This is a genomic window from Pseudomonas sp. S2_B10, from assembly GCF_054668425.1.
The window spans coordinates 4,396,029-4,452,390 of sequence record NZ_CP162768.1 but is presented as its reverse complement, the minus strand read 5'-3'; the positions used below and the strand labels follow the sequence as shown (position 1 = coordinate 4,452,390).

The window sequence follows — 56,362 nt, the reverse complement described above, 5'->3', positions numbered from 1 at the left end:
GGCGGATGCCTTGCAGCGCCCGCAGGACAGTGCCCTGCCAGCTCCGGCGAACCCAGCGCGCAATGACCGCGCTCGATTGGTGGTGTGTGGCGCGCATCTGCAAGGGCTGGCGCTGAACTGGCAACTGACCCAGCGTGGCGGGCGTTTGCTGGAAACCACATTCAGTTCGCCGGACTATCGACTGCACGCCCTCGCCGGCGGCCCACCGCTGCGTCCGGGGATGGTACGAGTCAAGGACGGCGGCGTGGCGATTGCCGTGGAGGTCTGGGAATTGCCGACCAGTGAATTGGGCTCGTTTCTCACCGGAATTCCGGCGCCGCTGGGGCTGGGCAAGGTGCAGCTGGCGGACGGGCGCTGGGAGAGCGGGTTTATCTGCGAGCCGTATGGCCTGGAGGGTGCGGTGGATATCAGTCATTTGGGGGGATGGCGGGCGTATCTGGCATCCCGGGGCTGATCCGAAAGCTCGCCCTCACCCTGGCCCTCTCCCCCAGGAGAGGGAACTGACCGAGGTGACTGTCCATCGGTTGCCATTGGCTGATACCGAGTCGATCACAGATTTTCCATCACCCTCAATCCAGCTCCCTCTCCCCCGGGAGAGGGCTGGGGTGAGGGGCTGCGATTTCCCTGACACACCCCCACGTCATATCCCCCGCCATTTCAGGCACAAATCCCGCAGTGTTTTCCCGACCATCCCACTAGAATGCATCCCATCGGGCCACTGCCAACGGATCTGCCATGCCGCTTCGTTCTCCCTTGTACTCGCAACGTTCACTGGTGCTCACGTTGGTCGCCCTGCTCGGCGCCGGGTTTCTCGCCACCTCGCTGTTGAGCTATTTCGCTTCCCGCGAGTCGATCCGCGACAACATCGTCAACACTGAACTGCCACTGACCTCCGACACGGTCTATTCGGAAATCCAGAAAGATCTGGTCCGGCCGATCCTGATTTCCTCGATGATGTCCCGTGACACGTTCATGCGCGACTGGGTGGTCAACGGCGAGCAGAATCCCGAGCAGATGACCCGCTATCTCGACGAGGTCATGACCCATTACGGCGCCTACACGGCGTTCTTCGTTTCCAATGCCACGCTCACCTACTACCACGCCAAAGGCGTGCTCAAACAGGTCAAAGTCGATGAGCCGCGCGACACCTGGTACTTCCGCGTGCGCGACATGCAGGACCCGTACGAGATCAACGTCGACCCGGATCTGGCCAACAAGGACAACCTGACGTTCTTCATCAACTACAAGGTCTACGACTACCACAACCGCTTCATCGGTGCCGCGGGCGTGGGCCTGACGGTGGACGCGGTGATCAAGCTGATCGACAAGTATCAACAGCGCTATCAACGCAGCGTGTACTTTGTCGACACCTTCGGCCGCCTCGTATTGACCGGTGCCGAGGGTGGTCCGGAAGGCGCGCACATCGGCCAGAGTCTTGGCGAACTGGAGAGCATGAAAAGTCTGGTCAGCCAGTTGCCCAAGCCGCACAGCGGCAGCTACGAATACTCCACCCACGGCCAGGGACATTTTCTCAACGTGCGGTTTATCCCCGAGTTGAACTGGTACCTGTTCGTCGATAAACGCGAAGACGGCGCGCTGAGCGAGATCCGCCAGTCGCTGTATCTCAATCTGCTGATCTGCCTGTTGGTGACGTTGATCGTACTGGCGCTGCTCAATCGGGTGATCAAGCGCTTCCAGGCGAAGATCCAGGCGCACGCCACCCTCGACAGTCTGACCGAGCTGCCGAACCGACGCGGCTTCGACATCCTCGCTGCGCAAGCGCTGCACGAGGCCCAACGGGAAACCAAGCCGCTGACCGCTCTGTTGCTCGACCTCGACCACTTCAAAGCCTTGAACGACACCTACGGGCACATGGCTGGCGATCAGGTGTTGATCGGTTTCGCCCGCGACCTGCAAAGTTGCCTGCGTCACGCCGATATCGTCTGCCGCTGGGGCGGTGAAGAGTTCATCGTTCTGTTGAAAGACACCGACGGCGAGACCGGGCAGAAAATCGCCGAGAAAATCCGCCAGCACGTCGAACAACACGAATACGCCTACGATGGCCACAGCCTGCATCTGACCGTGAGCATCGGCGCCACCACCGTGCAACGCGATGACACCTTGCACACTCTGCTGTCCCGGGCCGATCATGCGATGTACCGCGCCAAGCAAACCGGGCGCAACCGCACCTGCATGGAAATGCCGCACTCGACCTATGCCTGATAACGACGTCAAACCCGACCAATGCCCGGCCTGCGGTGCGCGCAACGATTGCAGTCTCGCCGACCCGCGCACCGCCGACCGCGAATGCTGGTGCTACGGCGTGACCATCGACCCGGCAGTGCTCGAAGCGCTGCCGGCCGAGTTGCGCAATCAAGCCTGCCTGTGCCCGCGTTGCGCCCAGGTTGAAGCGCAACTGCAAGCAGGCCGGCGGCCGATCCCGTAAGATGCGCGGCCCTTTGTCCGTTGAATCCTGACCATGCGTGTCGATCGTTTCCTTAGCAATCTGCCCCGCTACAACCGTCAGCAGGTGCGCCTGTTGCTGGTGGAAAAGCGCGTGCGGATTGACGGAAAAGTCGTCAGCGACCCGCACAGTGAGGTGCTGGAATTCAGTCGGGTCGAAGTCGACGATGAGGTGCTGCAGAGCGGTAAACCGGCGCGCTATTTCATGCTGCACAAACCGCCGGGTTGCGTCAGCGCCACCCGCGATCCGCAGCATGCGACCGTGCTTGACCTGCTCGACGAACCGCACAAGGACGATCTGCACATCGCCGGACGTCTGGATTTCAACACCACCGGGCTGATGCTGATCACCAATGACGGCGCCTGGTCGCGGCGCCTGACGCAGCCGCAAACCAAACTGGCGAAGGTCTATTACGTCGAAACCGAACAGGACATCGACCCGAGCTACGCGCTGAAATTTGCCGAGGGCATCTACTTCGCTTTCGAAGATCTGACCACGCAACCGGCACAGCTTGAGCTGCTCGGCCCACGCTCCGCACGGTTGAGCATCGTTGAAGGCCGCTACCATCAGGTCAAGCGCATGTTCGGGTTCTTCAACAACAAAGTCCTGCGCCTGCACCGCGAATCCATCGGCGAACTGACCCTCGATCACGCGCTAAAACCGGGCGAGTACCGCGCTTTGCGCACCGAAGAGATTCATTTGTTCTAAGCCGGCGACCGCTCAGCCGAAGTTGTCGAACAATTCGCCGACGGCACTTGCGTGATCCTGAGTCCCCTGCTTGAATCAGGACGTCGGCCGAAATGTGACCGATGAGTCACCACATACTTCCAAGAAACTTTTTGTCGGTCGTCTGCCCTCAAGGGCTGCGCCTCAGCCGGCAATCTGCCCGCCAATAACAACACCCGTCGACCTGCCGTACCGGATCGACATGGGCCAGCAAATTTCAGGCGTATGCCTACCTGTCACAAAGCTCGTGCAATCTCGATTGCGCGCATACCCGCTTGCTTGCCAGGAGTCTTATGACATGAGGCCAGAAATCGCTGTGCTGGATATACAGGGTCAGTATCGGGTTTACACGGAGTTCTATCGCGCAGACGCCGCAGAAAAGACCATCATTCTGGTCAACGGCTCGATGGCCACGACTGCGTCGTTTGCACAGACCGTGAAAAACCTGCACCCGCAATTCAACGTGGTCTGCTACGACCAGCCCTACGCGGGTCGGTCAAAAGCCCACAACCGGCATGAGAAACATCTGACGAAGGAAGTCGAAGGGCAGATTCTGCTGGAGCTGATCGACCACTTCGCCGCCGAACACGTGCTGTCGTTCTCCTGGGGCGGCGCCGCCACTCTGGTCGCCCTCGCCCAGCAGCCCCGGCGCATCGAAAAAGCCGTGATCAGCTCGTTCTCCCCGGTGATCAATGCGCACATGCTCGATTACCTTGAGCGCGGCGTCGATTACCTCGGCAGCCGCGACGGCGATCGGGTCGGCCATCTGGTCAACAACACCATCGGCAAACACCTGCCGTCGCTGTTCAAGCGTTTCAACTACCGCCACGTCAGCAGTCTCGCCGAGCATGAATACGGACAGATGCATTTTCATATCAACGACGTGCTGCACAGCGATCGCCAGTGCTATCTGAATGCGGCGAAAAAGATCAACGTGCCGGTGCTGTTTCTCAACGGCGAATGGGACGAATACACCGCCGCCGAGGATGCGCGACTGTTCGGCAACCACGTTGCCCACAGCAGCTTCACCACCCTGCAAGCCACCGGACACTTTCTCGACATGGAGCACAAGGCCGCCTGCCGCGACAGCCAGAACGCCCTGCTCGGCTTTCTGAAACCTGCGCCGCAAGCCAGCCGAACGCGCTACTCGTTTGTGCAGGATCAACATGCTTTGGCCATTTGAAACAGCGTCATCGCGGGCAAGGCTGCAAGCTTGAAGTGCCTGTTGCACCGGCGCAGCCCTTGCTCGCGATCGACCGTTTTCTGCGTGGCAAAGCCCTCGCAGAGAAAAGAAAACTTCAAATCCGTGGCCGAGTCTGGTACAAAGTCAGCCGCTCTGAGCGGGTATAGTTTAGTGGTAGAACGAAAGCTTCCCAAGCTTTAGATGAGGGTTCGATTCCCTCTACCCGCTCCACCGAATATTGATCTCGCGTTGTGTTGTCCGACGGGGGATGCAGAAATGAAAAACCGGCCTTGATGGCCGGTTTTTTTGTGTCTGGAAGTTGAAGCGTGTTGGCGGTGAAGACTTCCAGAAGATCGCTGAGCCCCTCCTCCCCGGATTACTTCTCGAAATCCTGATGCAGCCTCGCCAGTACATTGAAGATCGGTTCCCCGGCTTTGTGCGGGACATTCAATCGAGTGAATACTTTCTTCCAGTCGGCGAGCGCTGCGAGAGTCTGCTCGATGTATTCCTCGGCCTTGAGGTATTTGTAATCCTTGCAGATCTCCATGATTCGCTTGCGCGTAGGCGTGCCGGGAGTGCGGCCACCGAAGTCAGTGGTGTGCTCGCCCATGGCGTTTGCGAAAGTCAGGTCGTATGCCGGGGACAGCGTCCAGGTTTCTTTCTCGCCTTTTTTTTCAGGATTGTGGCAGAGAAAGGCAAAGTTCTTCGCATGGTCGTCATGGTTGTGAGACAGCGCATTGAAGATCATTAACCTGGCCATCTTTTCCACTTCGACGGAGCTTCTGGTCAACACCTGAGTGAGCTTGAGCAGGTTCGGGTAGTCGATGGATGACAATGCGCGGTAGTCCGCGTACATGAGCGCCGAGACGGTCATCATGTGAATCTTGCGCTCGCCGTCGCGGTCGAAGCGCTTGGTTGCGAAGAAACGCTCAACCTCGCCGCCAGGCATCTGCACATCCAGAAGATCCGATTCAGCCATGGTCACTCCGGCGGCACGAGCCATCTCGGCATAGGCGAGTTCAATGCCGCCGGTTTCAATCGGTTCGTACAATGCCCTGAACTTCACGATCCAATGTGCATAGCCCTCGGGCAGGGCATCAAAGGCCGAAATTGCGTGTTTTTTGTCGGCAGACAGCGCCACGATTGCCTTCGGTCGTGCGCCCCCCGGTGAGCCACCGGCCAGTCGCAATTTGGTAAGCACAGCAGGGGTCTCACCCTCTTGAACTTCGATTGAAGCTTCGTAGAGTTGGCAAATATCCAAAGGGCCTGTGAGCTCTGTTTTTTCCGCCTTCGGCTGATATTCAAACGCCCCCATACTGCGCTCGCCCATATAAGCAAGGCGATCAAGCGCTGTGAGGGTAAGGTGGGTGCCGTCACCGAAGGTGCTGTCGAAATATCGATCCATCAGCAGCATGCCCCAGCCGTCAGGCAGTGAATCGGCGAACGGTCCGTGTAGCCCTTCGAAGAGGCTGGTGTTCCTGGCCAACTGGGGCTTTTCGTCCCAAGCCATTGTCAGCGGCGAAAGATTGTAGCCAGTGGCAAGCCAACCCGGATCGTAAGCGAAGTAAATCCCCCGGCCCGCGACTCTGACCAGCTCACCAACCTTGGCGCCCTCTTTCAAAACATCCAGCGCTTCTGTGTGTTTGAAAGGCTTGATCATCAGCGCATCCCTCTCTTGCGCCTGGCATTCTTCAGCTCATCCAGCGAGCTCGGTTGCTCTGGTTTGAACAGCCTGGTCACAGCGTTGAGTTCATCAAGCGCAGTGGCTATCAGGATCAAAGCCTCCAACGTCACGAGGCCGGTCGCTTCGAATCGCTTGATGGTGGATTCGGAAACCCCCGCCTTTTCTGCGAGCGTCTTGCGGGAAAGGTTTTTGGAGAGCCGCAGGATTTTGGCGTTTTCTCCGACATTTCTAGCGATCTCAGCCGGCGAGTGAAGCAAATGCATGAATGACATGGCAAACCCTTCCAATTCTTAAGGATCTTAATAGAGCCATTGTAGCCATCTAAACTCCCTTAAGGATCAGATATGACCATTTTTGAAAAATTTCACTAATTTCGTGGAGCAATAGAGATCTTCTGATTGCTACACAGCTGACATTGAGGATTACGCGGTTGGGTCACGCGTGGCCGCTTTTGTCACCGCGAATCTGACTCTCCGCAATGCAGTCATATTTGGCAACGTAATGATGAACACAGCGTTTGTTGTGCCGTTCAAGATCGCCGCTCATGTGGTTACCAAAGCGGACATCATTTATGGACATCAAACCCATTCGGAGCACTGAAGACTTGTCCGCAGCATTGCTGCGTATCGAGCAGATTTGGGGCGCTGAGATGAACTCGCCGGAAGGCGATGAATTGGAAATTCTCGCTCGGCGGGTGGGCGAGTATGAGGAGCAGCAATTCCCGATTCCCCCTTCCGAGCCCTTTCAAGAGGACAAACCTGGTATTGATCAGCGGTTTTGACGCTGCACTAGCCGAAAAACCGGTCGCAACGACCGGTTACTTTTTACTCGGAAATCAACGCCGGCTAACCCACCGGCACCACATTATCCAACACCTGATTCACCGCCAGCTCGCCCAGCATGACGACCTGGGCGATGCCGAGCAGGGTTTTGCGCTGGCTGCCGTCGAGCAAGGCGGCGAAGTCGCCGGGCATGACGCTGACCGATCCGAGGGATTAGCTGGCATTGACCGATAGCGACCCGGTGTCGGTGCCTGGATTGACCATGAACATGCTGCTGGCCTGGTATGGCGGTGAGCTGGTTTGCGGCGGGATGAGATAGTGGTCGAGAGCGCGTTCGGCGGCTTCGTGGAGTTTTTTCGAATCGAGGGACTCGTAAGGAGAGGCCGGATCGGTTTCCGGCGGATTTGGCGTTACTTTGAACACGGGGCGGTACCTTTCATTTGAGCCGCATCCACCACGCTACTAAACGGGAGGGTGGCGGCTGTACGCAAGTTAGTAGACCGGACCCATCCCCCATCCGGCGCACCCGAAGGCGCCATGCGCACAGCCACCATAAAATACAGGCACGCGCCTGATTCAACGGAACTCGTGCAACCGTTACGAGGAGGACATTACCGGGCTACTAAACCCGATCACTGGAAATCAGTGACGCGAACCAAGTTACCGACCGCCCTCCAGGCGCACAAGCCGGCGGATTCTGGCGTACCGGTAGGCAGCGGCGCAAGGATTTGTAGGCATCGGGACGCAACGTGATTCAACTTTAAACAGCCATAGCGCACCACGTGTAAAAGCCTGGAAAACAGAAGGAAATTTCCGACGAGCTCAGCGTGAACGAGTTGAAAGGATGCCAGAGGACGATGATGTTGGCGGTGCAGCGGTGATCGGGTTTCTGCGCCAATAAGCCCCTCACCCTAACCCTCTCCCGAGGGAGAGGGGACCGACCGTGTTGCGTTCAAGAGATGCGCCGACCAGAGATAACGTGGCGAACTCAAGACACTTGGTGGCGTAACTCAACGGGTCGCAATAATGAACAATCGTGGAAACGGCAACAGCACCGAGCCGTCAGCCAAGGCCGGATAAGCCTTGGTAACCTCCGGCAGATACCGCTGCAGATACTGAGCCCGCTCCTCCTCGGTCAATGGGCTCAGGAATGGAATCAACCCGCTACCCTTGAACCACTCCACCACCCCCGCCGCCCCGTCCCGAAGTTGGTGGTGATAGGTGGTGCGCCACACATCGACCCGCGCGCAGTGCGGCCGCAGCATTGAAAAATACTCACTGGCACTGGCCATGTCGGTGCGCTGCCCGGCAGCGTCTGCGAGCTTGCTCGCCCACGGCCCATTGGCGGCGACTTCACGCATCAAGCGGTGGGACGGTTCGTTGAGGTTGTCCGGCATTTGAATCGCCAGGCTGCCACCGTCTGAAAGCTTGCTCGCCAGGGCTGGCAGCAACGAAGCGTGATCAGGCACCCATTGCAGCACCGCATTGGCGAAGATCACATCAAACGGCCCCTGGTCAGCCCATTTGTCGACCTCGGCCACCTGAAACTGCACGTCAGGCAAGCGCTTGCGCGCGGCTGCAATCATGTCCGCCGAACTGTCGAGGCCACTGACGCTCGCCTCGGGAAAACGCTGCACCAGCAATTCGGTGGAATTGCCCGGTCCGCAACCAATGTCCACCACCGCCCGGGCCTGCGCGGTGGGTATCGCCGCCAACAGATCACGGGCCGGGCGGGTGCGTTCATCTTCGAAAGCGACGTATTGCTTGGCAGACCAACTCATTGCGTTCTCCTGTCGGGGCATGGCTTGAAACCGGGAAGTGCAGCTGCCCATACCATACAGCGATAAGGCCGATGAGCTCGCCTCGCCTCCGGCGTCCGGCCCGGTTATTTGTAATTAGAATTTTCAGCACAACACCGATGTCTGAATTTCAAGCTCCCAAAACAAGGACTTCCATCATGAAATTCGCAAAGATTGCCCAGAAACTTGCCCTGTGGGCCGGTAGCCCGAAGACGTTCATGGGGGCGTTGATTCTGATCGGGCTGTGGGGGTTGAGCGGGCCGATTTTTGGTTACAACGACACGTGGCAGCTGATCATCAACACCTCGACGACGATCATCACGTTCCTGATGGTGTTCCTGATTCAGAACACGCAGAACCGCGATACCGACATTCTGCATTTGAAACTCGATGAGCTGTTGCGAGTGAACAAGGAAGCGCAGAACGCGATGCTCGGGCTGGAGGCGCTGGATCTGAAGCAGCTCGAAGCGCTGCGCCGGCATTACCGCGCGCTGGGTGAGAATCAGGTGTTTGATCTTGAGGGGCTTGGCGACAAGAGCAAGCCAAAGCAGGATTTGAATGAGTGCTGAGCAAGTAAACACACCCTGTGGGAGCGAGCCTGCTCGCGAAGACGCAGGGTCAGTCAAAACATCATTGACTGATACACCGCTTTCGCGAGCAGGCTCGCTCCCACAGGGTAAGCATCGCATTTCAACTGAAGGTTTCGCTCGCGCTGCAACAACAAGGCGAAGTTAGCGACTGGCCTGCAACGCTCGAGCTTTCTCCAGATGGCTTTGCAGTTTCGGCAAAGTCTCATCGGCAAACGCTTTGATTTCCGGCACGTCGGTGGTCTGTGCCTGTTGCTCGATCTGGGTAATGGCCTCTTCGGTCGCCTTGACCTGACTGGCGGCGTAAGCCTGATCGAATGTGGTGCCGTCCTTCACTTCCGGCATCAGCTCTTTGGCCTTGTCGGCGAGTTCTTCGCGGGGGGCAACCGGCAGGTCGAGTTTCTTGGCGATTTTCGCCAGATGCTGGTTGGCTGTAGTGCGGTCGTTGATCACAACGATGGTGTAATCCTTGACCTCTTTCGATTCGGTCTTGCCGTGGGCCAGACGACTGGCTTCGATGTCGGCCATGCCTTTGGCAGAGGCATCGTTGATGAATTCGGCAGGCGACTGGGCGAACGCACTGCTGGCGCACAGGCCCAGCAGGGTTGCAAAACTGACGTTACGTAAACGGGTGGCCATCCGGCTCATGGTCGCGCCCTCCTTCGTGGAAAATTCAAACGGGCCGTGATTCGCCCGCTGCTCAAATGTCGCGGCGGACAATTGTCCGCCTCAGTTAGGAATGCTTTAGCGGTCAAAGGTTTAGAAAATCTGCCTGAACCGCGACGAACGGCGCGCTCGCTTCAGCTGCCCAAGGCCCGATGATTCAGGCGTTTGGCCGCATACATGGCTTGATCGGCATGCCGAAACAGTTGCTGTTCTTCTTCGCCGTGTTCAGGAAAGCGCGCCACGCCGATGCTCGATTCGATCCGCAGGTCATGGCCGTCGAGGCGCATGGGCTGCGCCAGCACCTGTCGGATTTTTCCGGCGACGCTGTCGGGATCGCCGGCGGCATGCACGCTGTGCAGCAGCACGACGAATTCATCGCCACCGATACGCGCCACCGTGTCGGTTTCACGCACGCAGCCTTTCAGCCGGTTGGCCACGGTTTGCAGGAGCATGTCACCGACGGCATGGCCATGGGTGTCGTTGACCTGTTTGAAGCGATCCAGATCGACATACAGCAGCGCCATGTGTCCGTGCAGGGTTCGCGCATCGGCCAGCGCAGCCCTGAGCCGATCACGCAGCAGTTCGCGATTGGGCAGTTGCGTCAGTTGATCGTATTGCGCCATGCGCTTGAGCCGCGCGTGCAGTTGCTGGCGCTCGATGGCCGTGGCGACTTGTGCACAGACATATTGCAGCAGTTCCTTGTCCTGCTCGGTGTAGCGTTCGCCACCAGCGAGGCTTTTGACGATCAAGGCGCCGATGGTGCCGTTTTTTGAGTTCAGTGGTACGCCGAGCCAGCAAGGCGCGTTTTGTTCCGCCACCAGCTCAGCAAAATCGGGCGTGGCATCGGCGCTGTCCGGCGTCAGCAACATTGGCTGGCCGCTGCGGATCACTTGCGCGCAGAGCCGTCCGATGACGGTGCCGGGCTGCTCGGGCTGCAATTCGTGATCGTCGACGTGATAGGGAAAATTCAGCTGCGCGCAGTGTTCGTCGTACAGCGCCACGGAAAAATTCAGCGCCGGCAGCCACTCGCCAATCAGCAGATGGATGCGTTTGAACAGCGCCAGCAAATCTTCCGCCGCGTGCGCCGCTTCGGAAATCGCGTACAACGCCGCTTGCCGCGACTCGGCCTGCTTGCGCTCGGTGATATCGCGGGCGACGGCGATGCGCAGTTGATCGACTTCCGACCAGCGCGCCGACCAGGAAATGTGCGCGACGCTGCCGTCCTTGCGCAGATAGCGGTTCTCGAAATTGTGCTTCGGGTCGCCGCCCATGATTTCGCCAGCGGCCGCAAGGGTGCGCTGGCGATCAGCCGGGTGCACCAGCTCGATCATCGAACGGCCGATCAGTTCGTCAGGCGTGTAGCCGAAAATCCGCTCGCAGGCAGCGCTGACAAAAACGAAACGGCCCTGTTTGTCGACCGCGCAAACGGCGTCCAGCAACAGGTCAATGTAGCTCGCCAGCGGCGCAGGGTTGGGGCTTTGCATGGTTCTAACGATTGTCCGCACTGTGCAGCGATTTCAATCATCCATGATCGTGATTGCGCGTCCCTGCCCATTCCATCAAAGTCTTGTTCGCCAGCAGCCCCGGCAGCGCGTGCATCAACGCGTTGATGGCGAAGCCGATAAACATCACGCCGCATAAACGCGTGATGAGCAGCTCATGCCGCTGATACACCATGCGCACTCGCTGTGCGCCGACCACGCCGATGAGGATAGCGTAGGCCAGCGCACCGCCGATGAAACTCAGGGCGATCAGTGCAGGTAGCATCGACCAGTTGAGCAGTTCGGCGCGGCTCGACAACAGCGCCGTAAAGGTCGCCACCGCCACCGGATAGGCCTTGGGATTGGTCAGGCCGAAGACGATGCCGTGCCAGAACGGCTGCCGCGCCGCCCCTTGCGCTTCGTCGCCATTGCGGCGTTGGGCACGCACCGCACGCCAGCCGAGCCAGAACAGGTACAACGCGCTGAGCACGCCGAGCACATCGAACGCGGTGCTGCCGATTTCCCGCGCACCGACAATCGCCACCAGCGCGGTGCTGCACCAGATCACATCGCCGAGCAGATGCCCGCACAGAAACCCCGCCCCGGCCCGCCGGCCATGGGCCGCGCCAATCCCGAACACCGCCAGCACGCCCGGCCCGGGCGTGATCCCGTAGATGAAACCCGAAGCCAGAACGGCCAACAGCAATGATGGAGTCATGAGAAACCTGCAAGCGCCAGAATACTTGGTGGCCAGTCTATATCAGAGGGTCACGGCGGATCACTGCGCGTCGTGAAAACGCATGCCGGGGTACGGTTTCTGGCGACATGCGTCCAGCCGCGATTGCAAATCGCCGACGTGGACCTCGAGCTTGTGTCGGTCGGGATCGAGGAAGTAGAACGACGCGCCTTCAATAGCCTCTCAGATTTTCGGGAACGAAATATTGCTGTCCGTCATAGCGCAACGTGGTTAGCACCGGCTTTTCGTGGGTGGTCTTCGACTCGCAGGTGTCGGGTGGACCCTCGCCGACCAGACCCGTGGTGAGTGAGCGGACAATGATATCGGCGTAACCATGGGAACTGGTTTTGCCCATCTCAAGCGTACGCACCGTCTCCGCTCGCTCTCCGGCGCAATTGCCATCCCACTCGCCACTGAAGCTGTAGACGACCAAGCGATCCAGCACCGGGCGCACCTTGTTGCCCTCTTTCACGTAGAGCGACAGCAGGGTTTCATCCAGCGGATTGACGCGCGACGAGCCTTTGAAATGGGCGCGGACGCCGAATGCACGAAAGTCGGGCGTGAGTTTATAACGCGCCGTATCCAGCTCCAGACTCTCCAGCGCGATGGCATCGGAGAGAAACGCCGACCGCTGATGATAGGTCGCCAGCGGTTTGGGGCTGCCGGCCGTGATGATAGCCAGATCCAGATCGTACGAGCCCACGCTGCCGTCTTGGCCATAGACGGGATCGGGCACGAACGTCGATAGCGCGGTAATCGTCAGCTGCGGATAAGCCGGCCATTCTTTGCACAGCGAGAAATCCGCTTCCGCGCTGACCGCCGGCGGCGTGCAATCTGCCCACGCCTGCCCAGCCATCAACCACCCGCAGAGCGCGGCAGCGCTGATCCACGTGGACTTCATTGTCACTTCCCGCTCCTTGAAGATATTTCCAGGCGCGCACTATCCCTTTCTGCATCGGAGGATTCAACAGATCTGGCCAGCGAATCTTCTCATGTGTCTGAAGTCGGAATTCGCGAGCAGGCACGCTCGCACAGGAAAGCGCATTCCAAAGTGGGAGCGAGCCTGCTCGCGAAGGCGTCATCGCCGACGCCGCCAATCTCAATACTTGTCCAGCGTACGCAACTTCTGCGGCAAGCCCCACAGCAGCAAAGCGGCCGCAATCAGCGCGGCGACGCCGATGACGTACAGCGCCGGGGTGGTGCTGCCGGTGAGGTCCTTGATGCGTCCGACCATGACCGGGCTGACGATCCCGCCGAACTGCCCCAGGGTATTGATCACTGCGATCCCGCCCGCCGCGCCGGCACCTGCGCCCGCCAGCAGTTTCGGTGGCAGGGTCCAGAAGCTCGGAATCGAAGCGATGATGCCGGCGCCGAGCAGGCCGAGCGCGACGATCAGGAAGGTCGTGTGGCTGGCGAAGATTCCCGCGCTGAAGAAGCCGATCGCGCCGACGATCACCAGCCCGGCGACAAACTTGCGCCGTTCACCGGTGGCGTCGGACAAGCGTCCGATCACCACCATGCTGATCGCCCCGCAGATGTACGGAATGGCGGTCAGCAGGCCGATCATCACCGGGCTTTCGGTGCCGGCGCTGCGGATCAATTGCGGTGCCCAGAAATTCAAACCGTAGGACGCGACCTGGATCAGGAAGTAGATCAAACCCAACGTCAGGAACCCGGGAATTTTCAGCGCCGCGAGCAATGAGCCGCCGCTCTTGTGTGGTTCGTGATGAGCGATGCGACTGGAGAGCAATTTCTTCTCGTCAGCCGTCAGCCAGTGCGCATCCTCGATGCGGTCCTTCAGCTGCGTCAGCACCAGAAAACCCAGCGCGATGCACGGCACGCCTCCGAGCAGGAACAACCAATGCCAGCCGCGCATCTGCAATACGCCATCGAGGTGTTGCAACACCAGCCCTGAGAACGGTGCGCCGACCAGCCCGGCAAACGCCGAGGCGAGAAACAGCATCGAGGTGATGCGGCCACGGAAGTGCTGCGGAAACCACAGCGTCAGGTAATACAGCACGCCCGGAGCAAACCCGGCTTCCATCGCACCGATGACGAAGCGCAGCGCATAGAACTGCCATTCGCTGTTGACGAAGACCATCGCCGCCGTCGCCACGCCCCACGACATCATGATCCGCGCGATCCAGCGCCGCGCGCCGACCTTGTACAGCATCATGTTGCTCGGCACTTCGAACAGCACGTAACCGACCACGAACAGCCCGGCGCCCAAGCCATACGCGGTGTCGCTCAGACTCAGGTCGGTCTGCAACTGGAATTTGGCGAAGCTGATGTTGATGCGGTCGAAAAAGGCGAACAGGTAGCAGACCATGATCAGCGGCATCAGGCGCCAGGCAACTTTGCTGACCAGGGCTTTTTCGGCGTCGTGATCGACGGACGGATTCACGCCCGCCTCCATTACATTGAGGCTCATAGATTTTCTCCAGGCGGACTGCCGATGGGCGTCCGATTGTTTTTGTTGTCTGGTGATGACGCTCCCTGTGGAGCGCTTTTGTGTGGGAGCTGGCTTGCCAGCGATGGCGTCAGTTCAGCTAACGCTTTCGTTGAATTTGCTGCCGTCATCGCGGGCAAGCCCGCTCCCACAGGGGTACTGGTGTTTCTCAGGTGGGCATCGGATGCAGATCGCAGTTGCGCCCGGCCTTGGCCAGTTGGCCGGGGACATCGTGGCCCAACAGCGCCGGCAAGCCGCGCGAAAGCTTCAGCAGCAGCGGCAAATCGATCCCCGTGGGAATGCCGACTTCAGCGCACAGGTTCACCAGGTCTTCGGTGCAGATATTGCCCGACGCCCCCGGCGCAAACGGACAGCCACCGAGGCCACCCAGCGCCGCATCGAAGCGCCGCGCGCCGGCCTCGTAAGCGGCCAGCACATTGCACAGGCCGAGGCCGCGGGTGTTGTGGAAATGCAGGGTCAGATCGGCCGGCGAAACCCGCTGCAAAACGCGCCGCACCAAGCGATCGACCTGACGCGGATTGGCCATGCCGGTGGTATCGGCGAGGCTGATGCCCTGAATGCCGAGCTCTTGATAAGCGTCGACGATCTGCAGTACGCGATCCTCATCGATCCGGCCTTCGAACGGACAACCGAACGTGGTGGCGATGCTGCCGTTGAGGCGCACACCTGAGCCGCTGACAAACGCAACAATGTCAGCGAATGCCGCCAGCGACTCTTCGCAACGCATGCGCATATTGGCCAGGTTGTGGGTCTGGCTGGCGGACATCACCAGATTCAACTCATCGGCATTCGCTGCCAATGCACGTTGCGCGCCTTTGAGGTTGGGGATCAACGCCACGTAAATAACACCCGGCTGGCGCTGAATGCCGTTGAACACTTGCTCGCCGTCACGCAGGGCCGGAATGGCTTTGGGCGAGACGAACGAGCCGGCCTCGATGCGGCTGAATCCGGCCTGTGACAATTGATTGATCAGGGCGATCTTGTCAGCGGTTTCCACCCACGTCGGCTCGATCTGCAAACCGTCGCGGGGTGAGACTTCCTGGACGATCAGGGTTTGCGAATAGTCAGTGATCATTGCACCACCCCTTGGTTTTTCAGGCGTTCGATGTCGAGTTCAGTCAGGCCAAGATTGGTGAGAATAGCGTCGGTGTGCTGGCCCAGTTTCGGCCCGGACCAGTTCACTCCGCCGGGGGTCTCCGAGAGTTTGGGGACAATGCCGGGCATCTTCACCGTTGCGCCACCGGGCAACTCGGCATCGAGCAGCATGTCCCGCGCCTGATAGTGCGGATCGGCGACGATATCAGCCACCGAATAGATGCGCCCGGCCGGCACTTCGGCAGCTTCGAGAGCAGCCAGTACCTCGTCGATCGGCAGGCTGCTGGTCCAGTGTGTGATGGCCGCATCGAGCAAACCGCTCTGCGCCGCGCGGCCGTCGTTGTGGGCGAATTCTTCTGCCTCGGCTAGATCAGCGCGGCCGATAGTGTGCATCAGGCGCTTGTAGATCGGGTCGCTGTTGCCGGCAATCACCACATAAGCGCCGTCGGACGTGAGGTAAGTATTGGAGGGCGCGATGCCCGGCAAGGCGCCGCCGCTGCGCTCGCGGACATGGCCGAGCATGTCGTATTCCGGCACCAGACTTTCCATGACGTTGAACACGCTTTCGGCCAGCGACACATCGACGATCTGTCCACCGCCCTGCCCGGTCTTGACCCGCAACAGCGACATCAGCGCGCCGATCACCGCGTGCAGCGAGGCCAGCGAATCGCCGAGGCTGACGCCGACCCGCGCCGGTGGCGAATCGGGATTGCCGGTGGTGTAGCGGATGCCGCCCATGGCCTCGCCAATCGCACCGAAACCGGGCCGGTCACGGTAAGGGCCGGTCTGGCCGTAGCCGGAGATACGCACCAGGGTCAGGTTCGGATTCAGCGCATGTAGCACGTCCCAACCCAGACCGAGTTTTTCCAGCGCACCGGGGCGCAGGTTTTCAATGATCACGTCGGCGTCGCCGGCCAGTTGCTTGACCAGTTCGATGCCTTCAGCGGATTTGAGATTGAGCGCCAGGGATTTCTTGTTGCGCGATTGCAGGTACCACCACAGCGATGTGCCTTCGTGCAGCTTGCGCCATTTGCGCAGCGGGTCGCCCTGACCCATGGCTTCGATCTTGATCACCTCGGCGCCGAACTCGGCAAGCATGCGCGCGGCAAACGGCGCGGCGATCAGGGTGCCGATCTCGATCACTTTGATTGCACTCAAAGGGGCAGTCATCGCGGGTACCTCTTGTTCTTGGAATATGTCGCCAAGGCTAGAGGAACGATCGTCAGCGAATCCAGCCGTCTCTCGGCAATGGGCGTTCGCGAAATGCGAATGCTCCTCTGTGATTGCGTGGTGAATTCAGGGCCGCCTTCGCGAGCAGGCTCGCTCCCACAAGGATCTGTAGTGGTTTCAGATTCTGTGTTCACACAAGTTCAATGTGGGAGCGAGCCTGCTCGCGAAGAGGCCATCAGCCGCAATGAAGATCTACCGCCCGCGCAAATGCTCAAACAACATCCGGCTCACCGGCGACAACCCTGCCTCATCGCGCACCACCACAATCAGCGCGCGATCCGCCCAGGCATCGGTCAGCGGCACCGCACGCAAGCCCAGTGCCTGACCAAACAACTCATAGGCTCGCTGCGGCAGAATGCCGATGCCCATGTTCGCCTGGACCATCCGGCACACCGCATCGAATCCCGGCACATGAATGCGGATGCGCAGGACTTTGCCGGCCTGCCGCGCCGCCGCATGGGTACGCATGTTGATCGAACTGGCTGCGTGCAAGCCGACGTAATCGCTGTCGAGAGTTTCATCGAAAGTCACCGATGCGCGCGTAGCCAACGGATGCTCCGGGAGCATCACCACCACCAGTTTGTCCTGGCGGTACAACACGCTGTGCAGGCCTTTGGTGTCGCTGTCGTCGGAGCAGATGCCGAGGTCGGCGACGCCATCGAGCACGCCCTGAATCACCCCGGCGCTGGGGCGTTCTTCAAGGTCGGTCTTGACCTGCGGCTGCCGCGCGGAGAAGTCGCGCAAGTCTTCGGGCAGGAACTGAATGATCGCCGAAAGATTGGCCAGCATGCGCACGTAACCCCGCACACCGTGGCTGTGCTCGCCCAGTTCCAGGCCCATCTTTTCCACGTTGAAGAGCATCTGCCGCGCATGGTGCAGCAGGGTCTCACCGGCCGGCGTGAGGATCATGCCTTTGGCTTGGCGCACGAACAAAGCGATGCCCAGCGCCTCCTCCAAATCCATCAGGCGCTTGCTCGCCGCCGACACCGCGATGGCTTCGCGCGCAGCCGCACGGGTCAACGTACCTTCCTCGTGGACGGCGACGAACAGTTGCAGAGTGATCAGGTCGAGACGGCGGATCAGGCTTTTTTGCAGCATGGTGGGCTCGAAGGCAGGGTTCATCCGAGCCGGCAGGATAGCCCGGTTTTACCGCTGACTGCTCAGTTGCTCATGCTGGCGCGCTGTTTTGTGACAGGCGCAGTCAGCAAGCGGACCAATTGCGCACTATCGTCCTTGCGTCCCAACACCAGAATTGAAGAGCCTTGCAGGCAGGCATCAATGGCTGACCATGAAATGTCTCTCGCGCCCTCGACATCAAACGAATCATCCACTGCGCCATCGACCAGAAAGCCTGCCGTCAACAAGCCTCGTGCGCTGCCAGAGGTCTGTCCGACCGCCACAATCCGTTTACCGGCGATGTCATCCAGCGCAACCCCTGCTTGCCAACCTCTCAGATCCCGTTCATGCGCCGTCGGGGTGAGGACAGGATTGTTGAACGCGTCATCCATTTGGCCGGCGTAGGTAATACCACTGATGAACCCGTGTTGCAGTTTCTTGCCTTGCGTTGACTCGACCGCCGAACCGAGCAGAAGCAGGCGCTGCGCCGTTTGCACCGCGATGTCCGTCACGCTGCTTTCGAGCGGCTGGCCATCGCGCTGAATGTTCAACAGCAGTACCCCCTTGTCGCCGAACGCTTGTGCAACTTTCCCGCTGTGGTCGAACGCCATGACCAGTCCCTGATTGGTTACTTCCGTTTTGCCATGCAGCAGAATCAGCCCATCGTCGAGCTGGATGATCCCGGACAGCGAAATGGCCACCCCTGGCAGTGACAGGGGCAGCCAACCGTTGCTGGCGAACGATAAATCGTCCGAGCCATCGAGATTGAACCGCGTCAACAGGCCACTGCCCTTTTGCGCCGTCACGAACAGCAGCCTGTCCGGCTGCGCAAGCTGCGGATCGGATTTGGCCAGCAGCAGTTGCCCATGCGTGGCCCCAAAGAGTGACGGAATCCGCATGGGCACAATCCGGTAGCCATTCCTGTCGCCGCCGAACTCGATGTCCGGCGAGCCGTCGGGCAGAAACCGGGCGATGACTTGCTGGTATTCAAGAGCCTGGTCTTTGACGACGCCAATCACACCGCACATCCAGATCCGTCCGAGCGCATCAACAATCAATGGCCCGCCTTGCGTGAGCGAGCCTGTGCCGAACTGGCCGCTGAGATATCCGCCGGTGCCGAAAGCCGGATCCGGATTGCCATCGGCATCCAGGCGCGCAAGGCCGTAGTACGAATGGCCCGATTGCTCGACGGTAGCGCTGACCATGATCTGCTCCGAAGGCGTGATCGCCACGCCTTTGGCAATGGTCTTGCCCGCTCCGGGGAATTTCAGCGCTCGCAGACCAAAGAGCGCATCCAGCTCCCCGGCTGACTGCACGTTTGGGGACAATGGCGCGATAGATTCCGACATGTTCGTATGCTCCTCAAGAGATCGACGTCGATCCCCTCGTAGCGAGCATTCGACCCCAGGCCACCACGCCGGACAACTGACAGAAATGACAGTTTTTTAGAAGAAAAAGAAATTACCGACTGTGTAAAAAAGACTGAATGACTGGTAGTTCTTACAGGTTCGAATTCAGGCACGTCATGCCAACCTCAGCGTTCAAATCAGCCATGAACGAGAAGCATGATGAGCACTCGCGACGAGCAAACTTCACAACCGGCCCCGACCATCACCTATCCCGAAGAGGCCAGCACGACGGGACCTGCGACATTGTTGCTCGGCAGCGGCATACCCAATGCTCTTGTGCAGGTCTGGAACATTGAAAACACCCATTCGCTTGGCGAAGGGCTGGTCAGCGCAAATGGACGATGGGCGTTCAGCATCACCGGCGTTCAGGCCCAGGGTCAGCAGAGGATTCACGCCCACCAGACGTATGCAGGCATCACGTCCGAATGGAGCGAAGAGCGCGGATATGAGGTGCGACTGCGGCCCGAGATCGACGTCCCGGTCGTTGTCGAACCGATTGAGGGCGCGCAGGTCGATACGCCTCTGATCTTTTCGGGAGATGTCACGCGAGCCGAGGGTTTCGTCAGTATTTTCGATCTGGACACTGGCCTGGAGATTGCCAGAGCAGCGGTCGAAAGCGACCGGAAATGGCAAACCCCGGCAGCACCCTCCCTGGCGGTCGGGCAGTACCGTATCTCCGCCGTACACAACATCGCCGGCCAGGTTTCAGATTGGGGCCGTGTGCGGACATTTGCCGTGGTCGCAGAAGCAAGCGAAGGCTTGTCCGACTTCGCTCGCCTGCGCGCCTTCATTCAAAACGCATTGCGGAAAATTTCCTCGATCTGGCGCTGATCCGCCGCCCGTGGATTGGTCAGTCCACAGGCGTCCTTCAAGGCGTTGGTGGCGAGCACCGGGATATCGCTGAGTTTCGCGCCCAGCTCACGCAGTCCGCCGGGAATCTCGACGTCCTTGGCAAGGTTGCGAATGGCATTGATCGCCGCCTGTGCGCCCTCCTCCGCGCTGAAACCACGAATATCCGCGCCCATGGCGTGGGCGACATCCCTGAGTCGGTCAGCACAGACCAGCGCATTGAAACTCTGCACATGCGGCAACAGCACGGCATTGCAGACGCCGTGGGGCAAGTCGTAGTAGCCGCCGAGCTGATGCGCCATGGCGTGGACAAATCCGAGCGAGGCGTTGTTGAACGCCATGCCGGCGAGGAACTGCGCGTAAGCCATGTTCTCCCGCGCCGCCAGGTCGCTGCCGTCGCGCACGGCCAGACGCAGGTTGCTGCTGATCAGGCTCATGGCCTTCAAAGCGCAGGCGTCGGTGATCGGGTTGGCGGCGGTCGAGACGTAGGCTTCGATGGCGTGGGTCAGCGCGTCCATGCCGGTGGCGGCGGTAAGGCCTTTGGGCATCGCGACCATCAACTCCGGGTCGTTGACCGACAGCAGTGGCGTGACGTTGCGGTCGACGATGGCCATTTTCACGTGGCGCGATTCGTCGGTGATGATGCAGAAGCGGGTCATTTCGCTGGCAGTGCCGGCGGTGGTATTGATGGCGATCAGCGGCAATTGCGGCTTGCTCGAGCGGTCGACGCCTTCGTAGTCGCCGATCTGCCCGCCATTGGTTGCGCACAGGGCGATGCCCTTGGCGCAATCGTGCGGCGAGCCGCCACCCAGCGACACGACGAAATCGCAACGGCTTTCCTTCAGCAGCCCCAACCCGGATTCGACATTGGCCGTAGTCGGGTTCGGTCTGGCGCCATCGAAGATCACCGAATCGATGTCCTGCATCGCCAGTTTCTCGGCGATCATTGCGGCGACGCCAGCCTTGGCCAGCCCGGCGTCGGTGACAATCAGCGCCTTGCGAAAGCCATAATTGCGAATCGCGACCATGGCTTCGTCGAGGCAGCCGCTGCCCATGATGTTGACCGCCGGAATGAAGAAGGTGCTGCTCATCGTGTGTCTCCTGACTGAAGCCGGATCGACTGCCTCGATTCGGCGGGTGCGCACAGAATCGACCGATCGGTCACGAGCGATGTTGATCTGGCTCAATGTCCGCTCGTGATAAAGTCGCCGTCCATCTGCCCTTTGTTTTGAGACCGCCCACGCAATGACCGATTTTCTCAATGTCGACGCCACCCTCGAAGACTGGAACGCCTTGCGCGCCGCGAACGATTTCCAGGGTTTGTTGGTGGGCAATGGCGCCAGCCGTGCGGTTTGGGATGACTTCGGCTACGACTCGCTGTTCGAAAACGCCCGTACGGTCGAAGAGAAACCGCTGAGCCCATCGGAACTGGCGGTGTTCGACGCGCTGCAAACCCGCAGCTTCGAGCAAGTGCTGGGCGCCCTGAAAACTACCAGCCGGGTCAACAAGGCCCTGGCGGTCAGCTCGGCGGCGCCGCGCAATCGCTATTACGCGATCAAGGAAGCGCTGATCAACACCGTGCATGCGGTGCACATCCCGTGGCGGCTGGTGCAGCCTTCGACACTGACGGTGCTCAATGCTGAACTGGCGCGCTATCACACGGTGTTCACCACCAACTACGACCTGCTCAATTACTGGGCACTGCAACATCCCGGCGAGACCATCGACGACCTGTTCAACGGCGCCGACGCGAGTTTCGATCTGAGCCAGAGCGCCACCGACAAACCGCGTCTGCTGTACCTGCACGGTGGTCTGCATCTGGTGCGCAATCAGGACGGCACCGCACGCAAACTGACCTCGACCGAGGGCACCCTGCTCGGCAGCTTCGCCATCAACAACACGATCAAGACGCTGGATGACGTGCCACTGTTCGTCACCGAAGGGCCGAGCGCTGACAAGCTCAAGACCATCCGCAGCTCGGATTATCTGTCGTTCTGCTACGAGCAGTTACTGGCCCATGGCGACAGCCTGTGCATCTTCGGCCACGCGCTGGGCGAGCAGGATGCGCATCTGGTGCGGGCGTTGCGCCTGGCCCGACCGAAGTGCGTGGCGGTCTCGATTTACCCGCGCAGCGCCGCGTTCATCCAGCATCAGAAGCGTCACTACGCCAAGGTGTTTGAAGGTACCGGGGTTGAGTTGCGGTTCTTTGATGCCAAGAGCCATGCGTTGGGCGATCCGAAATTGTCGGTACCGGTTGAGGTTTGATATTGGCCGGGCTGACGCCTTCGCGAGCAGGCTCGCTCCCACAATGGAATGCGGTCACCTGTGGGAGCGAGCCCGCTCGCGAAGACGGCATATCAGCCAACCCAAAAGGTGACTGGAACACCGCTTTCGCGAGCAGGCTCACTCCCACAGGTTGATGTCGGATTTCAGAGCACCGGCAGGGTCTTGTCCTTAATCACTTTGGTCGGGCCGTTGGCCTTCACGCTGGCAATGCCCTTGTCACACGCGCCATCCGATGAATACGACTCGCTGCTGCCGATGATCTGGTGATTGGCCGCCTTCAGGTTGAAGTACGGGTGGCCGTCCTTGGTCGATTTTTTCTCGTAACGTTCGTCCAGCGGGCTGTTGGCCTGCACCGAGGCGATGCCGCCGTCGGCGCCGGCGCGGGTGCTGTAGAGCTCGCTGGTCAGGATCGTTTCGGCGTTCGCCGCTTTCAACACGAACCTGAATTGGCCGTTGCTGCTTTTGCTCACTTCGTACCATCCGGACATGTCTGTTTCTCCTGGGGGCGATTGAGAGATTTCGCGCTTCAGAGTAAAGACCAGCGCCTGCGATCTGTCGCCTGCATCGACTACAAGGTGATTTTCGTACCGAGCAGACCGAGGAAACCGGCCAGCCATCGCGGATGCGCCGGCCACGCCGGAGCGGTGGCGAAATTTCCCTGAACATGGCCGTCGGTCACCGGAATGTCGATATAGGTGCCACCGGCCAGACGCACTTCCGGGGCGCAGGCCGGATACGCGCTGCACTCACGCCCCTCGAGCACACCCGCCGCCGCGAGCAGTTGCGCGCCATGGCAGACCGCTGCGATGGGCTTGCCAGCGTTGTCGAAGGCGCGCACCAGTTCGAGGACTTTGTCGTTCAGCCGCAGGTACTCCGGAGCGCGACCGCCGGGAATCAGCAGCGCGTCGTAATCAGTTTCGCGGGCCTTGGCGAAGTCGAAATTGAGCGCGAACAGGTGACCGGGTTTTTCGCTGTAGGTCTGATCACCTTCAAAATCATGAATCGCCGTGCGCACGGTGCTGCCGGCGGACTTGTCCGGGCACACGGCGTGCACCGTGTGGCCGACCATCTGCAGGGCCTGGAACGGCACCATCACTTCGTAGTCTTCGACGTAATCGCCGACCAGCATCAGGATCTTTTTCGCGGCCATGGGAAAACTCCTCGGGGAAAGGTCTGGGAGTATTCAAGGTAGACCGTATCCAAGGGTTGCGGTAATTCCAGGCTTACTACGCTCGATCGCGATAAATGTAGGAGCCGCCGAAGGCTGCGATCTTTTGATCTTGCATTTAAATAATCAGGATCAAAAGATCGCAGCCTTCGGCGGCTCCTACAGGGGTGTATTTCAGGCTATCAGGCGAGAAAACCGTCAGCGCGCAGCAGGGTTTCCAGGCAGTGTTCGCTGATGTGGTAGAACGCTTTCAGCTCTGCGATCTTCGCCAACAATTGCGCTGGATTAACCGGCTCGGCGCGTTTCACCGCGAGAATCATCTTGTTCTTGTTGGTGTGTTCCAGCGAAATGAATTCGAAGACTTTGGTCTCGTAACCGCAGGCTTCGAGGAATAACGCGCGCAAGCTGTCGGTGACCATTTCCGCCTGCTGGCCGAGGTGCAAGCCGTATTGCAGCATCGGTTTGAGCAGCGCCGGGCTTTGGATCTGCAGGCGGATCTGTTTGTGGCAGCACGGCGAGCACATGATGATCGACGCGCCCGAGCGGATGCCGGTGTGGATCGCGTAATCGGTAGCGATATCGCAGGCATGCAGGGCGATCATCACGTCCAGTTCGCTCGGCGCCACCGTACGCACGTCACCGCACTTGAACACCAGCCCCGGATGCTCGAGCTTGCTCGCTGCGGCGTTGCACAGGCTGACCATTTCTTCGCGCAGCTCGACGCCGGTGACTTCGCCCTCGGCCTTGAGCGTGTTGCGCAGGTAGTCGTGAATGGCGAACGTCAGGTAGCCCTTGCCCGAACCGAAATCGGCGACCCGCACCGGTTTGTCCAGCGCCAGCGGCGACGAGGTCAGGGCATGGCTGAACACTTCGATGAACTTGTTGATCTGCTTCCACTTGCGCGACATCGCCGGGATCAGCTCGTGTTGCGCATTGGTCACGCCCAGGTCCTTGAGGAACGGACGGCTCAATTCGAGGAAGCGGTTTTTCTCGCGGTTGTGCTCGGCGGACGGCGCTTCACGCAATTGCTGAGGTTTGCTTTTGAACAGCGAACTCTTGCCCTTTTTGCTGTATTCCAGCTGCGCTTCGTCGGTCAGCGCCAGTAAATGAGCATTTTTGAACGAGGCCGGCAGCAGCCCGGCGATCAGCGCCACGCCTTCGCTCAGCGGCAGGTTCTTGGTGATGTCGCGGGTCTTGTAGCGATAAACGAATGACAGGCACGGCTGCGCCTTGACCGTCACCGGTTTGATGATGACCCGTTGCAGATCCGCCTCTTCACCGACGTACTTGGCCAGCACCAGTTTGATGAAACCGCTGTCGTCGAGGCTGGTTTGCAGCAGCTCGATGAACTGGGCGTGGTGATCGGCGGCCGCTTTGGCGGACGGCGCGGAAGAAGCGGAAACGGACATGGACAAGCGGCCTCGGACGGGCGGAATCGGGAATGGCGGGTATTTTAGGGGGGATGGGGGTTGGGGACACCCTCTTATTTACCCAACGGCAAAAATCAAAAGATCGCAGCCTTCGGCAGCTCCTACAATTGGAATGCATTCTCCTGTAGGAGCTGCCGAAGGCTGCGAGCTTTTGATCTACCCCAACACCACAAGCCGATTCGGCAATTCATTCCTCACCTGCGTCACCGGCACATGCACCTTCAACAACTCGCCACACGCCTCCACGCACGTGACAAACCCTTCCAGCGTGCGCCCCTGCCTGACCTGTTCGGTAAACGCCGCGACAATCGCGTCCCAGTTGCTGTTGTCCAGCCGTTTGGAAATCCCCTCGTCCACCAGAATTTCCACATAGCGCTCAGCCTCGCAGACAAAAATCAGCATGCCGGTGCTGCCCACGGTGTGGTGCAGGTTCTGTTCGAGAAACTGCCGCCGCGCCAGGTTGGAGGCGCGCCAGTGGCGCACGCGGCGCGGCACCAGATGCGTGGTGATTTTCGGCAGGCGGAACAACAGGCACAGGACGATGAACATGCCCCACTGCACCAACAGCAGGCTGCGCAGGGTCAGCCAGCCCGTGAGATAGTGGACGATGCCCGGCAACACCAGCGCCAGCAGGCTGGCCCAGAGCAGCGGGATGTACGCGTAATCGTCGGCACGGGCAGCGAGCACCGTGACCAGTTCGGCGTCGGTGTCGCGCTCGACCCGGGCGATGGCCTCGGCGACTTTGCGTTGTTCGTGTTCAGTCAGTAATGCCATGTCGAAAATTGCCTGCTCATTATTCTTTTGATCTCACCAGCCGCCGGACGAACCGCCGCCGCCGAAACTGCCCCCGCCACCGCTGAAGCCGCCACCGCCTCCGAATCCGCCGCCTCCGCCAAAGCCGCCCCCTCCTCCGGAGCCGCCCCGGCCGGCAGGCAGGATACCGAGCATCTGGCAGACAAACACCGTCACGATGAACAACATCACCAGAAACATGAACAGCGCCGGGTGCCGCGAGATGAAATCATCCGCCGGGTCGCCGCTGGATTCGTACACGGTCGACGGTTCGTCCAGCGGATTGCCACCAAGCACCACCAGCATCGCCGCAACGCCATCGCTGATGCCTTTGCTGAAGTTGCCGGCCTTGAACGCCGGCGTGATGACCTGATGAATGATCACCGACGACTGCGCATCGGTCAGGCGATCCTCCAGGCCATAGCCGACTTCGATGCGCAGTTTGCGCTCGTCACGGGCGACGATCAGCAAGGCGCCGTTGTTCTTGTCCTTCTGGCCGATGCCCCAGTGCCGACCAAGCTGAACGCCGAAATCCTCGATGGTGGTGCCCTGCAGATCCGGCAGCGTGACCACCACCAATTGCTCGCCGGTGGCCTGCTCGTGCGCCTGCAATTGCTGGCTCAGTTGCGCGCGAATCGATGGCTCGAGCATTTGCGCCTGATCGACCACGCGCCCGCTCAGCGGCGGAAACGTCAATTCGGCCCGGGCGCTGACGGCGAACAGCCAGAGCATCAGCACCAGGCTTAGTTTCAACACACGCATGGACGACCTCGAATCAGAATTTCACTTCCGGGGCCTTCTCCGCGCCGGGCGTGGTGGCTTCGAAGGTTTCGCGCATCGGCAGATCGCTGTACATCACGCTGTGCCACAGGCGACCGGGGAAAGTGCGGATCTCGGTGTTGTACTTCTGCACCGCCAGAATGAAATCGCGACGCGCCACGGCAATGCGGTTTTCCGTGCCTTCGAGTTGCGATTGCAGGGCGAGGAAGTTCTGGTTGGCCTTCAGATCCGGATAGCGCTCGGAGACCACCATCAAACGGCTCAATGCGCCGGTCAGTTGATCCTGCGCCTGCTGGAACTGCTTGAGCTTCTCGGGATTGTCGAGGGTGCTGGCATCGACCTGAATCGAGGTGGCCTTGGCTCGCGCCTCAATCACTGCGGTCAGGGTTTCCTGTTCGTGGGCCGCGTAGCCCTTCACGGTTTCCACCAGATTGGGGATCAGGTCGGCACGGCGCTGGTACTGGTTCTGCACCTGACCCCAGGCGGCTTTGGCCTGTTCGTCGAGGGTCGGGATATTGTTGATGCCGCACGCGGTCAACAGCGTGGCGAACACCAGCAACGTGGCGATCTGTAACCGTGAACGGGAGGTTGAGCTGATATTCATTGCAGTGATGCTCCATGACACATTTGATTTAAAAACCGAGCGCTGGGCATTCCCGGCCAGCGGTTGGGGCATAATCGGCGCCGCCACTGGCATGCGACGGGTTAATCGGCTAAAAAGTGCCCTTCGCGTTCACGTTGCCGCTGTCGGCTGCGGTTTTCCGGCTCAGGATTTTGCGCCGGCACCCGAACAACAATAGTCGCTCCCTACATTTTGGCTGGCCGGTGTTGCATCACCGTTTGGGCTCTAGAGAAAAAATTCATGAAGAAGCTGTGTTTGCTGGGTCTGTTCGTCAGCCTGGCCAGTCATCAGGTACTGGCCGCCACGACCCCGGTACCTTTGGAAAACAAGGACGCTTTCATCAGCAACCTGATGAAACAAATGACCCTCGACGAAAAGATCGGCCAGTTGCGCCTGATCAGCATCGGTCCGGAAATGCCCCGCGAGCTGATCCGCAAGGAAATCGCTGGCGGCAACATCGGCGGCACGTTCAACTCGATCACCCGCGCGGAAAACCGTCCGATGCAGGACGCGGCCATGCGCAGTCGCCTGAAGATTCCGATGTTTTTCGCGTACGACGTGATCCACGGTCACCGTACGATTTTCCCGATTCCGCTGGCCCTTGCGTCGAGTTGGGACATGGACGCCATTGGCCAGTCCGGTCGCGTTGCGGCTAAAGAAGCCGCCGCTGACAGCCTCGACATCACCTTCGCGCCGATGGTGGATATCTCCCGCGATCCGCGCTGGGGCCGCAGCTCCGAAGGTTTCGGCGAAGACACTTACCTGACCTCGCGCATCGCCAAAGTCATGGTCAAGGCCTATCAGGGCGAGACCCCAAGCGCCGCCGACAGCATCATGGCCAGCGTCAAGCACTTCGCCCTGTATGGCGCGGTCGAGGGCGGTCGCGACTACAACACCGTCGACATGAGCCCGGTGAAGATGTACCAGGATTATCTGCCGCCCTACCGCGCCGCGATCGATGCCGGTGCTGGCGGTGTGATGGTGGCGTTGAACTCGATCAACGGCATTCCGGCCACGGCCAACACCTGGCTGATGAACGACCTGCTGCGCAAGGACTGGGGCTTCAAAGGCCTGGCGGTCAGCGATCACGGCGCGATCTTCGAACTGATCAAGCACGGCGTCGCCCGCGACGGTCGCGAAGCGGCAAAGCTGGCGATCAAGGCCGGCATCGACATGAGCATGAACGACACCCTCTACGGCAAAGAGCTGCCGGGGCTGCTCAAGTCCGGCGAGATCGAACAGAAAGACATCGACAATGCTGTGCGCGAAGTGCTCGCGGCCAAGTACGACATGGGCCTGTTCAAGGACCCGTACCTGCGCATCGGCAAGGCCGAGGATGACCCGGCCGATACCTACGCCGAGAGTCGCCTGCACCGCGCCGAGGCCCGCGAAGTCGCGCGGCGCAGTCTGGTGCTGCTGAAGAACCAGAACGAAACCCTGCCGCTGAAGAAAGACGCGAAAATCGCGCTGGTCGGCCCATTGGCGAAAGCGCCGATCGACATGATGGGCAGCTGGGCCGCCGCCGGGCGCCCGGCGCAATCGGTCACGCTATTCGATGGCATGAGTTCGGTGATCGGCGACAAGGCCAACCTGATCTACGCCCGTGGCGCCAACATCACGGGCGACAAGAAGGTCCTCGACTACCTGAACTTCCTCAACTTCGATGCCCCGGAAGTGGTCGATGACCCGCGCCCGGCCAACGTGCTGATCGACGAGGCAGTGAAAGCGGCGAAAGCGGCTGACGTGATCGTTGCAGCGGTGGGCGAGTCCCGTGGCATGTCCCACGAATCCTCGAGCCGCACCGACCTGAACATCCCGGAAACCCAGCGCGAATTGATCCGTGCGCTGAAAGCCACCGGCAAGCCGTTGGTGCTGGTGTTGATGAACGGCCGTCCGCTGACGATTCTCGAAGAGAACCAGTCGGCCGATGCGATTCTGGAAACCTGGTTCAGCGGCACCGAGGGCGGCAACGCCATCGCCGACGTGCTGTTCGGCGACTACAACCCGTCGGGCAAACTGCCGGTGACCTTCCCGCGTTCCGTGGGCCAGATCCCGACCTACTACAACCACCTGAGCATCGGCCGGCCGTTCACGCCGGGCAAACCGGGCAACTACACCTCGCAGTATTTCGATGACACCACCGGCCCGCTGTTTCCGTTCGGTTATGGTCTGAGCTACACCACCTTCGCCCTGAGCGATATGGCGCTGTCATCGACCACCCTGAACGCCAGCGGCAAGCTCGACGCCAGCGTCATGGTCAAGAACACCGGCAAGCGTGACGGCGAAACCGTGGTGCAGTTGTACATCCAGGACGTCACCGGTTCGATGATTCGCCCGGTGAAAGAACTGAAGAACTTCCAGAAGATCATGCTCAAGGCCGGCGAACAGAAAGTCGTGCACTTCACCATCACCGAGGAAGACCTGAAGTTCTACAACGCCCAGCTCAAATACGCGGCCGAGCCTGGCAAGTTCAACGTGCAGATCGGCCTGGATTCGCAGGCGGTGACGCAGCAGAGCTTTGAATTGCTGTAATTTTTTCAGGTAACACATAAACCTGTGGGAGCTGGCTTGCCAGCGATGGCGGCCTGACAGTCAACTGATATGTTGAATGTGATGGCCTCATCGCTGGCAAGCCAGCTCCCACAGTGGTTTTGGGTGTCCCCGCTATCCGCGACGGTCGAGAATATTCACCACCAACCGATCCACCCAGCCCCACACCCGCTGCTTGACCCGCCGCCACAACGGTCGGCGCTGCCATTCCTCCAGGCTCACCAGCTGACTCAAGCCGAAGTCCTTCACAAAGCTCGCCTCCACTGCTGCCGTCAACGCCGGGTCCAGCGCTTCCAGATTCGCCTCCAGATTGAAACGCAGATTCCAGTGATCGAAGTTGCACGAACCGATGCTTACCCATTCGTCGACGAGAACCATTTTCAGGTGCAGGAAGCACGGCTGGTATTCGAAGATCTGCACCCCGGCCTTGAGCAGGCGCGGGTAGTAGCGATGGCCGGCGTAGCGCACTGACGGGTGATCGGTGCGCGGGCCGGTCAGCAGCAACCGCACATCGACACCGCGTGCGGCGGCTTTGCGCAGCGAGCGGCGGATTTTCCAGGTCGGCAGAAAGTACGGCGTGGCCATCCAGATGCGTTTTTGCCCGCTGTTCAACGCACGGAACAACGACTGCAAAATGTCGCGATGTTGACGGGCATCGGCATACGCCACGCGGCCCATGCCTTCGCCCTTGTCCGGTACGCGGGGCAGGCGCGGCAAGCCGAAATGCGCGGCCGGGCGCCAGGCGCGGCGGTAACGGTTGGCGATCCACTGGCGATCAAACAGCAATTGCCAGTCGATCACCAACGGGCCGCTGATCTCGACCATCACCTCGTGCCACTCGCTGACATCATGGCCCGGCGTCCAGAATTCATCGGTCACGCCGGTGCCGCCGACCACTGCCAGGCATTGGTCGACCAGCAGCAATTTACGGTGGTCGCGATAGAAATTGCCGACCCAGCGCCGCCAGCTCAGGCGATTGTAGAAACGCAGCTCGACGCCGGCCTGGGTCAGGCGCTGGCGCAGATGCAGCGTGAACGCGAGGCTGCCGTAATCATCGAACAAGCAACGCACGCGCACGCCGCGCTCGGCCGCCGCGACCAGCGCCTGGACGATGGCTTCGGCGCAGGCGCCGGCCTCGACCAGATACAGCTCCAGTTCGATCTGCTCTGTAGCTCCAGCGATATGCTCGAGCATGCGCGGAAAGAACTGCGGGCCGTCGATCAACAGTTCGAAACGGTTGCCGTCACGCCAGGGGAACACCGCACCGCGCATGTCAGCGCGCCGTGAAAATCAGCACCGCACCCACCGGCACCGACAGACTGATCGCCGACAGATCGGCGAGTTTGCGCAGGTTTTCCAGGCCCGGCGCCAGATCGAAATCCTCGGCGTTGATCACCAGCGGCTCCAGCGTGACCACCTGAAAACGCCGATCATCCAGACGCGTGGCGAGCAACTCGGCCGGGTATTCGTGCTGCTTGCCGTGCAGGCTGACGGTCAGCGGCAGGCGCAACTCCAGCTGCGCGCCGGGCGCCAGATCGTTGATCGGGCGCAGGTCGATCTGGGTGGTGATGGTGGCTGCGGGAAACTGCTCGATCTGGAACAGCTCCTTGCGCATGCGCTCATCGCGCAGCGGAATGCCGCTGTTGATCGATTCGAGCTCGACTTCGACCTCGGCGCGACCGTTGGGGTCGACCTTGCCGTGCAGCACCAGAAAGCGCTGCACTTCCGAAACGCTGGCATTTTTGGTGCTGACGAACGACAGCCGCGACGACTCGCCGTCCAGATACCAATTGGCCTGGGCCGGCAGCGCAACGGCGGTCAACAGCAGACTGGCGAAGGTTGTATAGAGGGAGCGGTTGAACATTGAACACTCGTGGGGGCGATAAACCTGCACGAACCTTAACCGCCCGCCAAGTTATTGCAAGCCCTGTGGGAGCGAGCCTGCTCGCGAATGCAATGCTCGCCGCACAGCATGTATTGCGGCTTGCGACGATTTCGCGAGCAGGCTCGCTCCCACAGGGGAGACCAGATAATTCAGGGATTCAGGCGACAGCCCTGGCGTTCGCTCAGCCACTGCGCGCTGTTGCTGCGGCCCATGCCGCTGACGGTGATGGTTTTGCTCGAAGCGTCATCGGTAAAACCGCTGGTTGGCAGCCATTGCTTCACATAGCCACGGCAATACCCGGCGTCGTTGTTCATCACATAACGACACGAGCAATATTCCTTGGCGGTGTAGGCGCTGATGATGTCCGGGAAAGCCCAGAGATTCTCCCGCTCATACCAACCCCAGCCGAGCAGCACGACCAACAGCAACAATAGAAAGCGCTTCATCGCCGCACCGCCTGCAACACGCGTTTGAGCAGTTCGTTGTGCCGGTAGCTGCCATCGCGGTCATCGCCGTAACGCACGATCACCAGTTTCTGGCTGGGCATCACATACAGCGCCTGGCCCCAGTGGCCGAGGGCGGCGAAGGTGTCGGGTGGGGCGTCGGGCCATGGTGATGTGGCGCCGTCGACACGACGATTGAGCCACCAGTGGCCGCCGGGTACGGCTTCGTCCTGATGCGCCTTGTAGCCGGCAAACGGTGTGAGGTTGAACGCGAGCCAATCCTCGGGCAGCAACTGCCGATCGTTCCAGCGCCCGCCCCGCGCCATCAATAGACCGACCCGCGCCAGATCCCGCGCGGTGAGATAGGCGTAGGACGAGGCGACAAAGGTGCCGCTGGCATCGCTTTCCCACACGGCGTGGCGAATGCCCAACGGCTCGAACAATGCTGTCCACGGATAGTCGGCATAACGCTCTGCGCCGACCATGGTTTTCAGGGCAGCGGCGAGCAGATTGCTGTCACCGCTGGAATAACGGAAAGCCTGACCCGGCGCGGCGTAGGCGTCGTGGCCCGCAGTGAACGCGGCCATGTCGCGATGGCCGCGGGTGTAGAGCATCGCCACCACCGAAGATTTCAGCGGCGCGTATTCGTAGTCTTCCTGCCAATCGAGACCGGAGGCCCAGTTCAGCAGATGGCCGAGGGTGATCGCCGGGTGTTTGTCCAGCGCCGGGTAGAACTTCAGCGCCGGATCGTCGAGCTTGAACCGGCCTTCGCCGTAGGCCACGCCGAGGACCGTTGCCAGCAGGCTTTTGCTGATCGACCAGGTCAGATGCGGTGTCTGAGCAGTGGTCGGAGCGGCGTAGCGTTCGTAGATGATCTGGCCGTCGTGGATGATCAGCAAGGCGTCGGTGCGAATGCCGTCGCGGGTGGCGTCGTTACGGGGCGCGAAGGCGTAGTTTTCCAGCGCCTCGACGGCCGGGCCGGTGATCTGCGGGGCGATGGGCCATTGCTCGCCGGGCCATTGTTCGGCGCGGACGGTGAGGCTGATCAGCAGCAGGAACAGGGACAGGCCTTTGAACATGGTGGGCGCTCAGGGAATGAACCTGTCGAGACTAGTCGGGGTTTATGACAGATGTATGGTGATTTTGAGGCCGCCTTCGCGAGCAGGCTCGCTCCCACGTTTCGACTGACGAAACACGATCTTTCTGTGGGAGCGAGCCTGCTCGCGAAGGGGCCGCTCAGGTCACCGCCATAGCCTTAGCCAACCGCTTGGCCCTCGCCCCCGCCGCCAACTGCATCACGCCCTTGTCCCGCTGCCACATCTGCGCCCACTCCGCTGGGCCATTGCCCAGCGCTTCATCAACCTCCCCCGCCAGCGCTTCAAACTGCGCAAACAACCCGCCCAACAGCACATGCCCGGGCGGATTGTTCGGCGCTTGCCGGCTGGCCTCGGCGCACCCGGCCAGCAGCGCCAGCAAACGCAATTGCAGGGCCTGCGGCCAGTCGCTGTCCTGGCCGACGCCGTACAACCACGCGGTCATGGCGCTGAGCACGTAGACATCTTCAAGGGTGCGAAACGGTTTGACGTAGGCGTCCCAGCCATCGCCAGCGAGCAATTCGCACAGGGCGCCGTCGAGGTACAGGCGACCGTGGCTGATGTCCGGCATCAACGGCAACGCCGGAAGTTTTTCCACCTTCACGCCGGGCTCGCCGGGATACACCACCGCCAGACTCAGGCGCGGTGTTTCGCCAGGCTCCTCACTGCGCGCAGCCACCAGTAACCAATCGGCGGCGTCGCCTGCGGTGACGAAATCCTTGCGCCCACTCAAGCGCAAATCGCGCAGCCGCGTTTGCATATCGGCCGGACGCAGGCTGCGTTGCTCGGTCGCGCACAAGGCGCCGAGGCTCAGCGGCGCGCTCGGCCACAACATGCGCAGCGCCGCCTGATAACCCACCAGAAACGCCAGCCCCGGCGTCGCCATCCGCCGCCCGCCGGCCACCGCCAATTCGAACGGCGTGACGTTGCCCAGCGTCTGCAACAACGTTGCAAAGCCCTCGGCCAGATCAGCTGCGGCGGGCAAGCGTTCACGGCGGTGCAGCAGATCTGGCCAGGGCATGGGCGCCTCCTTGTGGGCTGTCATATAAGCATCACCGAACGTTCATGGCGATGACACCGGGGCTACATAGCCTGACTTTGCACAACACGGCTGCATAAAGAAAGTCGATCGGCTGCAACCCACGACGGGTTAAAGGCCCGTACGGAGATTCACATGACGCAAATCGCCCGCATCAGCGACACCGGCAATGAACGCCGCCTGCAAGCCGAACGCCTGATCGGCGCCGAAGCCTTGCAGCAAGCCCAGGCCCTGCGCTTCGCCGTCTTCAGTGGCGAGTTCAACGCCAAACTGAAAGGCGCCGAACTGGGTCTGGACATGGATGATTATGATGTTCACTGCAGCCACATCGGCGTGCGTGACCTGAACACCGGGCGCCTGGTCGCCACCACGCGTCTGCTCGATCACACTGCCGCCAGCAGCCTCGGCAAGTTCTACAGCGAAGAAGAATTCAGCCTGCACGGCCTCGCCCATCTGCAAGGCCCGATCCTGGAAATCGGCCGCACCTGCGTCGATCCGGCGTACCGCAACGGCGGCACCATCGCCGTGCTCTGGGGCGAATTGGCCGAAGTGCTCAATCAGGGCGGCTACAGCTACCTGATGGGTTGCGCGAGCATCCCGATGCAGGACGGCGGCATTCAGGCCCACGCGATCATGCAGCGTCTGCGCGAACGTTATCTGTGCACCGAACACCTGCGCGCCGAGCCGAAAAATCCTCTGCCGACGCTGGATATTCCGTCCAACGTCATCGCCGAAATGCCGCCGCTGCTCAAGGCCTACATGCGCCTCGGCGCGAAGATCTGCGGCGAGCCGTGCTGGGACGAAGACTTCCAGGTGGCCGACGTGTTCATCCTGCTCAAGCGCGACGAACTCTGCCCGCGCTACGCCAAACACTTCAAGGCGGCGGTGTGATGAGCCGGTTGCGGGTGTACGCGCGAATCGCGCGAGTGCTGCTGGTGGTGACGCTGGGGCTGACCATGGCGAGCGTCTTCGGCGTGTTCGAGCGCATTGGTCTGGCGCACTCGATGGAGCGGCGGCAGCGCTGGTCGCGTTTTTTCATGGCGCGTTTGAGCAATGCCCTGCCCTTTCGCGTGAGCGTGCATGGCGAGCTGCCAAAACAGCCGATGCTGTGGGTCAGCAATCACGTGTCGTGGACCGACATTCCGCTGCTGGGCATGCTCACGCCGCTGTCGTTTCTGTCCAAGGCCGAAGTGCGCACCTGGCCGGTGGCCGGCTGGCTCGCAGCCAAAGCCGGCAGCCTGTTCATCCGCCGTGGGTCGGGCGACAGTCAGTTGATCCGCAAGCAGATGACCCGCCATCTGCAAACTGAACATGCACTGCTGATGTTCCCCGAAGGCACCACCACCGATGGCCGTTCGCTGCGCACCTTTCATGGTCGCCTGCTGTCGGCGGCGATCGATTCCGAAGTGATGCTGCAACCGGTGGCGATTCGTTATCTGCGTGACGGCGAAATCGATACGCTCGCACCGTTCATTGGTGACGATGATTTGCTCTCGCATCTGATGCGCCTGTTCAGCCATGACTGCGGCGATGTCGAGGTGCATCTGCTCAAGCCGATTGCCTGTCAGGGCCGCGAGCGCGCGGCGCTGGCGTTCGAAGCGCAGCAGGCGGTGCAGAAGGTGTTGTTTGGTGAGGTGGCGAAACCTGCCGAACCGCGTCGCGCAGGCGATTTGATCGCCGCCTGAAAATACAAATCCCCTGTGGGAGCGAGCCTGCTCGCGAATGCGACCTGTCAGTCGCCGAATATATTGACTGACAGGACGCCTTCGCGAGCAGGCTCGCTCCCACATTCAGATCTTCAGTGGATCAGAGTTTTGTGCGAAATCCTGCAATTGCGGGTAGAACAAGCTGAAGTCTTCACTCAACGGCTCATACAACCGCCGCAACTCCGCCATTGCCCCGGCCAATTCCTCCGGCCTGGTCAGCCGTCGCGAGATCCCGCGCAGCACCTGTTCCAGCACCTCAAATTCGCGATACGAGCCCAGCCAGTCGTTGGCGACCATGTGCGGGGCGATCTTTGCCAGCCGCTCCGGCAATTGCCGTTCGCGGGACAGCACCTGATAGACGTCTGCGGTGAACTGCTCCAGCGGTCGATCGGCATACAGCGTCCAGTCCCGCGCCAGGCAATGGTCGAAAAACACATCGAGGACGATTCCGGCATAACGCCGCCGCGTTTCGTTGAAGCGGCCCAGAGCGATGTCGACCAGTGGATGCCGATCGGTGAACACGTCGATGCGCCGATGCAGTGCAATCGCCGCCTCTACCTCGGGGTCGAATTGGCCTTGCAGCCGACCTTTGACGAAGTCGCCATACAGGCTGCCGAGTAACTGACCAGGGCGCTGGCCGCCGAGATGCAAATGCGCGAGATAGTTCATGGGCGCAGCTTAGCACTGGGTTCGGACATTCAGCACCCTCGTATCGTTATAACCCGATATAACGATTTATGCGCTCGTCAGACCGAATTCATATTGGTATATCGCGATCCAACGATTTAAAGTTCGTCCCATCGCGATATATCGCTACTGCCAACACGAGCCCAAGCCATGAACCTCGACCTCGACGAAATAATAAAAGCCCTGGCGCACCCAGTACGGCGAGACATCCTCAACTGGCTGAAGGACCCGAAAGGCGAATTCCCCGAGCAGTTGCACAACCATGAATACGGTATTTGCGCCGGGCAGATCGATCAGCGTTGCGGCCTGTCGCAATCGACCGTGTCGGCCCACCTGGCGACGTTGCAACGGGCCGGGCTGATCAGCAGCCAGAAGGCCGGGCAGTGGCATTTCTTCAAACGTAACGAGGACGTCATCCAGGCGTTTCTCAGCACTCTCAGTAAAGAGCTCTGACCCTTAACGTCAGTCAGCCGACAAGGAAACCTGCATGCCCCTTTCGCTTCTCATCCTCGCCCTGAGCGCCTTCGCCATCGGCACCACCGAGTTCGTCATCATGGGCCTGCTGCCCGACGTGGCGGCGGACCTCGGTGTGTCGATTCCCGGCGCCGGCTGGCTGGTCACCGGGTACGCCCTGGGCGTGGCCATCGGTGCACCGTTCATGGCGCTGGCCACCGCCAGGTTGCCGCGCAAGGCAGCGCTGGTGGCGTTGATGGGCATCTTCATTGTCGGCAACCTGCTCTGCGCCATCGCCAGCGACTACAACGTGCTGATGTTTGCCCGGGTAGTCACCGCGCTGTGTCACGGCGCGTTCTTCGGCATCGGCTCGGTGGTGGCGGCCAATCTGGTCGCGCCCAACAAACGTGCCTCGGCAGTAGCCTTGATGTTCACCGGCCTGACCCTGGCCAACGTACTTGGCGTACCGCTGGGCACCGCATTGGGTCAGGAAGCCGGCTGGCGTTCGACCTTCTGGGCAGTGACCGTCATCGGTGTGATCGCGCTGATCGGCCTGATCCGCTTTCTGCCGGCCAAGCGTGACGAAGAGAAACTCGACATGCGCGCCGAACTCGCCGCGCTCAAAGGCGCCGGCATCTGGCTGTCGCTGAGCATGACCGCGCTGTTCGCCGCCTCGGTCTTCACCCTGTTCACCTACGTTGCGCCACTGCTTGGCGAAGTCACCGGCGTGTCGCCGCGTGGCGTGACCTGGACACTGATGCTGATCGGTCTGGGCCTGACGGTCGGCAACATCATCGGCGGCAAACTCGCCGATAAAGGCATGGCCGCCACGCTGATCGGCGTGTTCATCGCCATGGCCGTGGTTTCCACGGTGCTGAGCTGGACCAGCGTCGCGCTGATCCCGACTGAAATCACCCTGTTCCTCTGGGCCACCGCGTGTTTCGCCGCTGTGCCCGCGCTGCAAGTCAACGTGGTGACCTTCGGCAAGGCTGCGCCGAACCTGGTTTCGACCCTGAACATCGGCGCTTTCAACGTCGGCAACGCGCTTGGCGCTTGGGTCGGCGGCAGCGTCATCGCCCACGGCTACGGCCTGACCAGCGTGCCACTGGCCGCCGCCGCGCTGGCCGTACTTGCCCTGCTGGTGACCCTGATTACCTTCCGCCAGAACGGCAGTGCCGAGCTGGCCCCTGCTTCCAACTGATCAACTTCCTTTATTAAAGAGAGGCTTTTAGACATGGCGACTATTTTCGACCCGATCAAACTCGGCGACATCGAGCTGAACAACCGCATTATCATGGCCCCGCTGACCCGCTGCCGCGCCGACGAAGGCCGTGTGCCGAACGCGCTGATGGCCGAATACTACGTACAACGCGCCTCGGCTGGCCTGATCCTCAGCGAAGCCACTTCGGTAACGCCGATGGGCGTCGGCTACCCGGACACCCCGGGCATCTGGTCCAACGATCAAGTGCGTGGCTGGGCCAACGTGACCAAAGCGATTCACGGCGCCGGCGGCAAGATCTTCCTGCAACTGTGGCACGTTGGCCGCATTTCTCACCCTTCGTACCTGAACGGTGAAGCACCGGTCGCGCCAAGCGCCATCCAGCCAAAGGGCCACGTCAGCCTGGTGCGCCCACTGGCCGACTACCCAACGCCGCGCGCTCTGGAAACCGCTGAAATCGCCGACATCGTCGACGCCTACCGCACCGGTGCCGAGAACGCCAAGGCCGCCGGTTTCGACGGCGTGGAAATCCACGGCGCCAACGGCTACCTGCTCGACCAGTTCCTGCAAAGCAGCACCAACCAGCGCACCGACCAGTACGGCGGCTCGCTGGAAAACCGTGCGCGCCTGCTGCTGGAAGTGACCGACGCCGCGATCGAAGTCTGGGGCGCTGGCCGCGTTGGTGTGCACCTGGCACCGCGTGCCGATTCCCACGACATGGGCGATGACAATCTTGCCGAGACCTTCACCTACGTCGCCCGTGAACTGGGCAAGCGTGGCATCGCGTTCATCTGCTCGCGTGAAAAAGAAGGCGCCGACAGCCTCGGCCCGCAACTGAAAGAAGCTTTCGGTGGCCCGTACATCGCCAACGAGAAATTCACCAAGGAAAGCGCCAACGCGTGGCTGGCCAGCGGTAAGGCTGACGCGGTGGCGTTCGGCGTGCCGTTCATTGCCAACCCGGACCTGCCGGCACGTTTGCAGGCTGATGCGCCGCTGAACGAGCCGCATCCAGAGACTTTCTACGGTAAAGGTCCGGTCGGTTACATCGACTATCCGACCTTGTAATCAGGCTGTAGCGCAGAAATGAAAAAGCCCCTGACTTTTGAGAGTCAGGGGCTTTTTGTTGTTCGGCTTCAGACTTGTTGCGTGGCACCCGGCGTAGCCCCTCATCGGAACGCCGCCCGCCCAGCCCTCTCCCGAGGGAGAGGGAGCCGATTGCTGTGCTTTTCAAACTTTGAGTTCGGCGGGATATTTCAGATCGGCCCAGCTTGGCCAAACAACCCGGTCGGTCCCCTCTCCCTGTGGGAGAGGGCTAGGGTGAGGGAAAAGCGGCGAAACACGGATTCACAAGAGCTACACAATTTCCCTACAAAATCCACGACTCGCTACGTTTAAACTCCCCGCCGCGATGATCAGCCATGGCGGCTGATTGACATCCTGCCGGGCAATTGCGCATTTTGTTTCATTTGCGCAGGCTTGGGCTCAGGCGCAGCATGTCCAGCCCGGTGTCGACCCAGCGTTCAGCCTCGGCATGCAGTTCGAAGCTGTCCGGGGCCAGCAGCCAGCCGTACAGCAGGCCGTCGATGTAGGCATGAATGCTGATGGCCGCGCGGGCAGTGTCGAGGTCTTCCGGCAACTGGCCGCGATTCACCGCATTACGCAGGGTCAGGCCGATGCGCAGATTGCAATCGAGACTGGCCGTCCGGCGCTGCTGGCGCAGATCGCACATTTCATCGGTGAACTCGCACTTATGAAACAGAATTTCGTTGATGCGCCGGGTTTTCGGGTCCAGTGCAACTTGATGAAACAAATGAATCAGCAACTGCCGCATGCAGCCCAGCGGGTCCGGTTCGTCCTCGCTTTCGCTGGCCTTGGCCAGTTCATCCAGCGGTTCGTGCAGGCTGTCGAGCATCGCCTGGACCAGATCGGCCTTGTTGCTGAAATGCCAGTAGATGGCGCCACGCGTTACGCCGGCGAGGGTCGCGATGTCCGCCAGGGTGGTGCGGGCAACCCCCCTTTCATAAAAGGCTTTCTCGGCCGCTTCCAGAATCTGGCTGCGGGTTTCCTGAGCTTCCTCTTTGGTACGACGGACCATGGCAGTAAAACCTCAAACAGGATGTTTCAGGGATGGCTGAATATCCGCTGAATAAAGAGGGGGCGATCTCTCGTGAATCGACTCCCCGGCCTACAATTTCAAACCTTGCGACGACTTTTGTATCAGGGTGGGTACGCGGCGCAGGTGTTTACAAACAACCATGAACGTAAGTATATTACTTAGCAAGCTACTTATCCACCCGGTGCCCGATTTTTACTCTTTCACACTTCTTGTGCGCTTCATGCGCGCCTGACCCGAGGATCTTCATGCAATTCAAGCCAGCTGTTACCGCTCTGGTCACTGCCGTCGCCCTGGCATCGCTGCTCAGCGGATGTAAAAAGGAAGAAGCGGCCCCAGCCGCTCCGCCCCCTCAGGTCGGCGTCGTCACCCTGCAACCACAAGCCTTTACCCTGACCTCGGAACTTCCGGGCCGCACCAGTGCGTTCCGCATCGCTGAAGTTCGCCCGCAGGTCAACGGCATCATTCTCAAGCGCCTGTTCAAGGAAGGCGCCGACGTCAAAGCCGGTCAGCAGCTTTATCAGATCGATCCGTCGGTCTATGAAGCGACGCTGAAAAGTGCCGAAGCCAACCTGCGTTCGACCAAGTCGATCTCCGACCGCTACAAGCAACTGGTCGATGAGCAAGCCGTAAGCCGTCAGGAATACGACACCGCATTGGCCAACCGCCTGCAATCGGAAGCGTCGCTTCAGACTGCGCAGATCAACGTGCGTTACACCAAGGTCTATGCGCCGATTTCCGGCCGTATCGGCCGCTCTTCGGTGACCGAAGGCGCACTGGTCAGCAATGGCCAGGCCGATGCAATGGCAGTGATTCAGCAGCTCGATCCGATCTACGTCGACGTCACCCAGTCGTCGGTGGAACTGCTGGAACTGCGCCGCGAACTGGAAAGCGGCCGTCTGCAGAAGGCTGGCGACAACGCCGCTGCGGTCAAGCTGACCCTGGAAGACGGCAGCCAGTACAAGCTCGACGGCAAGCTGGAATTCTCCGAAGTCTCGGTTGACCAGACCACCGGCTCGGTGACCCTGCGCGCCGTGTTCCCCAACCCCGATCACACCCTGCTGCCAGGCATGTTCGTCCACGCCCAGTTGCAGGCCGGCGTCAACAGCGCAGCGATCCTCGCGCCACAGCAAGGCGTGACCCGCGACCTCAAAGGCACCCCGACCGCACTGGTCGTCGGCGCCGACAACAAGGTCGAACTGCGTCAGCTCAAGGCCAGCCGCACCGTCGGCAGCCAGTGGCTGATCGAAGACGGCCTGAAAGCCGGCGATCGTCTGATCACCGAAGGGCTGCAGTACGTCAAACCGGGCGTCGAGGTCAAAGCGACCGAGGCGACTAACGTCGGCACCAAGAACCCGGCCCCCGCACAGGCAGCTGACAAAGCCGCCGGCGGCAAAGGGGAGTAACCCATGTCAAAATTCTTCATCGACCGTCCGATTTTCGCCTGGGTAATCGCCCTGGTGATCATGCTGGTCGGGGCACTTTCGATCCTGAAATTGCCGATCAACCAATACCCGAGCATTGCGCCACCGGCCATTGCGATCCAGGTGACCTACCCGGGTGCGTCCGCACAAACCGTGCAGGACACCGTGGTCCAGGTCATCGAGCAACAGCTCAACGGTATCGACAACCTGCGTTATGTGTCGTCGGAAAGTAACTCCGACGGCAGCATGACCATCACCGCGACCTTCGAGCAAGGCACCAACTCCGACACCGCGCAGGTACAGGTCCAGAACAAGCTGAACCTGGCCACCCCGCTGCTGCCGCAGGAAGTGCAACAACAGGGTATCCGCGTGACCAAGGCAGTGAAGAACTTCCTGCTGGTGATCGGCGTGGTTTCGCGTGACGGCAGCATGAGCAAGGACGACCTGTCCAACTACATCGTGTCGAACATGCAGGACCCGATCTCGCGCACCGCCGGTGTCGGTGACTTCCAGGTCTTCGGTGCGCAGTACGCGATGCGTATCTGGCTCGACCCGGCCAAGTTGAACAACTTCAACCTGACCCCGGTCGACGTGAAGAACGCCATTGCTGCGCAGAACGTCCAGGTGTCGTCCGGTCAGCTCGGTGGCTTGCCTGCCGTGCAGGGCCAGCAACTGAACGCGACGATCATCGGCAAGACCCGTCTGCAGACCGCTGAGCAGTTCAAGGAAATCCTGCTCAAGGTCAACAAGGACGGCTCGCAGGTTCGCCTCAAAGACGTGGCTGAAGTTGGTCTCGGCGGCGAGAACTACGCGATCAGCGCCCAGTTCAACGGCAGCCCGGCTTCCGGTCTGGCGGTGAAACTGGCCAACGGCGCCAACGCCCTCGATACCGCCAAAGCGCTGCGCAACACCATCGACAGCCTCAAGCCGTTCTTCCCGCAAGGCATGGAAGTGGTGTTCCCGTACGACACCACTCCGGTGGTGACCGAGTCGATCAAAGGCGTGGTGCACACTCTGGTCGAAGCGATCGCGCTGGTGTTCCTGGTGATGTTCCTGTTCCTGCAGAACTTCCGCGCCACCGTCATCACCACGATGACCGTGCCGGTGGTACTGCTCGGTACGTTCGGCATCCTCGCCGCCGCCGGTTTCAGCATCAACACCCTGACCATGTTCGGCATGGTGCTGGCCATCGGTCTGCTGGTGGACGATGCCATCGTCGTGGTGGAAAACGTCGAGCGGGTGATGAGCGAAGAAGGCTTGTCACCGAAGGAAGCGACGAAGAAATCCATGGGCCAGATCCAGGGCGCACTGGTCGGTATCGCCCTCGTACTCTCGGCGGTACTGCTGCCGATGGCATTCTTCAGCGGCTCCACTGGTGTGATCTACAAGCAGTTCTCGATCACCATCGTTTCGGCGATGGCCCTGTCGGTGCTGGTTGCCCTGATCTTCACCCCGGCGCTGTGCGCGACCATGCTCAAGCCGATTCCGAAAGGCGAGCACGGTACTCCGAAGAAAGGTTTCTTCGGCTGGTTCAACCGTAACTTTGACCGTGGCGTACGCAGCTACGAGCGCGGCGTCGGCAACATGCTGACCCGCAAGGCGCCGTACCTGCTGGCGTATCTGCTGATCGTCGTCGGCATGATCTGGCTGTTCACCCGCATCCCGACCGCGTTCCTGCCGGAAGAAGACCAGGGCGTACTGTTCGCCCAGGTGCAGACCCCGGCCGGTTCCAGTGCCCAGCGCACGCAGGTGGTCGTGGATGAAATGCGTGAGTACCTGCTGCGTCCGAACAAGGATGGTGGTGAGGCGGACGCGGTGGCTTCGGTGTTCACCGTGACCGGCTTCAACTTCGCCGGCCGTGGGCAGAGCTCGGGTATGGCGTTCATCATGCTCAAGCCGTGGGGCGAGCGTAACGCCGACAACAGCGTGTTCAAGCTCGCCGCGCGTGCCCAGCAACACTTCTTCAGCTTCCGCGACGCGATGGTGTTTGCCTTCGCCCCGCCAGCGGTTCTGGAATTGGGTAACGCCACCGGTTTCGACGTGTTCCTGCAAGACCGCGCCGGTATCGGTCACGAAAAACTGATGGAAGCGCGTAACCAGTTCCTCGGCATGGCGGCGCAAAGCAAGGTGCTGACCCAGGTGCGTCCGAACGGCCTGAACGATGAGCCGCAGTTCCAGCTGGAAATCGACGACGAGAAGGCCAGTGCCCTCGGCATCACCATCAGCGATATCAACAACACCCTGTCGATCGCGCTGGGCAGTAGCTACGTCAACGACTTCATCGACCGTGGTCGGGTGAAGAAAGTCTACGTGCAGGGCCAGCCGGATTCGCGCATGAGCCCCGAAGACTTGAAGAAGTGGTACGTGCGCAACGCCGAAGGCACCATGGTTCCGTTCTCGGCGTTCGCCAAGGGTGAGTGGGTCTACGGTTCGCCGAAACTGGCGCGTTACAACGGTGTGGAAGCGGTCGAGGTCCTCGGGGCTCCGGCGCCGGGCTACTCCACCGGTGAAGCGATGGCTGAAGTCGAAGCGATTGCCAAGAAGCTGCCGGCCGGTGTCGGTATCTCCTGGACCGGTCTGTCCTACGAGGAACGTCTGTCCGGCTCGCAAGCGCCAGCGCTGTACGCCCTGTCGCTGCTGATGGTGTTCCTGTGTCTGGCGGCGCTGTATGAGAGCTGGTCGATTCCGATCGCGGTCATGCTCGTGGTACCGCTGGGGATCATCGGTGCACTGATGGCTACCAGCCTGCGCGGTCTGTCCAACGACGTGTACTTCCAGGTGGGCTTGTTGACGACCATCGGTCTGGCGGCTAAAAACGCCATTCTGATCGTCGAATTCGCCAAGGAACTGCATGAACAGGGACGCAGCCTGCGTGAAGCGGCAATCGAAGCCTGCCGCATGCGTCTGCGCCCGATCATCATGACCTCGCTGGCCTTCGTTCTCGGCGTTGTGCCGCTGGCGATTTCCACCGGCGCCGGCTCAGGCAGTCAGCACGCGATCGGTACCGGCGTGATTGGCGGTATGCTCACGGCCACGATCCTGGCGATCTTCTGGGTCCCACTGTTCTTCGTTACTGTGTCGTCCATCGGTCAGCGTAAAAAGACCGACTCGGATGAGACTACTGAAACTCCTAAAGAGGCTGGCCAATGAGCAAGTCGCTACTCTCCATCGCAGTCGCCGCCTTCGTGCTGAGCGGTTGCTCGCTGATACCTGACTATCAGCAGCCTGAGGCTCCGGTCGCAGGCCAGTACCCGCAGGGGCCGGCATATTCGCCGGCCCAGGCTCCGGCGCAAGCCGCTGCCGAACAGGGCTGGAAGCAGTTTTTCCATGACCCTGCCCTGCAACAGCTGATCCAGGTCGCCCTGGAAAACAACCGCGACCTGCGTGTCGCGGCGCTGAACATCGACGCTTACGCGGCGCAGTACCGCATCCAGCGCGCCGACCTGTTCCCGGCAGTGTCGGCCAATGCCGCCGGCAGCCGCCAGCGTCTGCCGGCCCGTGCCTCGCAGACCGGCGAGTCGATGATCAGCAGTTCGTATTCCGCCACCGTCGGCGTCAGCGCCTACGAACTCGACCTGTTCGGTCGGGTGCGCAGCCTGAGCGAGCAAGCGTTGCAACAGTACTTCGCTACCGAAGAAGCACGCCGCAGCACCCAGATCAGTCTGGTCGCCAACGTCGCCAATGCCTACCTGACCTGGCAAGCGGACAAGGAACTGCTCAAGCTGACGCAGGACACCCTCGGTGCCTTCGAAGAAAGCTACAAGCTGACCAGCCGCAGCAACGAAGTCGGTGTGGCCTCGGCGCTGGATCTGGCACAGTCGCGCACTTCCGTGGAAAACGCCCGGGCACAATTGGCGCGTTATACCCGCCAGGTCGCGCAGGACGAAAACAGCCTGACCCTGCTGCTCGGCACCGGTATCCCGGCCAATCTGCAAGCCGCCAAACCGCTGTCTGATGATCTGCTCAGCGACGTACCGGCCGGTCTGCCTTCGGACCTGCTGCAACGTCGTCCGGACATCCTCCAGGCCGAGTACAACCTGAAGGCGGCCAACGCCAACATCGGCGCGGCCCGTGCAGCGTTCTTCCCGAGCATCAGCCTGACCGCCAACGCGGGCAGCCTGAGCCCGGACCTGTCCGGCCTGTTCAAGGGCGGTTCGGGGACGTGGCTGTTCCAGCCGCAGATCAACCTGCCGATCTTCAACGCCGGCAGCCTGCGCGCCAGCCTCGACTACGCCAAGATCCAGAAGGACATTGGCGTGGCGAACTACGAGAAGTCCATCCAGACCGCCTTCCAGGAAGTCGCCGACGGCCTCGCCGCCCGCCAGACCTACACCGAGCAGTTGCAAGCGCAGCGCGACTTCGTGCAGGCCAACCAGGATTACTACCGCCTGGCCGAACGTCGCTATCGCATCGGCGTCGACAGCAACCTGACCTTCCTCGATGCCCAGCGTCAGTTGTTCAGCGCACAACAAGCGCTGATCACCGACCGCCTCGCGCAGCTGACCAGTGCGGTCAACCTGTACAAGGCCCTGGGTGGTGGCTGGAATGCGCAGACCGCGCAGAACGAAGCGCTGAAAGAAGAAGCGCCGAAGATGAAGCTGTTCTGATCCTCGGCTGAGTACATCAAGCCCACCTTATTGGTGGGCTTTTTGTTTTTTGAAGATCAAAAGATCGCGGCCTTCGGCAGCTCCTACATTTGAAATGCAATCTCCCAGTAGGAGCGGCCGAAGGCTGCGATCTTTTGCTGTTCGATAACCGCCCAAAACCCGCTTTCAGCAATTGAACCTGAACACACAGGCCCTTCACCATTCGAACCAGAAAACCAATAACAACAAGGTTCGACACCATGCTCCAGCGCCCTGCCCCGCCCGGCTGACCGCCACCGCTGCATCTCAGACCTGCATCACGTTGCCTGCGCCGCACCCGCCGCGACAGCGCAGCCGTTCGCCCTAAAAAAACAAGAGAGACCCAAGTCCATGACAGTTTTCCCTGTGCCCTACGCATTGCCCGCTGTGATCGCCCTGGCCATCGCCGGTCTGGCCCTGCCGGCAAGCGCCGAAGAAGGCGGCTTCGTTGAAGGCGCCAAGGTCAACCTGAACCTGCGCAACTTCTATATCAACCGCAACTTCACCAACCCGACCAAAACCCAGGGCAAGGCTGAAGAATGGACGCAGAGTTTCATCCTCGACGCCAAATCCGGCTTCACCCAAGGCACCGTCGGTTTCGGCATGGACGTGCTCGGGCTGTATTCGGTCAAGCTTGATGGCGGCAAAGGCACGGGCGGCACGCAGTTGTTGCCGCTGGACCATGACGGCCGCCCGGCGGACAACTTCGGTCGCACCAACGTCGCGTTCAAGGCCAGACTTTCGCAGACCGAGGTGAAGGTCGGCGAGTGGATGCCGGTATTGCCGATTCTGCGTTCGGACGACGGTCGCTCGCTGCCGCAAACCTTCCGTGGCGGCCAGATCACCTCCAAGGAAATCGCCGGCCTGACCCTCTATGGCGGCCAGTTCCGCGCCAACAGCCCGCGCGACGACAGCAGCATGAGCGACATGTCGATGACCGGCAAAGCCGCGTTCACCTCTGACCGTTTCAACTTCCAGGGCGGCGAATACCTGTTCAACGACAAGCGCACACAGATCGGCTTATGGAATGCGCAACTCAAGGACATCTACAGCCAGCAGTACCTCAATGTGCTGCACAGTCAGCCGCTCGGCGACTGGACGCTGGGCGCCAACCTCGGCTTTTTCTACGGCAAGGAAGATGGCAGCGCGCGTGCCGGCGATCTGGACAACAAGACCTGGTACGGGATGTTTTCGGCCAAGTACGGCGGCAACACGTTCTACCTCGGCCTGCAAAAACTCACCGGCGACAGCGCCTGGATGCGCGTCAACGGCACCAGTGGCGGCACCCTGGCCAACGACAGCTACAACGCCAGTTATGACAACGCTCAGGAACGCTCCTGGCAGTTGCGTCACGACTACAACTTCGCCGCCATGGGCATCCCCGGCCTGACCCTGATGAACCGCTACATCAGCGGCGACAACGTGCACACCGGGACGATCACCGACGGCAAGGAATGGGGTCGCGAATCGGAACTCGGTTACACGGTGCAGAGCGGGACTTTGAAGGATTTGAACGTCAGATGGCGCAACTCGACCATGCGCCGCGACTTCAGCAACAACGAGTTCGACGAGAACCGGTTGATCGTCAGCTACCCGATCAGCCTGCTTTAACTAAACATGCTCCACTGTGGGAGCGAGCCTGCTCGCGAAAGCGCTGCTTCAGTCGACATCTGTGTCGAATATGAAATGGCCTTCGCGAGCAGGCTCGCTCCCACATTTGATTCCCATCACAGATGCATGCCATTGGTCAGGCCATGTAGCGCTTTTGCGGGCGGCAGTTACAGTGAGCAAACCTGAAGGACTCAGGTGCTCCAACCCTTCACGCTTCCGTTTCGTAGTCGGTCTCCAGCTGTGCACCAGGTTGTCATCGGAAGACACCATTTGATCACCGGAGGATCACCTCATGATCACGCGCCGCACCACTGCACCCGATTGGGACGCCAAGGCGTACCAGCAGTTTTCGCGTCTCAGACAACGTCCGGTCAACGAATTGCTCGACCGCGTCGACCTGCACAACCCGCAACGCATTTACGACCTCGGCTGCGGCACCGGCATTGCCACGCAGTTGTTGGCCAAACGCTGGCCGCGCGCGCAGTTGCAGGGCGTCGACAGCTCCGCGCAGATGCTCGATGAGGCACGCTGCCTGCCGATCCGGGCGCTGTGGAAACATTGCGACCTGCTTGATTGGCAACCTGAGCAACCGGCGGATCTGCTGTTCGCAGCCGCCGTGCTGCACTTTATCGAAGGCCATGAAAAACTGCTGCCGCGCCTGCTCGGTTATCTGAATCCCGGCGGCTGTCTGGCGGCGCACATGCCGGACTGGCGCGATGCGCTGTGGTATCGGCTGATGCTCGACACCCTCGAAAACGGCGGCCCCGGTGGCACACCACTGGGCACACCTGAACTGCGCCAGCGCATGGCGGCGCGGCCGTTATTGGCACTGGAGGATTACTATCGGTTGCTCGCGCCCATGACTACGTCGCTGGATATCTGGGAGACCGAGCAGTTGCAGGTGGTTGACGGCAAGTCGCCGGTGTATGACTGGGTGAAGGTCTCGGCGCTGCGGCCGGTGATGCAGGCGTTGAGTTCAGCGGAACAGGCGCGGTTTATCTATCACTACCTGATGCGGGTGCATGAGCATTATCCGCAGGAGGGGGATGGGCATACGTTGTTTGCATTCAAGCGAATATTTATTGTCGCCAGGGTGTGATTCGTTACGGCCGCTACCGCTTTCGCGAGCAGGCTCGCTCCCACAGGGAAATGCATTCCAATGTGGGAGCGAGCCTGCTCGCGAAGGCGTCAGTGCAACAACCTCACTCGCGGGATTCAACCCCGAGTTCATCCCACACCGATTCGGCCAGATGAAACGTCGCGTTCGCCGCCGGTATGCCGCAGTAGATTGCGCTCTGCATGATCACTTCCTTGATCTCGCCACGGCTCACACCATTATTGGCCGCCGCACGCAGGTGCAGTTTCAGTTCGCCCTCGCGGTTCATGCCGATCAGCATGGCGATGGTGATCAGGCTGCGGGTATGGCGGGGCAGGCCCGGGCGGGTCCAGATGTCGCCCCAGGCGTGGCGGGTGATCATTTCCTGGAACTCCGAGGTGAACTCGGTCAGGGTGGTCAGGCTGCGATCGACGTGGGCATCGCCCAGCACCGCGCGGCGGACTTGCATGCCTTCGTCGTAACGTTGTTTCTCGTCCACAAAATCTTCCTCACTGAGCCTGCAAAAACGCCAGCACACGGTCGCTGAAATCGGCGCCGGCCTGCACGTTGGACAAATGCGCCGCATGGAACTCGGCGTACTCGGCGTCGCGCACATGGTCGCGAATGAAGTGCCCGCCGGACGGCGGCGTCACCGCATCTTCGCTGCCGGCAATCACCAGCAACGGCACGTTGATCGAAGCCAGTTGTTCACGAAAATCGGCATCTCGCACGGCCGCGCAGTTGGCCGCATAACCTTGTGGATTGGTCGCGGCGAGCATGTCGGTAATCTTCTTCGCCGCCTCGGGATGCGCTGCGGAAAAGTCTGGGGTGAACCAGCGCGCAATCGAGGCATCACGCAGTGCGACCATCGCCGCCGGGCCGTCACGCAACACGGTTTCGATGCGTGGATTCCATACCGACGGATCGCCGATTTTCGCCGCCGTGTTGCACACGATCAATTTGTGCAGACGATGCCCGGCATTGATCCCCAGCCACTGACCGATCAGCCCGCCCATCGACAGCCCGCAGAAATGCGCGCGCTCGATGTGCAGCGCATCGAGCAGACCGAGTACGTCATGGCCCAATTGCTCGATGCTGTACGGCCCTTCGGTGACCAGCGATTGCCCATGGCCGCGCGTGTCGAAACGCAGCACGCGGTAATGCTCGGCGAACGCCGGCATTTGCGCGTCCCACATGTGCAGGTCGGTGCCCAGCGAGTTGGACAGCACCAGCACCGGCGCAGCGGCCGGGCCTTCTATTTGATAGTGCAGTTCGCCATCGGCGAGTTGAACGAAAGCCACAGCCCTCTCCTTCAGACAGTCAAAGCGTTGTGTTCAGCCACCGCGCGCTCGACCCAGACTTGCGCCTGGCCAAGGTAATGCGCGGGGTTGAGAAGATCATCGAGTTCAGCGCCACTGAGTTCGGCGGTGACTTGCGGCTCGTCAGCGAGCACCGCACGCAGATGGCGCTGCTCGGCCACCGCGCGTTTGCAGCACTGTTCGAGCAGATGATGCGCGGTGTCGCGGCCGACGCGTTGGGCGAGGACGATGCTCACCGCTTCGGCCAGCACCAGGCCTTGGGTCAGTTCGAGGTTGCGGGCCATGCGCGCCGCGTCGACTTCCAGACCGTCGGCCAGCAAACGCGCCTGTTGCAGCGAACCGGACACCAGGCAGCAGATCTCCGGCAAGGTTTCCCATTCGGCGTGCCACAAACCGAGACTGCGTTCGTGTTCCTGCGGCATCGCGCTGAACAGCGTCGACACCAGCCCCGGCACCCGCGTGGCCGCGCCGATCAGCACCGCCGCGCCGACCGGGTTACGTTTGTGCGGCATAGTCGAAGAACCGCCCTTGCCCGGTGCGGCGGGCTCGAACACTTCCGCCGCTTCGGTCTGCATCAACAGGCTGATGTCGCGGCCGAATTTGCCGAGGCTGCCGGCGATCAGGCCAAGCACCGCGCCGAACTCGACGATGCGGTCACGCTGGGTATGCCACGGTTGCTCGGGCAGGGTCAGTTGCAGTTCCTCGGCCAAGGCTTCGGCAATCGGCAACGCCTGTGCCCCCAGCGCCGCGAGCGTGCCGGAGGCGCCACCGAATTGCAGCACCAGCAGACGTGGCTTGAGTTGTTGCAGACGCTGACGGCTGCGCGTGACGGCACCCAGCCATCCGGCGATTTTCATCCCGAGGGTCACTGGCGTCGCGTGTTGCAGCCAGGTGCGACCGGCCAGTGGCGTGGTGGCGAAACGTTGTGCCTGAGTGGCGAGCGAGTCGGCCAGTTGTGCCAGTTGGTTTTCGATCAGCGCCAGCGCCTGGCGTAATTGCAGGACCAGCCCGGAATCCATCACGTCCTGACTTGTCGCGCCCAGATGCACATAGCGCTCGGCTTCGGCATCGCTCGAGGCGATCTGCTTGCCCAAGGCCTTGACCAGCGGAATCGCTGAATTGCCGGCCGTGGCAATCGCCTCGCCCAGCGCTGCGAAGTCATACAGACCGGCGTCGCACGCTGCGGCAATCGGCGCCACAGCGGATAAAGGAATCAGCCCGACCCGCGCCTCGGCCCGAGCCAGCGCCGCTTCGAAATCGAGCATCGCCTGCACCCGGCCCTGATCGCAGAACACTTCGCGCATATCGCGGGCGGTGAAGTAGGCATCGAACAATTGATTGCCCGGTCGCTGAGTCATAAACAGTCCTTGCCGGCGCGGGCCTCGCAGCCCGCGCACATGGGTTTACAGATCGTGGTGCAGATACTTCGCCTGCTTGGGCAAACGCAGGCTGAACAGGAAAGCCACCGCCATCATCGCCGTGACGTACCAGTAGAAGGCGTTTTCCATGCCGCCAGCCTTGAGGCTCAAGGCAACGAATTCCGCCGAACCGCCGAAGATTGCATTCGCCACCGCGTAAGCCAGGCCGACACCAAGCGCGCGGACTTCCGGCGGGAACATCTCGGCTTTTACCAGACCGCTGATCGAGGTGTAGAAACTCACGATCGCCAGCGCCAGGGTGATCAACACGAAGGCGATGAACGGGCTGCTGATGCTTTTCAGGCTGAGCAGAATCGGCACGGTGAACAGCGTGCCAAGCGCGCCGAACCAAAGCATCGAATTACGCCGGCCGATCTTGTCGGCGAGCATGCCGAACAACGGCTGCATGCACATATACAGGAACAGCGCGCCGGTCATGATGTAGCTGGCGGTCTTGGCGTGCATCCCGGCGGTGTTCACCAGGTATTTCTGCATGTAGGTGGTGAAGGTGTAGAAAATCAGCGAGCCGCCAGCGGTGTAGCCGAGCACGGTGATGAACGCCGCTTTGTGATCGCGGAACAGTGCAGTGATGCTGCCGGCGTCTTTATGCGCACGGGTTTCCTTATTGGTGGTTTCCTTCAGCGAACGACGCAGGAACAGCGAAATCAGCGCCGCCACCGCACCGACCACGAACGGGATCCGCCAGCCGTAGGCACGCAGGTCTTCTTCAGTGAGGAACTGTTGCAGCACCACCACCAGCGACACCGCCAGCAATTGGCCGCCAATCAGCGTCACGTACTGGAACGAGGCGAAGAATCCGCGCTGACCCTTGAGCGCGACTTCGCTCATGTAAGTCGCGGTGGTGCCGTACTCGCCGCCGACCGACAGACCTTGCAGCAAACGCGCGAACAGCAACAGCACCGGTGCCCAGACGCCGATGTCCTTGTAGGTCGGCAGGCAGGCAATCAGCAGCGAGCCGAAGCACATCATCAGAATCGAGATGAGCATCGAGTTCTTGCGCCCGTGCTTGTCAGCGACCCGGCCGAAAATCCAGCCACCAATCGGCCGCATCAGGAACCCGGCGGCGAACACGCCAGCGGTGTTGACCAGTTGCACAGTGGGGTTATCGGAAGGGAAGAACGCCGGGGCAAAATAGATCGCGCAGAAGGCGTAGACGTAGAAGTCGAACCATTCGACGAGGTTGCCGGAGGAAGCGCCGACGATGGCGAAGATGCGCTTGCTGCGCTCTTCGCCGGTGTAGTGAGAGGTGGTGGTTGTCATTGTTTTTTCACTCGATAGGGACAGTCACAGTCTAGACATACTTTGCAACAGTCCCGTTCCACATCGGATCATCACCCACGTCTGGATCAGCCTTTGTGGCGAGGGGATTTATCCCCGCTCGAGTGCGAAGCACTCGCAAATCAGATACACGCGGTTCATCTGAATACCGCGCCGACTGGTTTTTGGGGCTGCTTCGCAGCCCAGCGGGGATAAATCCCCTCACCACAGGGACTCTGTCCTGCAGGGGATTTGGGGTGTTCTCTCAATAATCGAAGAACACCGTCTCGGCATCGGTGCCCTGCAGAACCACATTCCACTGGTAAACACCCGACGCATCCGCCTTGGCCAGCAACGTCTGGCGACGCTCCGCCGGCACGCACTCGAGCAACGGGTCAGCAACGTTTGCCGGTTCGCCCTCGAAATAAATCCGCGTCAGCAAATGCTTGACCAGACCACGGGCAAACACCAGCACCACCAGATGCGGCGCTTGGGTCGAGCCTTTCAACCCTGGCACGGTGCCCGGTTTGATCGTGGTGAAACGGAAGCGCCCTTCGGCATCCACCGGCACCCGGCCGAAGCCTTCGAAATTCGGGTCGAGCGGTTTGTCCTGCTGATCTTCCGGGTGGTCGTACTTGCCGGCGGCGTTGGCCTGCCAGACTTCGAGCATGGCGTCGTTGACGACATCGCCATTGCCATCCACCACTTGGCCGGTGATTGCCACGCGCTCGCCGAGGGTCAGCTCGTTGGCCAGGGTTTCGCGGTTCAGCCAGGTCAGGCCGATGTGGTAATACGGCCCGACGGTGTGGGACGTGGTCGCATAGAGCGTCATCTTATTTCTCCATCGGCGTGGCTTCACGGCCGCGCAGCACGATGTCCCAGCGGTAACCGAGGGCGTAGGACGGAATGGTTTTTTCCAGATCGAAACTGGCGATCAGGCGTTCCTTGGCCGAAGTGTCCGGCACGCAGTTGTAGATCGGGTCATACGCCAGCAGCGGATCACCGGGGAAGTACATCTGCGTGACCAGACGCGTAAGAATGCTCGGCCCAAACAGGGAAAAGTGGATGTGCGCCGGGCGCCAGGCGTTGTGGTGGTTGCCCCACGGATAGGCGCCGGGCTTGATGGTCTGGAACTGGTACCAGCCATCGGCATCGGTGACGGTGCGGCCGGTGCCGGTGAAGTTCGGGTCCAGCGGCGCGTCGTGCAGGTCGCGGGCGTGGTTGTAGCGGCCGGCGGCATTGGCCTGCCAGATCTCCACCAGAATCCCCGGCACCGGCAGACCGTCTTCGTCGAGCACGCGGCCGTGAATGATGATGCGCTCGCCCAGCGGCTCGCCGTCGTGCTGCGAGGTGAGGTCATTGTCCTTCTCGGCAACGTGTTCGGCACCGATGGTCGGCCCGGTGATTTCCGACAGCGAGTGCGGCAGGTGCACCAACGGCTTGGACGGCGAGCGCAGGTTGGTGGATTGATACGTCGGGTGCAGGTAGTCAGGCTGAGTGCCTGCCTGTGGGCGACGGTAACCAGGCTTGTCAGTCATTTCGCTTTCCTCAGTTCTTGTAAGTGCCGCAGCGCGTCAGACACGTTCGATGGCCAGGGCCAGACCCTGGCCAACACCGACGCACATGGTCGCCAGACCTTTCTTGCCGCCAGTCTTTTCCAGATGATGCAGGGCCGTCAGCACCAGCCGCGCACCGCTCATACCCAACGGATGACCGAGGGCAATCGCGCCGCCATTCGGGTTGACCTGCGGCGCGTCATCCGCCAGCCCCAGTTCACGCAGTACCGCCAGACCTTGGCTGGCAAACGCTTCGTTGAGTTCGATCACGTCGAAATCGCTGACCGCGACGCCAAGGCGCTCGGCGAGTTTGCGCACCGCCGGCACCGGGCCGATGCCCATCACCCGTGGTGCGACGCCGGCGCTGGCCATGCCGAGCACTTTTGCGCGAGCAGTCAGGCCGTGTTTTTTCACCGCTTCGGCTGACGCCAGAATCAGCGCAGCAGCACCATCGTTGACCCCGGAGGCATTGCCGGCGGTGACGGTTTTGTCCGCGCCGTTGACCGGTTTCAACTTGGTCAACGCTTCAATCGTGGTATCGGCGCGCGGATGTTCGTCCTGGCTGACCACGGTTTCGCCCTTTTTGTGGGCGATGCGCACTTCGACGATTTCTTCAGCAAAGTAACCGGCAGCCTGCGCGGCGGCGGTACGTTGCTGACTGCGCAAGGCAAAGGCGTCCTGATCTGCGCGCGAGACCTTATAGTCGTCGGCGACGTTGTCAGCAGTTTGTGGCATGGCATCGACGCCGTACTGCGCCTTCATCAGCGGGTTGATGAAACGCCAGCCGATGGTGGTGTCTTCCAGTTTCATGTTGCGCGAAAACGCCGCGTCGGCCTTGCCCATCACGAACGGCGCGCGGGACATCGATTCGACGCCACCGGCAATCGCCAGCTCCATTTCGCCGCTGGCGATCGCACGGAATGCAGTACCGATCGCGTCCATGCCCGAAGCGCAGAGGCGATTGAGCGTAACGCCGGGCACGCTGTCCGGCAGACCCGCCAGCAGCAGCGCCATGCGCGCAACGTTGCGGTTGTCTTCGCCGGCCTGGTTGGCGCAGCCGAGGAACACCTCATCGACGGCGTTCCAGTCCACCGATGGATTGCGCTCCATCAGGGCCTTGATCGGCACGGCGGCCAGGTCGTCGGCGCGCACGGCGGACAATGCGCCACCGAAGCGGCCAATGGGGGTGCGAATCGCGTCGCAGATATACACGTCACGCATCATGCTTCTCCCGGTGCCTGACCGTGGGCGGCAGCGGTGCGCGCTTCAAGATCACGCAGCGCCGTCAGCTCGACTTCGGTCGGCTCAGCGGTGGTTTCAACAGAGTCGGCAAAACGGATCGCCCAACCGGTGGCGGCGACCACTTGCTCGCGGGTCACGCCCGGATGCAGCGCGGTGACCACAAATTCGTGGGTGCCCTCCTCCGGTTCCATGATGCACAGGTCGGTGATGATGCCCACCGGCCCGGCGCCCGGCAGGCCCAGACGTTTA

The 56,362-nt window shown here is 60.9% G+C and carries 54 protein-coding genes, 1 tRNA gene and 2 pseudogenes (2 of these 57 only partly in view); 21 read left to right on the top strand and 36 right to left on the bottom strand.

All coding sequences use genetic code 11. The features are described from left to right. The 6 genes from atzF to AB4O45_RS19850 form a co-directional block, all read left to right on the top strand. Positions 1-454 carry the final stretch of an allophanate hydrolase gene (gene atzF, locus AB4O45_RS19875; RefSeq protein WP_460160450.1) on the top strand. Its footprint begins 1,319 nt before the window's first position, so the window shows 454 of its 1,773 coding nt (coding positions 1,320-1,773); its start codon lies beyond the left edge, outside the window; the stop codon is at positions 452-454. 281 nt (positions 455-735) lie between these two features. After that, entirely contained in the window at positions 736-2,223 is a 1,488-nt protein-coding gene (locus AB4O45_RS19870) for a sensor domain-containing diguanylate cyclase (protein WP_041478881.1), read from the top strand. After that, positions 2,216-2,446: a cysteine-rich CWC family protein gene (locus AB4O45_RS19865; RefSeq protein WP_186568305.1), complete on the top strand. Its 231-nt coding sequence runs from the start codon at positions 2,216-2,218 to the stop codon at positions 2,444-2,446. The genes AB4O45_RS19870 and AB4O45_RS19865 overlap by 8 nt, the downstream gene beginning before the upstream one ends. 33 nt (positions 2,447-2,479) lie before the next feature. Then, complete coding sequence (locus AB4O45_RS19860) at positions 2,480-3,172, top strand: pseudouridine synthase (protein ID WP_137215398.1); 693 nt, start codon at positions 2,480-2,482, stop codon at positions 3,170-3,172. 316 nt (positions 3,173-3,488) lie between these two features. After that, complete coding sequence (locus AB4O45_RS19855) at positions 3,489-4,373, top strand: alpha/beta fold hydrolase (RefSeq protein ID WP_041478884.1); 885 nt, start codon at positions 3,489-3,491, stop codon at positions 4,371-4,373. 157 nt (positions 4,374-4,530) lie between these two features. Beyond that, positions 4,531-4,604, top strand: a tRNA-Gly gene (locus AB4O45_RS19850). Positions 4,605-4,749: 145 nt separating this feature from the next. Here the strand turns inward: AB4O45_RS19850 and AB4O45_RS19845 are convergent. Next, entirely contained in the window at positions 4,750-6,033 is a 1,284-nt protein-coding gene (locus AB4O45_RS19845; protein ID WP_095180587.1) for a type II toxin-antitoxin system HipA family toxin, read from the bottom strand. Further along, complete coding sequence (locus tag AB4O45_RS19840) at positions 6,033-6,329, bottom strand: helix-turn-helix domain-containing protein (RefSeq protein ID WP_095180586.1); 297 nt, start codon at positions 6,327-6,329, stop codon at positions 6,033-6,035. The genes AB4O45_RS19845 and AB4O45_RS19840 overlap by 1 nt, the downstream gene beginning before the upstream one ends. 299 nt (positions 6,330-6,628) lie before the next feature. Here AB4O45_RS19840 and AB4O45_RS19835 point away from each other — a divergent pair, with 299 nt between their 5' ends. After that, positions 6,629-6,838, top strand: coding sequence for a transcriptional regulator (locus AB4O45_RS19835; protein ID WP_081932519.1), 210 nt, complete (start codon positions 6,629-6,631; stop codon positions 6,836-6,838). Positions 6,839-6,902: 64 nt separating this feature from the next. Here AB4O45_RS19835 and AB4O45_RS19830 read toward each other — a convergent pair. Together AB4O45_RS19830 and tam are read right to left on the bottom strand one after the other, a co-directional pair. Next, a pseudogene (locus tag AB4O45_RS19830) lies at positions 6,903-7,262 on the bottom strand (DUF6124 family protein). Between the two features lie 587 nt (positions 7,263-7,849). Then, a complete protein-coding gene (gene tam, locus AB4O45_RS19825; RefSeq protein WP_310214721.1) occupies positions 7,850-8,620 on the bottom strand; it encodes a trans-aconitate 2-methyltransferase in 771 nt (256 codons plus the stop codon). Between the two features lie 176 nt (positions 8,621-8,796). On the opposite strand from tam, the gene AB4O45_RS19820 reads away from it, so the two are divergent. Then, positions 8,797-9,207 (top strand): low affinity iron permease family protein, encoded by a 411-nt coding sequence (locus AB4O45_RS19820; RefSeq protein ID WP_016771301.1) that lies wholly within the window; start codon positions 8,797-8,799, stop codon positions 9,205-9,207. A 162-nt stretch (positions 9,208-9,369) separates the two neighbouring features. Here AB4O45_RS19820 and AB4O45_RS19815 read toward each other — a convergent pair whose 3' ends face one another. From AB4O45_RS19815 to AB4O45_RS19770, 10 genes and pseudogenes are all read right to left on the bottom strand, one after another. Next, a complete protein-coding gene (locus tag AB4O45_RS19815; RefSeq protein ID WP_095180584.1) occupies positions 9,370-9,873 on the bottom strand; it encodes a DUF4142 domain-containing protein in 504 nt (167 codons plus the stop codon). Positions 9,874-10,025: 152 nt separating this feature from the next. Then, positions 10,026-11,375 (bottom strand): sensor domain-containing protein, encoded by a 1,350-nt coding sequence (locus AB4O45_RS19810; RefSeq protein WP_041478890.1) that lies wholly within the window; start codon positions 11,373-11,375, stop codon positions 10,026-10,028. Positions 11,376-11,412: 37 nt separating this feature from the next. After that, positions 11,413-12,090 (bottom strand): LysE family translocator, encoded by a 678-nt coding sequence (locus AB4O45_RS19805; RefSeq protein WP_460160449.1) that lies wholly within the window; start codon positions 12,088-12,090, stop codon positions 11,413-11,415. A gap of 60 nt (positions 12,091-12,150) precedes the next feature. Beyond that, positions 12,151-12,282, bottom strand: a pseudogene (locus AB4O45_RS19800) (glutathione transferase); the annotation flags it as partial. After that, a complete protein-coding gene (locus tag AB4O45_RS19795; protein ID WP_252877630.1) occupies positions 12,281-13,015 on the bottom strand; it encodes a PA3715 family protein in 735 nt (244 codons plus the stop codon). The gene AB4O45_RS19795 and the pseudogene AB4O45_RS19800, both read right to left, overlap by 2 nt. 192 nt (positions 13,016-13,207) lie before the next feature. After that, positions 13,208-14,539, bottom strand: a complete 1,332-nt coding sequence (locus AB4O45_RS19790; RefSeq protein WP_016771305.1) for an MFS transporter — start codon at positions 14,537-14,539, stop codon at positions 13,208-13,210. 187 nt (positions 14,540-14,726) lie between these two features. Then, a complete protein-coding gene (locus AB4O45_RS19785; protein ID WP_056783466.1) occupies positions 14,727-15,653 on the bottom strand; it encodes a hydroxymethylglutaryl-CoA lyase in 927 nt (308 codons plus the stop codon). Beyond that, on the bottom strand, positions 15,650-16,843 hold the full coding sequence (locus AB4O45_RS19780; RefSeq protein WP_150636481.1) for a CaiB/BaiF CoA transferase family protein: 1,194 nt from the start codon (positions 16,841-16,843) through the stop codon (positions 15,650-15,652). The genes AB4O45_RS19785 and AB4O45_RS19780 overlap by 4 nt, the downstream gene beginning before the upstream one ends. A gap of 252 nt (positions 16,844-17,095) precedes the next feature. Then, a complete protein-coding gene (locus AB4O45_RS19775; protein WP_056783458.1) occupies positions 17,096-18,001 on the bottom strand; it encodes a LysR family transcriptional regulator in 906 nt (301 codons plus the stop codon). A 62-nt stretch (positions 18,002-18,063) separates the two neighbouring features. Beyond that, positions 18,064-19,368 carry an NHL repeat-containing protein gene (locus AB4O45_RS19770; protein ID WP_310214703.1) on the bottom strand — a complete coding sequence of 435 codons (1,305 nt, stop codon included), beginning with the start codon at positions 19,366-19,368 and terminating at the stop codon, positions 18,064-18,066. A gap of 219 nt (positions 19,369-19,587) precedes the next feature. Between AB4O45_RS19770 and AB4O45_RS19765 the strand changes: the two genes are divergently transcribed. Continuing rightward, the gene (locus AB4O45_RS19765) at positions 19,588-20,259 is read left to right on the top strand and encodes a hypothetical protein (RefSeq protein ID WP_310214700.1); all 672 of its coding nucleotides are present in this window, start codon (positions 19,588-19,590) and stop codon (positions 20,257-20,259) included. Here the strand turns inward: AB4O45_RS19765 and yiaY are convergent. After that, a complete protein-coding gene (gene yiaY, locus AB4O45_RS19760) occupies positions 20,220-21,368 on the bottom strand; it encodes an L-threonine dehydrogenase (RefSeq protein ID WP_056783452.1) in 1,149 nt (382 codons plus the stop codon). The two genes, AB4O45_RS19765 and yiaY, sit on opposite strands and share 40 nt — an antisense overlap. A gap of 154 nt (positions 21,369-21,522) precedes the next feature. Here yiaY and AB4O45_RS19755 point away from each other — a divergent pair, with 154 nt between their 5' ends. After that, complete coding sequence (locus tag AB4O45_RS19755; protein WP_252877625.1) at positions 21,523-22,542, top strand: DUF4917 family protein; 1,020 nt, start codon at positions 21,523-21,525, stop codon at positions 22,540-22,542. A 164-nt stretch (positions 22,543-22,706) separates the two neighbouring features. Here AB4O45_RS19755 and AB4O45_RS19750 read toward each other — a convergent pair whose 3' ends face one another. From AB4O45_RS19750 to AB4O45_RS19725, 6 genes are all read right to left on the bottom strand, one after another. Next, positions 22,707-23,051 (bottom strand): YegP family protein, encoded by a 345-nt coding sequence (locus tag AB4O45_RS19750; protein WP_315434925.1) that lies wholly within the window; start codon positions 23,049-23,051, stop codon positions 22,707-22,709. An 80-nt stretch (positions 23,052-23,131) separates the two neighbouring features. Continuing rightward, positions 23,132-23,713 (bottom strand): DJ-1/PfpI family protein, encoded by a 582-nt coding sequence (locus tag AB4O45_RS19745; protein WP_460060135.1) that lies wholly within the window; start codon positions 23,711-23,713, stop codon positions 23,132-23,134. 200 nt (positions 23,714-23,913) lie between these two features. Beyond that, the gene (locus AB4O45_RS19740; protein ID WP_460160448.1) at positions 23,914-25,140 is read right to left on the bottom strand and encodes a class I SAM-dependent methyltransferase; all 1,227 of its coding nucleotides are present in this window, start codon (positions 25,138-25,140) and stop codon (positions 23,914-23,916) included. A 177-nt stretch (positions 25,141-25,317) separates the two neighbouring features. Continuing rightward, entirely contained in the window at positions 25,318-25,935 is a 618-nt protein-coding gene (locus AB4O45_RS19735) for a TPM domain-containing protein (protein WP_016771315.1), read from the bottom strand. A gap of 33 nt (positions 25,936-25,968) precedes the next feature. Beyond that, complete coding sequence (locus tag AB4O45_RS19730) at positions 25,969-26,715, bottom strand: TPM domain-containing protein (RefSeq protein WP_122602156.1); 747 nt, start codon at positions 26,713-26,715, stop codon at positions 25,969-25,971. A gap of 13 nt (positions 26,716-26,728) precedes the next feature. Beyond that, positions 26,729-27,337, bottom strand: a complete 609-nt coding sequence (locus AB4O45_RS19725) for a LemA family protein (protein WP_024011957.1) — start codon at positions 27,335-27,337, stop codon at positions 26,729-26,731. Between the two features lie 258 nt (positions 27,338-27,595). On the opposite strand from AB4O45_RS19725, the gene bglX reads away from it, so the two are divergent. Beyond that, positions 27,596-29,887, top strand: a complete 2,292-nt coding sequence (bglX, locus tag AB4O45_RS19720) for a beta-glucosidase BglX (protein ID WP_150636464.1) — start codon at positions 27,596-27,598, stop codon at positions 29,885-29,887. A 132-nt stretch (positions 29,888-30,019) separates the two neighbouring features. Here the strand turns inward: bglX and AB4O45_RS19715 are convergent, their stop codons facing one another. From AB4O45_RS19715 to AB4O45_RS19695, 5 genes are all read right to left on the bottom strand, one after another. Further along, the gene (locus AB4O45_RS19715; protein ID WP_056783426.1) at positions 30,020-31,177 is read right to left on the bottom strand and encodes a phospholipase D-like domain-containing protein; all 1,158 of its coding nucleotides are present in this window, start codon (positions 31,175-31,177) and stop codon (positions 30,020-30,022) included. A gap of 1 nt (position 31,178) precedes the next feature. Then, positions 31,179-31,769 (bottom strand): YceI family protein, encoded by a 591-nt coding sequence (locus AB4O45_RS19710; RefSeq protein ID WP_016771320.1) that lies wholly within the window; start codon positions 31,767-31,769, stop codon positions 31,179-31,181. 170 nt (positions 31,770-31,939) lie between these two features. Then, positions 31,940-32,236, bottom strand: coding sequence for a hypothetical protein (locus AB4O45_RS19705; protein ID WP_056783423.1), 297 nt, complete (start codon positions 32,234-32,236; stop codon positions 31,940-31,942). Next, the gene (locus AB4O45_RS19700) at positions 32,233-33,312 is read right to left on the bottom strand and encodes a serine hydrolase domain-containing protein (protein WP_457264125.1); all 1,080 of its coding nucleotides are present in this window, start codon (positions 33,310-33,312) and stop codon (positions 32,233-32,235) included. The genes AB4O45_RS19705 and AB4O45_RS19700 overlap by 4 nt, the downstream gene beginning before the upstream one ends. A gap of 157 nt (positions 33,313-33,469) precedes the next feature. Further along, entirely contained in the window at positions 33,470-34,348 is an 879-nt protein-coding gene (locus tag AB4O45_RS19695) for an acyl-CoA dehydrogenase middle domain-containing protein (protein ID WP_460160447.1), read from the bottom strand. Positions 34,349-34,501: 153 nt separating this feature from the next. On the opposite strand from AB4O45_RS19695, the gene olsB reads away from it, so the two are divergent. Both olsB and AB4O45_RS19685 read left to right on the top strand, forming a co-directional pair. After that, positions 34,502-35,257, top strand: a complete 756-nt coding sequence (gene olsB / locus AB4O45_RS19690) for an L-ornithine N(alpha)-acyltransferase (protein ID WP_016771324.1) — start codon at positions 34,502-34,504, stop codon at positions 35,255-35,257. Further along, positions 35,257-36,051: a lysophospholipid acyltransferase family protein gene (locus AB4O45_RS19685; RefSeq protein WP_122691696.1), complete on the top strand. Its 795-nt coding sequence runs from the start codon at positions 35,257-35,259 to the stop codon at positions 36,049-36,051. The genes olsB and AB4O45_RS19685 overlap by 1 nt, the downstream gene beginning before the upstream one ends. 105 nt (positions 36,052-36,156) lie before the next feature. On the opposite strand, the gene AB4O45_RS19680 is transcribed toward AB4O45_RS19685, so the two are convergent. Beyond that, positions 36,157-36,741 carry an acyl carrier protein phosphodiesterase gene (locus AB4O45_RS19680; protein ID WP_150636452.1) on the bottom strand — a complete coding sequence of 195 codons (585 nt, stop codon included), beginning with the start codon at positions 36,739-36,741 and terminating at the stop codon, positions 36,157-36,159. 168 nt (positions 36,742-36,909) lie between these two features. Between AB4O45_RS19680 and AB4O45_RS19675 the strand changes: the two genes are divergently transcribed. Genes AB4O45_RS19675 through AB4O45_RS19665 form a run of 3 tightly spaced genes read left to right on the top strand, consistent with a single transcriptional unit; the run spans position 36,910 to position 39,496 of the window. After that, positions 36,910-37,212 carry an ArsR/SmtB family transcription factor gene (locus tag AB4O45_RS19675; protein ID WP_016771327.1) on the top strand — a complete coding sequence of 101 codons (303 nt, stop codon included), beginning with the start codon at positions 36,910-36,912 and terminating at the stop codon, positions 37,210-37,212. Between the two features lie 34 nt (positions 37,213-37,246). Beyond that, positions 37,247-38,413, top strand: a complete 1,167-nt coding sequence (locus AB4O45_RS19670) for an MFS transporter (protein ID WP_460094128.1) — start codon at positions 37,247-37,249, stop codon at positions 38,411-38,413. Positions 38,414-38,446: 33 nt separating this feature from the next. After that, positions 38,447-39,496, top strand: coding sequence for an alkene reductase (locus AB4O45_RS19665; RefSeq protein WP_041478907.1), 1,050 nt, complete (start codon positions 38,447-38,449; stop codon positions 39,494-39,496). 397 nt (positions 39,497-39,893) lie between these two features. On the opposite strand, the gene emhR is transcribed toward AB4O45_RS19665, so the two are convergent. Then, a complete protein-coding gene (emhR, locus tag AB4O45_RS19660) occupies positions 39,894-40,526 on the bottom strand; it encodes an efflux system transcriptional repressor EmhR (RefSeq protein WP_016771330.1) in 633 nt (210 codons plus the stop codon). A gap of 266 nt (positions 40,527-40,792) precedes the next feature. Between emhR and emhA the strand changes: the two genes are divergently transcribed. The 5 genes from emhA (at position 40,793) to AB4O45_RS19635 (ending at position 49,303) form a co-directional block, all read left to right on the top strand. Next, positions 40,793-41,950 carry an efflux RND transporter periplasmic adaptor subunit EmhA gene (gene emhA, locus AB4O45_RS19655; RefSeq protein ID WP_039762673.1) on the top strand — a complete coding sequence of 386 codons (1,158 nt, stop codon included), beginning with the start codon at positions 40,793-40,795 and terminating at the stop codon, positions 41,948-41,950. Between the two features lie 3 nt (positions 41,951-41,953). Further along, positions 41,954-45,118, top strand: a complete 3,165-nt coding sequence (gene emhB, locus AB4O45_RS19650; protein WP_252887427.1) for an efflux RND transporter permease subunit EmhB — start codon at positions 41,954-41,956, stop codon at positions 45,116-45,118. Beyond that, positions 45,115-46,575, top strand: a complete 1,461-nt coding sequence (gene emhC, locus AB4O45_RS19645) for an efflux RND transporter outer membrane subunit EmhC (RefSeq protein WP_024011945.1) — start codon at positions 45,115-45,117, stop codon at positions 46,573-46,575. The genes emhB and emhC overlap by 4 nt, the downstream gene beginning before the upstream one ends. Before the next feature lie 369 nt (positions 46,576-46,944). Then, positions 46,945-48,204 carry an OprD family porin gene (locus AB4O45_RS19640; RefSeq protein WP_460160446.1) on the top strand — a complete coding sequence of 420 codons (1,260 nt, stop codon included), beginning with the start codon at positions 46,945-46,947 and terminating at the stop codon, positions 48,202-48,204. A gap of 292 nt (positions 48,205-48,496) precedes the next feature. After that, positions 48,497-49,303 (top strand): methyltransferase domain-containing protein, encoded by an 807-nt coding sequence (locus AB4O45_RS19635; RefSeq protein ID WP_252879564.1) that lies wholly within the window; start codon positions 48,497-48,499, stop codon positions 49,301-49,303. 103 nt (positions 49,304-49,406) lie between these two features. Here the strand turns inward: AB4O45_RS19635 and pcaC are convergent, their stop codons facing one another. The 8 genes from pcaC to AB4O45_RS19595 all read right to left on the bottom strand — a co-directional run. Continuing rightward, positions 49,407-49,799, bottom strand: coding sequence for a 4-carboxymuconolactone decarboxylase (gene pcaC / locus AB4O45_RS19630; RefSeq protein WP_460160445.1), 393 nt, complete (start codon positions 49,797-49,799; stop codon positions 49,407-49,409). A 10-nt stretch (positions 49,800-49,809) separates the two neighbouring features. Next, complete coding sequence (gene pcaD, locus AB4O45_RS19625) at positions 49,810-50,601, bottom strand: 3-oxoadipate enol-lactonase (RefSeq protein ID WP_305382359.1); 792 nt, start codon at positions 50,599-50,601, stop codon at positions 49,810-49,812. Positions 50,602-50,612: 11 nt separating this feature from the next. Continuing rightward, positions 50,613-51,977: a 3-carboxy-cis,cis-muconate cycloisomerase gene (locus AB4O45_RS19620; RefSeq protein ID WP_150742363.1), complete on the bottom strand. Its 1,365-nt coding sequence runs from the start codon at positions 51,975-51,977 to the stop codon at positions 50,613-50,615. A gap of 45 nt (positions 51,978-52,022) precedes the next feature. Further along, positions 52,023-53,318 (bottom strand): MFS family transporter, encoded by a 1,296-nt coding sequence (locus AB4O45_RS19615; RefSeq protein WP_460160444.1) that lies wholly within the window; start codon positions 53,316-53,318, stop codon positions 52,023-52,025. Between the two features lie 262 nt (positions 53,319-53,580). Then, positions 53,581-54,147 (bottom strand): protocatechuate 3,4-dioxygenase subunit alpha, encoded by a 567-nt coding sequence (gene pcaG / locus AB4O45_RS19610; protein WP_076566302.1) that lies wholly within the window; start codon positions 54,145-54,147, stop codon positions 53,581-53,583. 1 nt (position 54,148) lies between these two features. Further along, a complete protein-coding gene (gene pcaH / locus AB4O45_RS19605; RefSeq protein WP_150742360.1) occupies positions 54,149-54,853 on the bottom strand; it encodes a protocatechuate 3,4-dioxygenase subunit beta in 705 nt (234 codons plus the stop codon). A 36-nt stretch (positions 54,854-54,889) separates the two neighbouring features. After that, positions 54,890-56,095, bottom strand: a complete 1,206-nt coding sequence (gene pcaF, locus AB4O45_RS19600; protein ID WP_191622378.1) for a 3-oxoadipyl-CoA thiolase — start codon at positions 56,093-56,095, stop codon at positions 54,890-54,892. Further along, positions 56,092-56,362: the end of a CoA-transferase subunit beta gene (locus tag AB4O45_RS19595; protein ID WP_016771341.1), read on the bottom strand. The gene runs 509 nt beyond the window's last position; 271 of the gene's 780 nt are visible here — the last part of the coding sequence; the start codon falls outside the window, past its right edge — the gene reads right to left on this strand; its stop codon occupies positions 56,092-56,094. Before AB4O45_RS19595 ends, pcaF begins: the two co-directional genes overlap by 4 nt.

What these genes read in the sequence shown, in the direction of transcription:
- AB4O45_RS19870 (WP_041478881.1), top strand. Translation starts at nt 736, where the DNA reads ATGCCGCTTCGTTCTCCCTTGTACTCGCAACGTTCACTGGTGCTCACG.
- AB4O45_RS19865 (WP_186568305.1), top strand. Translation starts at nt 2,216, where the DNA reads ATGCCTGATAACGACGTCAAACCCGACCAATGCCCGGCCTGCGGTGCG.
- AB4O45_RS19860 (WP_137215398.1), top strand. Translation starts at nt 2,480, where the DNA reads ATGCGTGTCGATCGTTTCCTTAGCAATCTGCCCCGCTACAACCGTCAG.
- AB4O45_RS19855 (WP_041478884.1), top strand. Translation starts at nt 3,489, where the DNA reads ATGAGGCCAGAAATCGCTGTGCTGGATATACAGGGTCAGTATCGGGTT.
- AB4O45_RS19845 (WP_095180587.1), bottom strand. Translation starts at nt 6,033, where the DNA reads ATGATCAAGCCTTTCAAACACACAGAAGCGCTGGATGTTTTGAAAGAG.
- AB4O45_RS19840 (WP_095180586.1), bottom strand. Translation starts at nt 6,329, where the DNA reads ATGTCATTCATGCATTTGCTTCACTCGCCGGCTGAGATCGCTAGAAAT.
- AB4O45_RS19835 (WP_081932519.1), top strand. Translation starts at nt 6,629, where the DNA reads ATGGACATCAAACCCATTCGGAGCACTGAAGACTTGTCCGCAGCATTG.
- tam (WP_310214721.1), bottom strand. Translation starts at nt 8,620, where the DNA reads ATGAGTTGGTCTGCCAAGCAATACGTCGCTTTCGAAGATGAACGCACC.
- AB4O45_RS19820 (WP_016771301.1), top strand. Translation starts at nt 8,797, where the DNA reads ATGAAATTCGCAAAGATTGCCCAGAAACTTGCCCTGTGGGCCGGTAGC.
- AB4O45_RS19815 (WP_095180584.1), bottom strand. Translation starts at nt 9,873, where the DNA reads ATGAGCCGGATGGCCACCCGTTTACGTAACGTCAGTTTTGCAACCCTG.
- AB4O45_RS19810 (WP_041478890.1), bottom strand. Translation starts at nt 11,375, where the DNA reads ATGCAAAGCCCCAACCCTGCGCCGCTGGCGAGCTACATTGACCTGTTG.
- AB4O45_RS19805 (WP_460160449.1), bottom strand. Translation starts at nt 12,090, where the DNA reads ATGACTCCATCATTGCTGTTGGCCGTTCTGGCTTCGGGTTTCATCTAC.
- AB4O45_RS19790 (WP_016771305.1), bottom strand. Translation starts at nt 14,539, where the DNA reads ATGAGCCTCAATGTAATGGAGGCGGGCGTGAATCCGTCCGTCGATCAC.
- AB4O45_RS19785 (WP_056783466.1), bottom strand. Translation starts at nt 15,653, where the DNA reads ATGATCACTGACTATTCGCAAACCCTGATCGTCCAGGAAGTCTCACCC.
- AB4O45_RS19780 (WP_150636481.1), bottom strand. Translation starts at nt 16,843, where the DNA reads ATGACTGCCCCTTTGAGTGCAATCAAAGTGATCGAGATCGGCACCCTG.
- AB4O45_RS19775 (WP_056783458.1), bottom strand. Translation starts at nt 18,001, where the DNA reads ATGCTGCAAAAAAGCCTGATCCGCCGTCTCGACCTGATCACTCTGCAA.
- AB4O45_RS19770 (WP_310214703.1), bottom strand. Translation starts at nt 19,368, where the DNA reads ATGTCGGAATCTATCGCGCCATTGTCCCCAAACGTGCAGTCAGCCGGG.
- AB4O45_RS19765 (WP_310214700.1), top strand. Translation starts at nt 19,588, where the DNA reads ATGAGCACTCGCGACGAGCAAACTTCACAACCGGCCCCGACCATCACC.
- yiaY (WP_056783452.1), bottom strand. Translation starts at nt 21,368, where the DNA reads ATGAGCAGCACCTTCTTCATTCCGGCGGTCAACATCATGGGCAGCGGC.
- AB4O45_RS19755 (WP_252877625.1), top strand. Translation starts at nt 21,523, where the DNA reads ATGACCGATTTTCTCAATGTCGACGCCACCCTCGAAGACTGGAACGCC.
- AB4O45_RS19750 (WP_315434925.1), bottom strand. Translation starts at nt 23,051, where the DNA reads ATGTCCGGATGGTACGAAGTGAGCAAAAGCAGCAACGGCCAATTCAGG.
- AB4O45_RS19745 (WP_460060135.1), bottom strand. Translation starts at nt 23,713, where the DNA reads ATGGCCGCGAAAAAGATCCTGATGCTGGTCGGCGATTACGTCGAAGAC.
- AB4O45_RS19740 (WP_460160448.1), bottom strand. Translation starts at nt 25,140, where the DNA reads ATGTCCGTTTCCGCTTCTTCCGCGCCGTCCGCCAAAGCGGCCGCCGAT.
- AB4O45_RS19735 (WP_016771315.1), bottom strand. Translation starts at nt 25,935, where the DNA reads ATGGCATTACTGACTGAACACGAACAACGCAAAGTCGCCGAGGCCATC.
- AB4O45_RS19730 (WP_122602156.1), bottom strand. Translation starts at nt 26,715, where the DNA reads ATGCGTGTGTTGAAACTAAGCCTGGTGCTGATGCTCTGGCTGTTCGCC.
- AB4O45_RS19725 (WP_024011957.1), bottom strand. Translation starts at nt 27,337, where the DNA reads ATGAATATCAGCTCAACCTCCCGTTCACGGTTACAGATCGCCACGTTG.
- bglX (WP_150636464.1), top strand. Translation starts at nt 27,596, where the DNA reads ATGAAGAAGCTGTGTTTGCTGGGTCTGTTCGTCAGCCTGGCCAGTCAT.
- AB4O45_RS19715 (WP_056783426.1), bottom strand. Translation starts at nt 31,177, where the DNA reads ATGCGCGGTGCGGTGTTCCCCTGGCGTGACGGCAACCGTTTCGAACTG.
- AB4O45_RS19710 (WP_016771320.1), bottom strand. Translation starts at nt 31,769, where the DNA reads ATGTTCAACCGCTCCCTCTATACAACCTTCGCCAGTCTGCTGTTGACC.
- AB4O45_RS19705 (WP_056783423.1), bottom strand. Translation starts at nt 32,236, where the DNA reads ATGAAGCGCTTTCTATTGTTGCTGTTGGTCGTGCTGCTCGGCTGGGGT.
- AB4O45_RS19700 (WP_457264125.1), bottom strand. Translation starts at nt 33,312, where the DNA reads ATGTTCAAAGGCCTGTCCCTGTTCCTGCTGCTGATCAGCCTCACCGTC.
- AB4O45_RS19695 (WP_460160447.1), bottom strand. Translation starts at nt 34,348, where the DNA reads ATGCCCTGGCCAGATCTGCTGCACCGCCGTGAACGCTTGCCCGCCGCA.
- olsB (WP_016771324.1), top strand. Translation starts at nt 34,502, where the DNA reads ATGACGCAAATCGCCCGCATCAGCGACACCGGCAATGAACGCCGCCTG.
- AB4O45_RS19685 (WP_122691696.1), top strand. Translation starts at nt 35,257, where the DNA reads ATGAGCCGGTTGCGGGTGTACGCGCGAATCGCGCGAGTGCTGCTGGTG.
- AB4O45_RS19680 (WP_150636452.1), bottom strand. Translation starts at nt 36,741, where the DNA reads ATGAACTATCTCGCGCATTTGCATCTCGGCGGCCAGCGCCCTGGTCAG.
- AB4O45_RS19675 (WP_016771327.1), top strand. Translation starts at nt 36,910, where the DNA reads ATGAACCTCGACCTCGACGAAATAATAAAAGCCCTGGCGCACCCAGTA.
- AB4O45_RS19670 (WP_460094128.1), top strand. Translation starts at nt 37,247, where the DNA reads ATGCCCCTTTCGCTTCTCATCCTCGCCCTGAGCGCCTTCGCCATCGGC.
- AB4O45_RS19665 (WP_041478907.1), top strand. Translation starts at nt 38,447, where the DNA reads ATGGCGACTATTTTCGACCCGATCAAACTCGGCGACATCGAGCTGAAC.
- emhR (WP_016771330.1), bottom strand. Translation starts at nt 40,526, where the DNA reads ATGGTCCGTCGTACCAAAGAGGAAGCTCAGGAAACCCGCAGCCAGATT.
- emhA (WP_039762673.1), top strand. Translation starts at nt 40,793, where the DNA reads ATGCAATTCAAGCCAGCTGTTACCGCTCTGGTCACTGCCGTCGCCCTG.
- emhB (WP_252887427.1), top strand. Translation starts at nt 41,954, where the DNA reads ATGTCAAAATTCTTCATCGACCGTCCGATTTTCGCCTGGGTAATCGCC.
- emhC (WP_024011945.1), top strand. Translation starts at nt 45,115, where the DNA reads ATGAGCAAGTCGCTACTCTCCATCGCAGTCGCCGCCTTCGTGCTGAGC.
- AB4O45_RS19640 (WP_460160446.1), top strand. Translation starts at nt 46,945, where the DNA reads ATGACAGTTTTCCCTGTGCCCTACGCATTGCCCGCTGTGATCGCCCTG.
- AB4O45_RS19635 (WP_252879564.1), top strand. Translation starts at nt 48,497, where the DNA reads ATGATCACGCGCCGCACCACTGCACCCGATTGGGACGCCAAGGCGTAC.
- AB4O45_RS19620 (WP_150742363.1), bottom strand. Translation starts at nt 51,977, where the DNA reads ATGACTCAGCGACCGGGCAATCAATTGTTCGATGCCTACTTCACCGCC.
- AB4O45_RS19615 (WP_460160444.1), bottom strand. Translation starts at nt 53,318, where the DNA reads ATGACAACCACCACCTCTCACTACACCGGCGAAGAGCGCAGCAAGCGC.
- pcaG (WP_076566302.1), bottom strand. Translation starts at nt 54,147, where the DNA reads ATGACGCTCTATGCGACCACGTCCCACACCGTCGGGCCGTATTACCAC.
- pcaH (WP_150742360.1), bottom strand. Translation starts at nt 54,853, where the DNA reads ATGACTGACAAGCCTGGTTACCGTCGCCCACAGGCAGGCACTCAGCCT.
- pcaF (WP_191622378.1), bottom strand. Translation starts at nt 56,095, where the DNA reads ATGATGCGTGACGTGTATATCTGCGACGCGATTCGCACCCCCATTGGC.